Origin of the sequence: Sorangium sp. So ce296, from assembly GCF_051529605.1 — a bacterium.
In the GTDB taxonomy this organism is placed as follows: Bacteria; Myxococcota_A; Polyangia; order Polyangiales; family Polyangiaceae; genus Sorangium; species Sorangium cellulosum_D.
Map to the genome: position 1 here is coordinate 979318 of NZ_CP150325.1, position 56314 is coordinate 1035631.

Sequence of the window (56314 nt, forward strand, 5' to 3'; positions counted from 1 at the left end):
ATGCTCCTCGACGCCGAGGCGGGGCGCGGCGGGCTCTCGATCGAGCGGCTGCGCGAGGCGTCGCTCGGCCCGGGCGGGCTGCTCGCGGCGGTGCGCGCGTACGCGGCCGATCGGCACGACGAGGGCTACGAGCGCGGCGTCCACGACGCGGACGCCGCGCTCATTTTGGAGAAGCTGCTCGCGCTGCGCGCCACGGCGGGGCTGCTCCGCTTCGGCAGCGCGCCGCGGGCCCTCGCCTGCCTCCACTGGGCGGGGCTCGACCCGCGCGCCCGGGATCTCGCGCACCGGCGGGCGCGGAGCCTCGGCCGGCTCGCGGCGCAGCTCGGCGAGGGCGAGGCGCGGGCGGCGCTCGCGGCCGAGCTCGCGGAGGGCGTGGCCGCGACGGCGGCGGCGCACCGGCTCGGCGCGGACGCGAGCGGCGCGGCGGACGTGCGCGTCGCGGCGCGGTACCTCGTGGAGGAGCTCGCCGCGGAGCGCCCCCGGTTCGTGACCAGCGACGCCGCGCTCGCGCTGCGCGACGCGCTGCTCGCGCGCCTCGACCTCGAGGGGAGCCGCGCGGCGTTCGACGACGACCTGCGGCAGCTCGAGAAGCACCCGGCCGAGCGGCTGGAGCTCGCGCTGGCGTGGATGCGGGGGCTCACGGCGCGGGACGCCGCGTGGGCCCGGATGGGGCACCTCGCGCTCGAGGCGGCGGTCGTGCTGGTGACGGAGCGGCACCTCGAGCGGGAGCCGAGCGGGGCCGTGACCGAGGCGCGCGTGGAGGGGCTGCTCGGCCAGCACCCGCGCGTCAAGGAGCGCGCGCTCGCGCTCCGGCTCGACGAGTTCCTGAGCAGGATCGAGGTTTTCTTGCGCGAGCGGGCGCCGCGCTACCGCGCCTACCGCAAGGTGCGGAGCGAGATCGCGGAGCGGGAGCGAAGGCGCCTGCGCCTCGGGGAGTTCGCGCCGCGGGTGCTCACGTCGTTCGTGCGCAACCGGCTCATCGACGAGGTGTATTTGCCGCTCGTCGGCGCGAACCTGGCGAAGCAGCTCGGGGCCGCGGGCGACGTGAAGCGCACCGACCTCATGGGCATGCTGCTGCTCATCTCGCCGCCGGGCTACGGCAAGACGACGTTGATGGAGTACGTCGCGAGCAAGCTCGGCCTCGTGTTCATGAAGGTGAACGGGCCGTCGCTCGGCCACGAGATCACGTCGCTCGACCCGGCCGAGGCCCCGAACGCGACCGCGCGGCAGGAGGTCGAGAAGATCAACCTGGCGTTCGAGATGGGCAACAACGTGATGCTCTACCTCGACGACATCCAGCACACGAACGCGGAGCTCTTGCAGAAGTTCATCTCGCTCTGCGACGGGCAGCGCCGGGTCGAGGGCGTGTGGCGGGGCCGGACGAAGACGTACGACCTGCGCGGCAAGAAGTTCTGCGTGGTGATGGCGGGCAACCCGTACACGGAGTCGGGCGCGCGCTTCCAGATCCCCGACATGCTGTCGAACCGGGCCGACACGTACAACCTCGGCGACATCCTCGACGGCAAGGAGGAGCTCTTCGCGCTGAGCTACCTGGAGAACGCGCTCACCTCGAACCCGACGCTCGCGCCGCTCTCGGGGCGGGCGCCGGGGGACACGCACAAGCTCATCCGGATGGCGCGGGGCGAGGCGATCGCCGCGACGGAGCTCGAGCACGCCTACGCCGCGGCGGAGGTCGCGGAGATCGTCGCCGTGCTCGAGCGGCTCTTCCGGGTGCAGAGGGTGCTCCTGTCCGTGAACCTCGAGTACATCCGGAGCGCGTCGCAGGACGACGCCTTCCGGACCGAGCCGCCGTTCAAGCTGCAGGGCAGCTACCGCAACATGAACAAGCTGGCCGAGAAGGTCGTGTCGGCGCACACGCCCGAGGAGATCGAGCGGCTCATCGACGATCACTACGTGAGCGAGTCGCAGACGCTGACGACGGGCGCCGAGCAGAACCTGCTCAAGCTCGGCGAGCTGCGCGGGCGGCTCTCGCCCGAGCGGCAGGCGCGGTGGGACGAGATCAAGAAGGGGTACCAGCGCATCAAGCGCATGGGCGGCAAGGAGGACGACCCCGTCGTGCGCGTGACCGGGACGCTCTCGATGCTCGGCGAGCAGCTGGAGGGCATCCGTGGGGCGATCGGCAAGGCGGCCGCGGCGGCCCAGGCGGGCGACGGGCGGGCGCGGGAGGTGAAGCAATGGCTCGCGCCGGAGCTCGAGCGGCTCTCCGGGGCGCTCAAGGGGGTCGCGCAGCCGAAGGTCGAGGTGAAGGTCGAGACCGATCGATCGGTGTCGGAGTTCGTGGGCCACCACCTCTCGCTCGTCGAGCGGCTCGTCGCGCCGCTCGCGAAGGCGACCACGCAGAGCGCGTTCGGCATCCGGGCGATCGAGGCGCAGATCGCGGAGCTCGGCCAGGCGCTCCGGTCGCTCGACGAGAAGGTCCGCGGGGCGGCGCGGCCCGAGGCCCAGCCGACGCCGGGCGAGCTGCCTGGTGAAGCAGACCACGCGCGCGGGCGCGGAGGTGCGTGAGCGGATCACAGCGCCCGAGCTCTGCCGCCGCGCGGCCGCGGGCTCCGCGCCAGGCGGGCGGCCGCACGGGGCAGAAGTCTGCAAGAGGAGTAGAGGGGCGTCCCTCGTGCGTGTTATCACCGACCCGCGACGCGTATCGTCAGCGATGGCCTGGACTCGAAGCCCCGCGCTCCGGCGCTGGGCAGGCAGGAGCTTCGGCGCATGAAGATGATGACCCTCGGACCCTTTGATGGGAACGCCTGGCTGCTCGGACGGAAGATCGAGCGAACGGTCGCCGAGTGGAAGGAGCCTGCGCGGCTCGCGATCGTGGCGTTGCCGAGCGGGACGAAGCACGAGGAGTACCTCGCCGCGGTCGAGGACGCGACGGGCGTCCCGGTGATCGGGGCCACCACCGGCGGGGTGTCGTTCACGGAGCGGGGCTTCAGCAGGAGCGGGGTGTCGTGCGCGTTCCTCGGGGGCGCGGGCGTCGAGGTTGCGTGCGCTGCGGCGCGCGAGCTGCGGGCGGATCACGGCAAGAGCGTGCGGGCGGCGCTGAGCGACATGGACGAGGCGGTGTCGAGCAACGGCCCGCGCAGCGGCGCGCCGAGCTCGATCCTGGTGCTGGCGGACGCATTCGCGTGCGACGGGGACGAGCTGGTGGCCGCGCTGCGGCAGGGTGTGCCGCCGCACATGCGGGTGTTCGGCGGGACGGCGGGCGACGGGTGGACGTTCGAGGGGGCGCGGGTGTTCCTGGGCCGGAAGGCGCTGACGGACGCGGCGGTGCTGGTGCGGCTGACGCACCGGCACCGGGTGAACCTCGACGTGGTGCACGGCTTCCGGGCGGCCGAGGGTGGTCGGGATTTCACGATCACGGACATCGAGCGGAACGTGCTGCGGACGCTGGACGGGCAGCCGGCGGCGCGGGTGTACGAGGAGGAGCTGTCGCGGCTCGGGCTGCGGTCGACGGGCGAGGGGCTGCTCCAGACGATGGCGAAGCACGCGCTCGGGGCGAAGACGCCGTTCGGGGAGGCGCTGAAGATCCGGTCGCCGATCGCGATCCGGGGGGACGGGGCGGTGGTGCTGACCGGGGGGCTCTCGCGGGGGCAGGTGGTGCGGGTGGTGAGCGCGACGGCCGACGCGCTGCTGCAGGCGGCGAAGGGGCTGTCGACGAAGGTGCTCGGGCCGCTGCCGGCGGTGTCGGGGGCGCTGGTGTTCGACTGCGCGTCGCGGTTCCGGCTGCTGGGGGAGCGGTACCGCGACGAGGTGCGGGCGTTCCTGTCGCCGAACGCGGCGCCGCATCCGATGTTCGGGGTGGCGTGCTACGGGCAGATCGCGAAGTTCGGGGGGAGCGTCGAGGGGTTCCACAACACGAGCGCGGTCATGGTGGCGTGGGGGGAGTCGGACCAGGGGACGGGGCCGGTCAGCGGGTGACGGCTTTCGCGGGGTGGGGTCTTTCCGCCGTGGGGCGGCGGATGATCGCGTACACCCCTCAGTCGTTGGAAGGAAAGAGGGAGCCCATGACGGTTGATCTGGAGCAAACCATCGAGCAGGTGAAGGCATTCGCCGAGCAGTGGAACAAGCTGTACGCGGAAGAGCGGTTCGAAGAGATGAAGGAGCTCGCGACCGAAGACGTGGGCATCGCCAACGCCCCCGAGTCGAGGTCGGGAACGGGCCTGATTTACGGGCGGCAGGCGTATTACGATGGGATCGTGGGCGCCTACCGCGGCGCGAGCGGCAAAGAGAAGAACCTGCTCGTCATGCAGTACGAGGGCTGGGAGTACGTCTCGCTGGGGGACCCGCTCAGCTTCTACACGATCGGCAAATACACGCTCCAACCGGACACCGTCGGCGTCAATTGCTGGCTGCTGCGCAGGACCTCACCGACAGCGCCCTGGCAAGTCTATCGGGTCATCAACACGTAGCCTCTGGCATCTGGCCAGGGTCCCACCTCTGCGAAGCTCTCTCCGCCGAGCTCGCGCGCACGCTGGGAATCGGGCTCGCACCCCAGCTCGCAGGCACGCCGGTCGTACGGCGCCGCAGAAGTAACCGTCGTTGATCATTCGGCGGATCGCGCCGACAGGTGCTGGGCGGTTCGCCCCTCTCGCCGCCGTGAGGGGCCGGGCGGCCTGCGCCGCCGCCCCGCCGCATCGCGCTCAGGAGATGACCCGGTCCACGTACTCGAAGGTCAGGCCGGTGCTCTTCTTGGGCGGTCGGCTCGTCAGGTCCGGGTCGCTCGGATCCGGCTGGCCCAGGACCTCGTAGGCCAGGATGCGGAGCTGGTACATCAGCCCCAGCACGGCGTTCAGGTTCCTTGGTTGACCATTGAATGTCGTGTCCAGGGCCAGCAGGATCTGCATGTAGGCCTGATTGAACTGGTCCACCAAGAGGCGCGACCGCGAGCCCACGGGATAATCGGCGGCCTTGGGGTTCGGCGGCATGCGAAAGACCTTCGCCTCGTCGAAGGGGATCGCCGGACCGGTGTACGACCAGCTCTGGTCGAGTCTCTTGGCCTCATGGTGGACCATCTTCGCGCCATAATAGATCTCGCCGAATCGGTAGAAATGCGCTGGGTCGCCGTCGCCGTCGACCGGGGAGGTCGTCGCCCCCTCGCCCTCGGTGACGATGACTTGTATCGCCTCCTCGGCGGTCTCCAGCGAGCTGATGGGAAACCAGTCCGAGGTCCGGAACCAGGCTGTTCCAGTCGTCTCCGGCGTCACCTGCGCCTCTCTTTGCCCCCAGGTGACGGTCAGGCTCCGGAGCTTGTCGAGCAGCACATTGTAGAATTCACTGATGGTGGAGTACTTCCCCGGCGCCACGCTGGGGTAGCTGGAGTAGCTGCCGTCCGGGAGCCGCAGCGAGAGCGGATGCTCCGGCTGCTCGATGCGCATGAAGGTGTTGTAGATGAGGTCCTTCGAGCAGGGGGCGAGCCCGACCACGAGCCCGTCGTCCACCTCCATGGGCAGCGTCCCCGGATATCGCGGGATGAATTCCCGCTTCGAGAAGCACGGCTTGCCCCCGAGCGCGATCAGCAGGTTCGAGGCGATCGACATGTGCAGCATCTCCTCGCGCAGGACGGAGGTGAAGATGTCGGCCGCGGCCTGGTTGCTGCCCGGCAGGAGACTGTAGAGCGCCGTGAGATAGGGCGGGATGGTCGAATGCTCGAGCTCGATGGCGCACTGGATGAACGTGAACAGCTCTTCCTGGCTCGTGACCTGTCTCAGCCGCGAGATCAGGGTCGGTTTCACGCGGAGCATGGGGTCCTCCTCCTCGTCTTCGGTTGGGCGATCGCGCCTACTCGGCGCCGTTCTTGATGGCCTGGCTCTTGCTTAGAATGGAGGTGCGGGCGGCGGCGGCATCCCGGTTCACGACCGGGATGGGCGCGCCCACCGGCCTCGGGGCGCTGGTGCTTTGCAGCGACTTCGGCGCGGCCGCCGGCTTACCCTGCACCTTGCGAAGATAGGCGAGCACGGTCTGCTGCTTGGCCGGCGACATGTCGCGCGTGACCGGCATGTAGTTCGGGTCGCTCATGTCGAGGCTGAAAGCGAGCTCGATGGACGCGGCATGGGCAGCGACCGATTGCTCGTCGCTCAGGTCGACGAGCCGCCGGCTCATGACCGGATAGAGGTTGGCATACTGGGAGAAGATCGGGGCGACGTCCTGCCAGGTCGGATCCAGCTTCGCGGCATAGCCGTCGCGCACGTGCAGGTTCACGTAGTCCAGATAATGCTGCTGGGCAGGAGGCTCTTTCGCGCCCGACGGATCGGGCGTGTACTTGTACAGCTCCCAGTCCGACGTCTCCTGGAGCTTGTAGATGAGGCTATAGATCTGGCCGTCCATGTAGGTCCCGACGAGCGGAGTCGGCTGTTTCGCGGGGGTAGGGAGCGGGTCCTCCTCGTTCGGCGGCGGCGTGTAGTAGTAGACGAGGCGCGCTCCCGCGGGGTCGGTCGCCGTGACCGTCACGACCGCCCGCCCCCCGGAGAAGGATGTCTGGGACTGGGTCACCACCTCTGCCGGCAAGCCCGTCCAGGGGACCTCGATCCCCTTGATATCCTGCTGGGCCCCCGTACCGAGGCTCGTCGGCCCCAGTTGTTCCACGTGGAGGCCAGCGCTGTTGAAAGGTTTCCCCCACTGGGCCGCGTAAACCGTCACGTCGGCCGAATCGGTGGGCTGCGGATCGGGGAGCTGGCTCTGCGGGTTGAGGCGCTGGACGAACTCGTCGGCGCGGACATGGTAGCCCATGACGGTCTCGCGAGCCCAGATCGTAAAAGTGGGCGGCAGCAGGTCGCGCCGCGTCGGCGTCACGATCGCCAGCGGATGATCGGCGACGAGCGCGAGCGCCGCGGCGGGCAGGGCCAGCGAGACGATGCCCGCCGTGGTCGCCATCCAGTCCGGATCGGCATAGGGGAGGTCACCGATCTGGGCGAAATCGCCGTCCGACAGGTCACTGCCTTCCGGCAGGAATGTCGGCTGCCCGTTCGCGAACGTGTCGGCCTTGGCCAGCACCACGAGCGACATTCGCCCCAGGTTGGTCTGCACCTGGCCGTTCTCGTCCAGCGGCAAGGCGTTGCCGAGGTCGACGGACACGGTGCCCGACGCCATGTCCACCACGGCATCGAAGTAGGCCGACGCATACGGGTTCTTTGCTCGCTTCGTCGGGGCGAAGCGACGACCGAGGACGAAGCTCTTGGGTTCGCCGGGGAGCGCCACGCCGATCGCCCCCACGACATCGCCGAAGGTGTAGCGCTTGGCGATCTCCGGGTGATCGTAGTTGCGGCAATAATTGTAGAGGTTGAAATGGATCGAGAGCGCCGCCTCGGGGCCGTGCTGCTGGAGCAACCGCCTGATCTGCTCGAGCACCCGAGAAGCGATGGTCGGGGACGGATTCCACATCAGGTTCTGCAGGACCGAGGTATAACTGGCGCCGAGCGGCTGCCCGTATTGCTTGGGCGTCTCCTGCCGCATCGTGAGATCGCGGAAGCAGGCCGGCCAGAAGTCGCCCGCCACATAGCCCGGGCCGGTTCCGTCGGTCAGCCGCACGCCCATTCCCCAGATGCCCGAGGCCATCTGCATCTGCGGATCGAGGTCGACCATCTTGCCCGCCGAGCGGCCCAGCGCGTTGGCGACGAGCAGGCCGACGGCTGGATCCTCGGCCGGGTCGGTCACCCAGGCGCCGTCGTGCCAGGCGCTGGTCACCTTGCAGTCGACCAGGCGGAAGGCGCCGGACCCGGTCGGGTTCCACCAGCCGCCTTCGTCGGGGTTTCCGGTCGGCCGGCGGTCCTGGAAGGCCGGGTCGAACGTCTCGTTGTAGTAGTACCGGACCTCGTTGTTGATGGTGGAGACATCCGCCTGGAACTGGCCGGCGAAGGTGATTCGCGGCCCGATCAGATAGCTCACTGGCACCTCCTCGCAGGGCGAAGCCACGAACGACGTCCGTCGTGCGGTAGGCCTCGCGCATCGATAACCACGCTACCGGCGCCGCGCGCTCCCGGCAACGGTCACGTCGGCCAAACGGCGAGGCCCGCGCATTCACGCGAGCGCACGGCGGGGCGCGGCGCGGGAGCCGAAGTTTGCGTTGACAACCGCAATCGGACCATGGTCCGATTGCCCGATCGAGCACTGGGCTCGATGGTCGAGCGCATGCATCGACGCGGGCGAAGCACCTTCGCGCGTCTGCGGCGCGAGCGCACGCTGGAGCGAGTACATGGCCATGCCCTCTGAAAGAACATTTTCATCCTCGATCGATCGCAGCCTGCGCCTCGGGCCTGCGGCGCTGCTGCTCACCGCCGCGTGCGGCGCGGGTCCCAGCGGGGACGCCGGCGCCGGCCCGGACAACGTTTTCCCGACGAACGGAACGCACAACGAGCCCGATGCCAGCCGCAAGTGCATGGCCTGCAGCGACTCGCCGACGTGCACCTGCACCCGCAAGAGCGGCGAGCCGACGCCGGACCCCCAGTGGCCGGCGGCCTGGGTGAGCGACTGGAACATGTACCGGGCCCACGAAAACTGGCAAGCCAACCCGCCGCCCTACGCGGATCCGCCGAAGACGCTCGCCCCGAGCGATTACGAGCTCTCCCAGGGCACCTCGTACTACGACTCGACCTACAAGCCGGCGGACGGCGACGGCGAGGGCGCGATGATGGAATACTACCGCCGGAGGTGCCTGCCCATCTTCCCCAAGAGCAATCATTATTCCTGCGCGTTCGTGTCGCTGGGGAACAAGGCCTACTTCTTCGGCTTCCCGGAGGAGGCGCCCCAGGCGCCGGATCTGTCGAAGACCGCCTATTTCTGCCTCTTCTCACCGAAGAATCACCCGCCGCGGCCCAATTTCGTCGAGCACCTGCCCTACAACACGGAGGACACCGCGCGCGTCCCGGATATCCAGGCGTACTCGCTCACCGCGCCCGGGCCAGCGGGCCCGCCGATCCTCTTCGGATATGCCTTCGAGAAGAACAGCCGCGCCGACGCGGGGGGCGGCGCGCCGTACCAGCACCCGTTCGCGTTCTACTTCTCCGGTTACATCGAGCTCGACGAGCACGGCCAGCCCACGCACGGCGCGCCCGACGCCCCGTACGTGAGCCAGAATTACGTCGGCTTCCACCAGGAGAAGCCGGGCGCATTCGCCGATCTCTGGGCGAAGGCCGACCAGTACCGGAAAGAAAAGAAGGCTCCGGACTGCACGCTGTTCGAGAACGGTTACCCTCTGCTCGACCCTGGAGCGCAGGCCGTTCAGGGCGCGACCGGCGGCAAGAAGCGCGGGCGCTCCTGGCAGCACCTGAAGCGGTGAAAGGCGCACGCCATGCAACAGAACGAACGCGACGACCCCGCGATCGCGCCGATCCATCCCGCCCTCGCCGGCCCCGAGCGCTGGCCCGGCAGGCCGCCGCTCTCTCTCACCCTCGGCAGGGGCACGGGCCACGAATCGCCAGGCTCCGCCCCCGCGTTGATCCATCATCTATCTTCGTCACTAGCCACGGTGCTGGGGCAGGAGGTCCAAGGAAATGCCGCTGTGTAGCCGTTCTTTCTTCGTGGAACGAGTCCTCGCGCGCGCGCGGCGCTCTGCGCGCCGCGCCGGCGCGGGGCTGCTCATCGCGCTCTCCTCCCTGCCGCTCGCCGCCGGCTGTAGCGCTGACGAGGGAGAGCTCGAGCTCAACGCCGGCGCGAGCGCGCGTGCCTTGCAGGTGCCCAGCGATCCGCTCTTCTCGCTGCAGTGGCACTACCCCGCCATCCGGCTCCCCGAGGCGTGGGAGCTGACGACGGGCACCCCCAACGTTCGCATCGCCATCCTCGATACCGGCCGCGATGTGCATCCCGATCTGAATGGCAAGTGGGTCCCGGGCCTGGAGTACGACGCGGTGGCCCAGGATGCGAACGCCTCGAACACTGGCTGGGCACATGCGAATCACGTGGCCGGCATCGCCGGCGGCAGCACCGACAACGCGGAGGGTGGCGCCGGCGTCTGCTGGGGATGCCAGCTCCTGAACGTCGACGTCGCCCACGGGGATCATCCGGATTTCCTGAACATGCCTCGCGCCATTCGCTGGGCGGTAGACAACGGGGCGCAGGTCATCAACCTGAGCCTTGGGGAAAACCTGAATGTGCCCTGCTCCGACCCCCGCTATTCAGCGCTGCGCGACGCGCTCGCCTTCGCCGCCAGCCGGAACGTGACCGTGGTGGCGGCGGCGGGGAACTTCTCGAGGGACTTCGCCAACACCGTGCCGGCCGCGTGCCCGGGCGTGATCTCGGTGGCCGCCACCGATCACAACAACCAGCTGGCGTCTTACAGCAACCACGGCGCGGTCACCCTGGCGGCTCCCGGCGGTGGCGGGGTGTTCACCACTCCCGACGGCTTTGGCGCACCGATCGGATGCCCGGAGGACTACCTCAGCAAATTCACCTCGGACACCGTCGGCGTTGTCTCCGCCTGGACCACCAGCAACGGGACCCCCTGCTACCGCTACCTCTCGGGGACGTCGATGGCGGCGCCCCATGTCGCCGGCGTCGTCGGCCTGATGCTGTCGCGGAACCCGAACCTGACGCCAGCTCAGATCCGGCAGATCTTGCAGAGCACCGCGCAGCCGATGCCCAGCTGCGGCGGCAATTGCGGCGCCGGCCTGCTCGACGCCGCGGCCGCGGTGGCGCAGGCGGCCGCCCTGCCGATCGACGACGCGGCGCCGGTCGCGCGCTTCACCGCGCAATGCACCGGGCTCGACTGCTGGTTCGACGGCAGCGGCTCCACCGACGACCGCGGCGTCGTGGCCTATCAGTGGATGCTCCCGGGACCCGTCGTCGGCCCGTCGATGACGCCGGTGTCCCATCCCGGCCAGCACCTGCGCACCGGCGCCACGACCTCGTTCCTCTTGCCCGGGTATGGCAGCCACCTGGTGCGGCTACGCGTGACCGACGCCGCCGGGCAGAGCCACGAGCTCACGCAGACGGTGACGCCGCAGCAAGCCCCGCTCGATCCGAGGCCCGGCTCGTACATCAACACGCAGCGCGCGGGGAACACCCTCGATCTCCACCAGACCGCCAACGGCAACTGGGTGCTGGGCTGGTTCACGTTCGACACCAGCGGCGAGCCCGTCTGGTACAACAGCGCCGTCGGGCCGGTCACCGACTCGCGGTTTCAGCAGCCGCTGATGCGCTACACGTGGGCCAATAACGTGGCGACCGGGACGCAGGTGGGCACGATCGCGCTCGACTTCTCCACCTCGCAGGCCGTCTGGGTGTCGTGGGTGCTCCACGGGGTTGCAGGCGGAGAGCGCTACCAGTATCTCCGCGGAGGGGATGGCCGCAGCGGCCTCTGGTATGCGCCCAGCCAGCCGGGGTGGGGCTTCAGCGTCCAGGAGAGCTTCTGGTACTTCCACGCCGCCGTCACGTTCTATCTCCCCAACGGAGAGCCGCGCTGGATGAGCGGCTGGAACTGGGCCGGCAACAACGTGAGCCTGGCCCTGGAGTACCTGCGCGGCCCCGGGCTCTGCCCTTCCTGCGGCGGCAAGGACGCCACGGTGGTGGACCAGGACTGGAGCCGTCCCGAGCGGCCTTCCTCGATGAACCTGCAGATCGTCGACGGCGCCTCCACCGCGGGCTGGGGGAGCACCGACATCAGCCGGTATATCGCTTCGCCCCCCACCAACGGGGTCGTCTCGGTGTGGGCGCGCTCGCTGCTGCCCATCGGGTTGTTGACCAGGCCCTGAGGAGCCGGGGCCGCCGGCTCCGTCAAATGCGGAAGGCGGCGCCGAGCTGGAGGCCGAAGGTCTCGTGTCCTCGCCGAGGAGGCCGAGACGTTCTCCCTCCCCGTCGCCCCCTGCCTCGTGCTGGAACTGGCTGGCTTGCGTAATCGCATCCAGGGGGCCGCGTTCACTCCACAGCCTGCGGCGTGAGCGCCGCGCTGTACTTCGCTTACGCCACCGGTTTGTCACGCGCGCGGCGTCACGCTGCTTCCCAGGAACATGCGGCTCGATCCACCAGCCGCGCTGGGACGACACAGGTAGCCTCTCGGTGCCAGGGTGGGCCGAGCAGCCGACCGATCGCCGCGTGAACGATCCGGGCCCCTTCCTGATCCCCGAGCCCGACGGCACGGCTCGATGTTCCAGCAAGCGAGGCGACCCCACCGGCCCGCGGGGACGGCTTGGTCAGGCCGAGCTCCCCCGACCCCGTTGGCCGTGCCACCGGGCGGCCCCAGCGGTTATGGCGACCGGCCAGACTCTTCGTTGCTAGGGCCCTGGCGCCGGCCACGCGCGGGTCAGCGGCAGCTCTCTGGCCTACGCACGAGGCGCGCGGTACCCTCGCTGCTGAGGGCGCTGGCGCGGCTGGATGACCGACGAACCCAAGGTCAAGGGAGTGGCGTTTCGTTCCGTGTACGTGAGCCTCGGCAAGCTGCGCGGAGAGCCCCTCCAGAAGCTCAGCCTGGACGAGATGTCCGAGCCGCTGCGCGCCGGCATGCGCTACGGCAGCATCGTCTCCACCGGCTGGTACCCGATCGCCTGGTACAAGGATCTCTTCCAGGCCATCCGGCGCGCCAGCGGCGAAGGCAAAGACCTCGTCCACCAGATCGGCCGCCAGTGCACCCGCGACGACATGAGCGGCATCTACAAGGTCATCGCCGCCCTCATCTCGCCCTCCACCCTCTTCTCCCTGGGCCAGCGTGTCTTCGCCAACTACTATTCCGTCGGCCGCGTGCAGGTCGTCGAATCCCGCCGCGGCTTCACCCACGCTCGCTGGAGCGGCTGCTACGGATTCGACGAAAACATGTGGACCGAGGTCATCGGCTCCTGCGAACAGCTCCTCGAGATCGGCGGCGCCAGCCACGTCCGCCAGCGCATCATCGCCGGCGGCGGCGACGACGACGATCATCTCGAGTTGACCGCGCACTGGAGCTGAGGCCCGAGCCGGGTCGCGTGAGCGCTCGCACCTCCCACGCTCCGCGTTCGGCTGGGTCTCGCGCCCGACCTTGCGCGGCGTGACTCCCCTCGCCGCGCTCGCGAGCGCCGGCGGCGCTCAGCGGCGCCGGGGCAGCGCGCGCAGGCACACCTCGATCCCGGCGCGGAGGTTGCCATGGGTGGTGACGCCGGAGAGGTCGACCTCGAGGCCGCACATCGACTGGGCGACGGCCGGTCCGATGCCGGTGAGGACGCCGCTCGCGCCGAGCAGGCGGATCGCGCGGACGATGCGGACGAGGTGGTCGGCCGTCGCGGCGTCGACGCTCTCGATGCCGGTGACGTCGATGATGGCGAACCGAGCGCCCGTGCGCACGACCTCGTCGAGGAGCTTGCTGGTGACGTCGGCCGCGCGCGCGTCGTCGAGCGCGCCGATCAGGGGCACGGCGAGCACGCCCTCGGCGACCTGGAGGACGGGCGTGGACAGGGCCCGGATGAGCGCCTGCTGGCGCTGGATGACCGCGAGCTGATCGGCGAAGGCCTGCCTCTGCCGCTCGAGCTCGGCGATGGTGGCGGCCATGTGCTCCTCGTGCTCCCGCTGCGCCGTGATGTCCATGCCGATGGCGAGGATGTGCGCCGTGCCGTCCTGCTCGACCAGGGGCACCTTGACGATGGACATCCACCGCACCTGGCCGTTCGGGCGCGCGATGGGTTGAACCCTCGAGACCGGCTGCATGCGCGTGAGCACCTCCCGGTCCATCTCGCCGATGGTGGAGAGCTCCGCGTGGGAGGACGGCAGATCGCCGACGGTCTTGCCCACCGCCGCCTCCGGCGTGGTGTCGTAGAGCGCGGCGTAGCTCTTGCTGACGAGCTTCATCTTGCCGTCCCGGTCCTTGACCGTGACGACGATCGGGATGGTGTCGAGCACGAGGCGGATGAACTGCCGTTCGCGCTCGAGGGCGAGCTCTGTCTGCTTGATCTCGGTGGTGTCGATCCGCAGGCCGACGATGCCGCCGTCGGCGAGGCGGGTGCTCTTGAGGGTGAGCCAGCGGTCCCCGAAGCGCCGCATGTAGACGTCCCCGGAGCGGCGATGGTCCGCGAGGCGACCGGCGACCCACTCCTCTTCGCTGAGGCCGCTGTGGAGGTGAATCCCGTTCCGGCAGCCCTCGCGGACGACGTCTTCGAACGTATTGCCTACCTGAATGGCGGCGGCGCACTCGGGGTAGTGCGATTTGTACGCCGTGTTGAAGAAGCAGAGCCGCTCCTCGGCGTCGTAGATGACCAGGCCCACGTCGAGCGCCTCGACGGCCGCGTGCAGGCGCGCTGCTTGATCGCGCGCCGCCTGCTCGGCCCGGCGTCGCTCGGTCACGTCGCGCAGCGCGAGGATCACGCCGGCGCACGCGCCCGCGGGGTCGACGAGCGGGCTGAGGCTCCCCTCGGCGAGGACGGCGCGCTCGCTCGCGAGGTGAAGGGTGAAGTCGGGCGGCAGGGCGCGCGGCGCGCGATCGCGGATGACCTGATCGAGCAGCGCGCCGAGGGGCGGATGGGGCCGCAGGGCCTCATCGACGGGCCCTCCGCGCGCCGTCGCCCCGGGCGTGGAGAAGAGGCGCTCGGCGGCGGGGTTCAGCGCCAGGATCCGGCCGGTTTCGTCGAGCAAGAGCAGCGGGTCGACGCTGCAGGTGAAGGCGAGCGAGTAGAGATCGACAGGAGCGTCGCTAGGCATCGGGAGGAGCTAGCGTAGAGCAAGATCTCCTCAGGGTGTCGGCCTCGGTGACCACACGGCACCTCCACAGGCCGCCAAGCTGCTGGCCGAGCTCTGCTTGGGCTCGAGCCCTTGGATCGACGGACCATGGGGCCGCCGACGCCGCGTCACCTGGACCAGATGCGCTGTGGCACACCTGCAGGCCGTCGTGGCTTTGCCCGCCCATGCACCCACACGCGGTGAGATCGAGCGCTGGGTCCCCCACCCTCGCCCCCACCACGGTCGTAGCCGGGGTCGCCGCGCCGTGCACGCGCCCGCCCCCGGCGCCCACCGACGGCAGCCCGTCACTCCTCGAGGAGCGCGAGCGTCCGCGGATCCAGCTCGCCACCACAGTACTTCTCGAGCGCCGCGCGGAACGTCTCGTTGTCGGGGGCCGCGCGGGCGAACAGGGTCATCGACGAGCAGAACTTCATGTCATCGGGGCTGTCGAAGATATCATATAACGAGCACCCCTCGATTTGGTTGACGAGGCGAGCGCACTCGATCAATCTCGGGCCGAGCGTCGGGTGCTGTAGATAGGCCTCTGCTTCGGCCTTCGAAGCGATGCCATACCTGTGAGCCATGGCGCTGTGGCCCAGGCCCCGCATCTGCGGGAAAATGAACCACATCCAGTGGCCGGTCTTCTGTCCTCGGCGCAGCTCGGCCAGGACGCGGTCATAGACCGGAGCCTGCGCGTCCACGAATCGTTGCAAGTCGTACGGATCCGGCATGGGCGCTCCTCCGCTGCCAGCTTAGCACTTCATCGTCGGATCGCAGCGCACGGTCGTGCTCACCGGATGGCTCCTCATGAGAAAAGAACCCCAGAGGCACAGAGGAGAGAGAAAAAAAAAGATAGGTAGCTTCTTCTCCCTCCTCTGTGCCCTCTGTGCCGCTGTGGTTCAAATGCTTCCCATCACCGCGCCAGCAACGCGCTCAGGCGACGCGGCGCGAGGTCGCGTCAGAAGCCGAGCGACCGGATCGCCTTGCGGATCGTGTCCGCGCTGGCGCGGACGCCGGCCTCCTCCTCGGGGCTCATCGGGATGGGCAGCTGCGACTCGATGCCGGAGCGGTTCACGACGCAGGGCACGCTCAGGCACACATCGTCGATCCCGCGGTAGCCGCTGAGCAGGCTGCTGACGGGCAGCACGCGGTTCTCGTCGCGGAGCAGGGCTTCCAGGATCTTGGCGGTCGCCAGGCCGATCGCGTAGTTGGTCGCGCCCTTGCCGGAGATGACCTGGGCGGCGGCGTTCTTCACGTTCGAGAAGATCTCCGCGCGGTCGCCCGCGGCGAGCTTGCCGTGGCCGGGCACGGACCACGCGTCGAGCGGGATGTTCGCGACGCTCGCGCTGCTCCACAGGGGCACCTCGCTGTCGCCGTGCTCGCCGGCGATGTACGCGTGGACGTTCTGCACGGCCACGTTCAGCCGTCGGGCGATCAGGAAGCGGAAGCGGCTGCTGTCGAGCACCGTGCCGCTGCCGAGGACGCGGGCGGGCGGCAGGCCGGTCAGCTTGAGCGTGACATAGGTGATCACGTCGACCGGGTTGGTGACGAGCAGGTAGAGCGCGTCGGGCGCGACGGCCTGGAGCCGCGGCAGGAGCTCGCGGCAGATAGCGACGTTCGCGGTGGCGAGGTCCATCCGGCTCTGCCCGGGCTTCTGCTTCGCGCCGGCGGTGATGACGACCACGTGCGCCCCGCGGCAGACCTCGACGTCATCGCTGCCCTCGAGCGTCGCCGCCGGGACGAACTGGAGGCCGTGGTTCAGGTCGAGCACCTCGGCGTCGACCTTGGCCCGGTTCACGTCGAACAGGGCGACCTCCTTCGCCACGCCGCGGAGCAAGCACGCGTAAGCGATCGTCGCGCCGACGCTGCCAGCGCCCACGACCGCGATCTTGTTGGGGGAGACGGGCTGGTTGTCAGGCATACCGCTCGGCTACCGCAGCGGCGCGACCGGACCAAGCCAAATTCAGGGTGACGGCGGCCCTCGGACGGCCGCGGCGGGCCGCGGAGCCGGCCGCGGCGGGCCGCAGAGCCGGCCGCGGCGGGCCGCGGAGCCGAAGCGATGCCGGGCGCTGGCTGGCGCCGATCGTGCTCAGCGCTCCGGGAGCGGCTCGGCGGAGCGCCCCTGCTGGCGCGGCGGTCCCGCGTCGGGCTTGCCGCTCGCGACGGCGGGCGCCGGGGCGGCCGGCACCGCGACGATCGCCGGCAAGACCACCGGAGCTGCGGTCGGATCGACGGCGGCGCGCGGATCGACGGGGGAGTGCGGGTCGAAAGCCTGGGGATCGACGGCGAGCCCCGGCTGCGCCGCGGCGGGGCTGAGGGCGACGCCTTCGTCGCGGCAGGCGCGGAAGAACGCCTTCCTCAGCTCGGACTCCAGCAGATCGTGGCGCTCGAAGTCGGCGATCCAGAACTTGATGACATAGCGCTGGAAGAGGGGAGTGACGGCCGCGAGCCAGAGCCTGGGCGGCGGCTCGCGGAGGATGTCCGGCACCTGCGCATAGGCGCGCTGCGCCGCGCGCTCCACGGCCTCGGGGGCGGCGTCGAGGGCGACGAGCATCTCGATGTTGCGCGCGCACGTCCGGTCCGGCGCGCAGAAGTTCTGTACGCGGGCCTTGGCGATGATCGAGTTCGGCAGGATCACGATGTCTCCGGAGAACGTCCGGAGGCGGGTCGAGCGCCATCCCACGTAGACGACCTGCCCCTCGATCCCGTCGACGAGGATCCAGTCGCCGACGCCGAACGAGCGCTCGGAGTGCAGGGCGAGCCCGGCGAAGAGGTTGCCGAGGGTGTCCTGGAGCGCGAGGCCGAGGACGACCGTGATGACGGTCGACGTCGCGAGCAGCGGCACGAGGTCGACGCCGGTGACCGCGCCGACGATCGATAGGCCGGCGACGAGGTAGAGGATCGTGAGCAGGAGGTGCCGTACGAGGGCCGGGAGCTGCACCTTCCGGCGCTCGGCGAGCCAGTAGTCGATGACCATGGTCTCGGCGATCTCGATGGCCAGGTACGACGCGAGCGCGAGCTCCAGGAGGAGCACGCCTTTGTGGAGCGTGGGCAGCTCGGCGCCGCGCAGGGCGATGAACGTGTGCAGCGCGAGCAGCGCGACGAGCAGGCGCGCCGGCAGCCGCATGCGCCGGATGAGGAGGTCGTCGAGCGACGTCCGGGTCGCGCGGGCGGCGCGCGAGAGCAGGGCGAAGAGCAGGCGGTAGGCGAAGAACCCGAGCGCGAGGACGGCGATGGCCGCGCCGAGCGCGACGAGCAGCGAGGTGGGGTGGCGGGAGAGGTCGGCCCAGAGCGCGGGGAGCCGGTCGAGGTTCACGCGGGGGAGTCTGCCACAGGAGGGCCGCCGCCACGCCGGCGACCGCGGCTAGCCGGCGCTGCCCGCGTGGCTCATCCACGAGATCAGCGCGAACAGCGCGAGCGCGACGAGGAAAAAGCCGTAGGTGGCGGCGTTCGCCCTCTGCGCCCAGCGGAGCGCGTCGGCCGCCGGCACGCGGCGCCCGGCGCTCCGCGCCTCGATCCACACCGAGGCGAAGAAGAAGGGCACACAGAGGAAGGCCCCGGCGGCGAGCACGCGCCAGCCCTCCTTCACCGGGCCCAGCCAGGGCGCCGAGATCGGCAGCATCAGCAGGGTGGCGGCCGGTCCGAGATCATCGCGAGCCATCGACAGGATCGGCCCTACGGTCATCTCGAGGACCGTCAGGAGAGCCCACGTGATCGGGATCCCCGCGAGCGTGGACCATGCGTTCGCCACCAGAGAGAGCTTGATCGCCTCTCGCGTCGGCAAGCGCAGGACCCGGCGAGCCACCGCGGCCTCGACGAGCACGACGGGAACGAAGGCTATCCACGATGCGGGCCACGCGAAGACGAGCATCGGGATGCCGGCGTTCGCGAGGGCGGGCTTCGGCCAGAGCAGGATCGCGGCGCCGGACAGGAGCCCGATGGCTAGGGCGAGCCGGCGGCATGCGTTTTGGGGGCTAGGGACAGCGAAAGACATGCCGAGCGCGAGGTCAGCCCGGGGCGCCTGGAGCCGGTCGAGGTTCACGTCGCGGAGTGTGCCACGAGCGGCGGACGGGGAGCTGCGCTGAGCTGGATACCGTCGCGCCGCTGCATCCACGGCGGCGGGGGCGGGTCGATCAGCGCGGGGGTGCAGGGAGCGGCTGGCAGCAGAAGGTCGAGGGATGTGTGGCGGTGGCTTTCCCGAGCAGCTCTCCGCCGCTGGCCTCGCACGTGCCGGGGCGGTGCGTGGTCCATCTCGCGCTCATGCTCTTGAGCGCGACGCCCTCCATGACGTCGGCGCACAGCCCTGCCTCCGTGCCGACCGTGATGGAGGCGAACGCGTCGGTGCACGCGTCATCGGCGTAGGCGGAGACGGAGGCGGAACAGGAGCTCTCCCCCGTCGGGGTGCACGCGCACGGTGTGCATTCGCGGGTGTCTTCGAAGTCCCTGTAGAACACGTGCATGAGCGGGTAATCGTCCGGGCACACCGGCTCACCGCCGCCCAGGTACATGATGCATTGCCGGAAGCCGGGTGGCGGGGGCTCCGGTGCTGGCCAGCACTTCTCTCCGGCAGGGCATACGGGCTCATCGGTGTCCCCGAAGACGTCTTCGTAGTCCAGCGCGATCGGGTCGCCCTTGCATGCGCGCGCGAAGGTCTTCCAGGGGGAGATGAACCCGTCTCTGGCGCTTCGGCGCGGCACCGGCTCGGGCTCGATCGGCTCGCATGCCGTCGCCGTGACCGGCGCGATCACCAGCGAAGCCAGCCGTTCGTCCGGGACCGCGGTCGCCGCGACGCAGGATCCGTCCCAGCCCGCAGGAGCGCCGAAGGCCGTGAACGTCGGGCCCTGGCAGAGAGGAGCGTCGCTCGCCCGCAAGACGGAGGGCAGCCCGCAGGTCGGCTCGCTGCACCGGCACGCGGGACACTCGAAGGGGACGTCCAGATCCGCGTGGCCCTCGTAGACCTTCGCCGGAGCGCTCACAGGCGGACATTCGGGCGCCGACAGCTCGCTGCCGATGTAGAGCAAGACCGGATCCGTGAAGCCCAGCGGCGGAACAGGGGTGCACTCGCAGGGACAAGAGAGGGTTTCCCGGCAGTCGTAGGAGTACGGGGAGCCGCAGCCCTGCCACAGAGCCGCAGCACATGCGGCCGCGACAAGGACTCCTGAGGAACGCCGCGCCATGAGGGCAGCCTATCGCACGTGCCCTCGGGGATCCAGATGGAGCGCTCCAGTGAGACTGCAAGCGCGGCATTGCGTCGAGGGGTGATAATTTTCCATGACGATTCGCAAACGGTGAAGGATTACGCGGGGATGGGACGTCGCTGCGTGCAAGTAAGGGCGGGCTGGGGGTGCTTTGCTGTGCTCGCAGGACCGGGGGCGTCGACGGAGCAAGGGGAGAGGAGGAGCGGGTAGACGTCCTCGCGGCGGGCTCGGCTGCCCCGCGAGCGCGAGGTTCGGCGGCGCCTATCCGCAGGAGACGGATGTGCAAAGCAGGGGGAGCCTCGATGAAGCAGCGGCCGTCGGACGGTCGGCGGCAGCACGCATGAAGAGAGCCGCGGCGCGCGATTGAAGGCGACGCATTAGCAACGACCCGTTTTCATGAACGCAGCGGCGGAGAGCTGATCCCCGGGACGATGATCAGAGCTTCGTACAGGAGGCTTCGGTGGGCCGCCGCTTTTCAGCGGCGGAGAGGCCATGTCGGAGCCGTTGGTCTCGTCGGACCGTCGCTGCTTCAATGGGGCCGCCGCCTTTCAGCGACAAGAGCGCCAGGACGGCCTTTGGGGCACTGGAGAGCCTGTTCCGGCTTCAATGGGGCCGCCGCCTTTCAGCGGCGGAGAGACACCGCTGCCCGAGGGTGTTGTATACTCCACTAACACGCTTCAATGGGGCCGCCGCCTTTCAGCGGCGGAGAGCAGGCCCAATGGCGTAACGGCGGCGTGATCGTGCTCCAGCTTCAATGGGGCCGCCGCCTTTCAGCGGTGGAGAGAAGGTCGACCGGGACGCGGCGGGTCGGTTCCGGATCACGCTTCAATGGGGCCGCCGCCTTTCAGCGGTGGAGAGCTCGTGTCCGCCCTGTTGTTGCCTAGCTGCCTGAGTGGCTTCAATGGGGCCGCCGCCTTTCAGCGGTGGAGAGAGGCCTCCAGGCCTACCTGAAATTTCGCGCACTTGCACCCCGGTTTGCGAGAGGTCCCCGCCGCCCCCCTCGCTCCGGCCGCCGGAGGCCGGCCCGCGCGCCCCCGGCCATCCCCAAATCCATCGTCATTTCAAACACCTGCCGGCCTTGCGAGCGCCCCCCGGCTTTTCCGCACCACTCCACCGCTCGCAACCGGTGCTCCCGCCCTCTTCTACCACGCCCCCTCCTCCCCTCGGCCAGCCCTTCCGTTCTCCTCGGCCGCTTTGCCGCTCCCTCGCGCGGCTCCCCGCTCCTCTCGGTACGGACCGGTGACCTGGGTAACGGTTCAGACCGGGAGCCTGGGTAGCACCCGGACGGACCGGGAGCCTGGGTGACACATGTCGTAGAGGGTCGGCGACGGAGGATCGCTGGTGCCCTGGAAAGAGACATGTTCAGTGGACGAGAGGCTTCAGTTCATCGCGCAGGTCAACGAGTCGGACGAGACGTTCGCGGAGCTGTGCCGACGGTTCGGCATCAGCCGGAAGACGGGGTACAAGTGGGTGGAGCGCTACGAGCAATCCGGACCTCGTGGTCTGGAGGAGCGGCGGCCCGTGGCGCACACGTTCCCGCATGCGACGCCAGCGGCGATCGTCGACGCGCTGGTCGAGCTGCGGAAGGTGCGACCCACCTGGGGTCCGAAGAAGCTGCGCGCCCGGCTGGAGAGCATGGGCCTTGAGGGGCTGCCGGCGACGAGCACCATCGGCGAGCTGCTCAAGAAACACGGGCTGATCCGGCCCCGGCGGCGCCGCGTGGTGATGCCGACGTCAGCGATGCCGTCGACGCTGGCTCCAGCGGAGCAGCCTAATGACACATGGTGCGTCGATTTCAAGGGGCACTTTGCGCTTGGCGACAAGACCCGGTGCCACCCGCTGACGTTGACGGACCAGGCGTCGCGGTACTTGCTCAAGTGCGAGGGCGTAGCGAAGCCGGACGAGGCCTCGGTGCGGCCGCACTTCGAGCGCGCGTTCCGCGAGTTCGGGCTGCCGAACCGTATCCGCTCGGACAACGGCCCGCCGTTCGCCACGCTGGGCATCGGAGGGCTCTCGGCGCTGTCGGTGAGCTGGATCAAGCTCGGCGTGGCTCCCGAGCGCATCGAGCCCGGCAAGCCGCAGCAGAACGGCCGTCACGAGCGCATGCACAAGACGCTGAAGGCGGAGGCGACATCGCCGCCCGGAGCCACGCTCGCGGCGCAGCAGCGCGTCTTCGACCGCTTCCGGCACGAGTACAATGACCAGCGGCCCCACGAGGCGCTCGGCCAGAGGACGCCGGCTTCGCGCTACACGCCGTCGCGGCGGACGATGCCGAGCAAGCCCTCCTCGCCGGAGTATCCGGACACGATGGCCGTGCGACGCGTGGGGGACATGGGACGGCTGCAGTTCGGTGGCGCGAACACCTTCGTCTCCAAGCTGATCGCCAACGAGCCCGTGGGGCTGCTTCCGATCGCCGACGACGTCTGGGAGCTGTACTACGGGCCGGTTCTGCTCGCGCAGGTCACCTTGAAGAACAAGGAGCTGCAGCTCGCCAAGGCACGGTGACCTGCGCGCACTCACGCCGGAACGTGAGGAGAGGCTCGCGTGTACCGAGACCGCGGGAAGCGGTTCGTGTATAGATCCTGGCGGTCCGAGAGAGCGCGGTGAGCGTGTCGCGTCGACGAGGATCCGGCCTCTGTTTCCAGTCCTCCCGGAGCAGCGGCCCGTAGCTCTAAGGAAGTGTCACCGCGGCTCCCGGTCAGAAGTGTTACCAGGGCTCCGCTCGTACACTCCCCCTCCTCCTTTCCCCACATCCCCGCCCCTCTTCTCTCGATCCCCGCTCTCCCGCACTCGATCCCCGTATCCCGCGACCTCCACCCCCACCTCCCGCTCGTCATCCCCCAGCTCCCCTCACTCGATCCGCACCTCGCCCGACTCGATCCCCCGCACCGGCGCCTCCCTCCCCCGGGTACTCCGCCCCGCCGACCGGGGGCGCCCCTCGCCCGCCCTGGGTTTCCCGTTCCCGGCCCCGGCGCTCTCCTGCTCTGCCCTGGTGGACGCGTCCCCCGACCCCGTACAGTCGTCTTCCACGGGAGGTCCTCATTCCTCATGGCCCGGTTGACGCTCCGGCAGAAGGCGGTGCGGGTGCTCCAGCTGCTGATGGGCCTTCGCAGGGACGAGATCGCCGCGGCGCTCGTCGCGCACGGCTTCACCGACGCCGACCTCGCGGAGGGGTGGCGCCTCCTCCAGGGCCTCACGCGCCCCCGGCTCGGCATCGACGTGCGCCCCAGCGCTCCCGAACCCGACCTCATCGCCGCGCTCGACGGCTGGGAGAACCGGTGGTTTCCCATTGCCGCGGCGACCCTCAAGCGCCGTCGCCCCGAGGTCCATGCCTGGATGTTCAGGAACCTCGGCCAGACCGAGGGCGCGGCCGTCGTCGTGTCCGTCGGCACCTTCGTCGAGCGCTGGGACCAGCTCGCCAGGCGCAAGGACAAGGGCGGACTCGAAGGAGACGGCCGCGACGCCAGGACGCTCCTCGCCAGGCGCGGGATCACCAGAGAGGTCGTCGACGAGGCCAGGGAGCTCCTCGCCCGCGCCGCGAAGGTCGAGCCCGCCGCGGATCGGTCGCCAGCAGACCCCGACAACGACGGCGAGCAGGCCGAAGCCGACCTCTGGGGCTGGTACCTGGAATGGAGCGCCGTCGTCCGGTCGGCCATCCAGGATCGCAAGCTCCTCCGCGAGCTCGGCTACCGCCGTCCGAGCGGCCGCCCCGGCGGCGGCACGACGCCCGCCGCGCAGCCCACGAGAGGCTCGACCCGACAACCAGAAGACGAAAGCGACTCGCCCCCACGCCCCAGGCCGAGACGCGCTCGAGCCTCCGCCGGCCGACGCCCCCGCTGAACGCAGCGATCCCGGCGCCAAGCGCCGCCCAGGCCCCACGCCTCCGGCTCTGCATCGCGCCGTCCCGGGTGCCGCGCCGGCTCGGCGGACGTACACTCCCCGCATGAACGACATTCGCGACATCAGCGATGACGATGCCCGGGTGGCCGAGCTGGTCCGCGGGGCGCGGCGCGTCGCCGTGCTCGGCATCAAGACCGAGGCGCAGGCGGATCAGCCCGCCTTCTACGTCCCGAGCTACCTGCACGGCGCGGGCGTGGAGGTGATCCCGGTCCCCGTCTACTACCCCGACGTGAAGACCATCCTCGGCCAGCAGGTTTACCGCCGCGTGGCGGACGTCCCGGGCCCGATCGACATCGTCGACGTCTTCCGGCGCGGCCAGGACGTCGCCGCGCACCTCGACGACCTCCTCGCCGCCCGGCCGCGCGCCGTCTGGCTGCAGAGCGGCATCCGGAACGACCAGGTGGCCGAGCGGCTCGTCGAGGCCGGGATCCTCGTCGTGCAGGACCGCTGCCTCATGGTCGACCACCGCCGCTTCGCCGGGCGAGGCTGAGGTCAGCTCCCCCGGTGGCGTCGATGAGCGCGATCCGGGTAGAGTTCCGCGCATGCTCCTCAAGAGTCTGCGGCTAGATCGGTTCCTGTCCTTCGGTCCGGGCTCCGATCCGATCGAGCTCAGCAAGCTCAACGTCCTCATCGGACCCAACGGGTCAGGCAAGTCGAACTTCATCGAGGCCATCGGCTTCCTTCGCGCCGCACCCACGGATCTGCTCGCCCCGGTACGACAAGGCGGGGGGGTGAGCGCATGGATCTGGCGAGGCGAGCCGGGCGCGAAGGCCGAGGTGGAGGCCGTCCTCGCGTACCGGCCGGAATCGAGCTGGAACCTGCGCCACCGGGTCTCCTTCACCGAGCTCGGAGCGCGCCTGGAGATCGTCGACGAGCGCATCGAGGACGAGGAGCCGCCGGCCGAGCCGACCGGCCAGCACGTCTACTTCGGCTACGAGCACGGACGGCCGATGCTCAACGTGAGAAACGGCAAGCGCGAGCTCCGCCGCGAGGACATCGACCCCCAGCAGTCCATCCTCTCCCAGCGCAAGGATCCCGATCATTATCCGGAGCTCTCGTTCGTCGGGGATCACTACAGCAAAATCCGGCTTTACCGTGACTGGGGCCTCGGGCGCGCCTCGTCCCCACGATACCCGCAGCCGTCCGATCTGCCGACCGACCACTTGCGAGAAGACGCACAGAACCTCGGGCTGATCCTGAACCGGTTCCGCCGGGATATCCCGACGAAGCGGGTGCTGATCGACGCCTTGCAGCAGGTTTTCGATGGGGTCGTGGACTTCTCCGTGCAGATCGAGGGAGGAACGGTCCAGATATTCCTTGAGGAAGAGCGCTGGACGCTCCCCGCGACGCGCCTCTCCGACGGCACGATCCGATGGCTTGCGCTGCTCGCCATCCTGCTCGATCCAGCGCCGCCGCCGCTCGTCTGCATCGAAGAGCCGGAGCTCGGCCTCCATCCGGATCTGATGCCCACGCTCGCGCGCCTCCTGCTCGGCGCATCGGAGCGCACACAGATCATCGTGACGACGCACTCGGATGTCCTCGTCGATGCACTCTCCGACACCCCGGAAACGGTGCTCGTCTGCGAGCGCCACGAAGGACGGACGACCCTGCGACGCCTCACGCGGGAGGCCCTCGCGACGTGGCTTGAGACGTACACGCTCGGTGAGCTCTGGCGCAAGGGCGAGCTCGGGGGCACACGATGGTAGCCGTGCGCGTCTACGTGGAGGGGGGCGGAGCCTCGCGGCGGGCTCAGGAGCCGCTCCGCGAAGGCTTCAGCAAGCTGTTCGAGAGAGTCCTCGGCGGGCGCGCCAGACCGAAGGTCATCGCATGCGGCAGCCGCAAGGAGGCGTTCGACGATTTTAGGCGTGCGGTGAAGAGCCATCCGGATGCGCTGTGCATCCTGCTGGTCGACAGCGAGGAGCCCGTGAAGCCCGGTACGTCAGCGTGGGACCACGTCCTCAAGCGCGAGGGAGATCAGTGGCCCAGACCGGACGGCGTGAGCGATGAGCAGCTCCACTTGATGGTGCAGGCCATGGAGGCCTGGCTGGTCGCGGACCCGGAAGCGCTCGCGGCATACTATAAGCAGGGATTCCGGAGGGACGCGCTACCCCGTCAGCCGAACGTCGAGCAGGTCGCCAAGAGAGACCTCTACGACGCGCTCGATCGTGCGACCAGGGATTCGAAGACCAAGGGGAAGTACGCGAAGTCTCATGGGTTCGAGCTGATCGGGCTGGTCGATCCCAGCAAGGTGCGCGCCGCTTCCGGGCATGCCGCTCGGTTCTTCGATACGCTCGTCGACCATGCTGCGGCCGGCCCGCCGTGAGCAGGATCCGGCCGACATCACCCGCCTCATTTCGCGTCAGCCGGCGCCCGGCCCCGGAATGTCGGGTGGCAGGCTCGCCCCCACGCAGCTACAGCGGCCGGTGCTGCGTCCCCTTGCCGTATGTGATCGACAGGAGGTCCCCCGGCTCGCGGACGAGGATCCGGTGCCACGCGCCTTGCGGGACCTTGCACGCCGCGCCCGCGAGCAGGGCGACGACCCGCTCGCCGCCCTGCTCCTCCAGCACGACGTCGCTCGCGCCGGACAGGAGGACCAGGATCTCGTCACCCGCCGGGTGCATCTCCCACTGCGGCGTGTCCTCGGTCAGCGGATACCGTATCACCAGCCAGCCTCCCTCGTCCGTGATCCGCCGGATGTCCGCGGCCTCCGAGTCGCCGGACATCAGCTCTTGCCAGAACGTCGGCCTCACCTCGATCTGCAGCGCGTCGCCCCCGTCCGCGAGGTGCAGGTACGTGCTGCGGAGATCGAACCCGGGCTGTTTCGGAGTGGCCATCTTGTCCCTCACCTCGCTCCTGAGCGCCCGCATGCCAGCAGGCGTTCCCTCGGCTGTCAATCCGCTCTCCCCGCCCCTTCCCCCCGCTGCGGCCCCCAGGCCGCGCCCGCCGCCCGCAGCGCCTCCCAGGCCGCGCCCGCCGCCCAGCCCGCCACGCCGCGTGCCAGCGCCCACCGGGCTCTACTGAACAAACGCTCCCACCCGGACGAGGACGCGCTACACTGCGCGCGCAGCGCCCGCCCCCTCGCCCGGCGCGCCCCGCACCATGCCGCGCCCCGTGAACAACCCTCCGAACCCGTGGTCGTCGACGCAGGTCGAGTACCTCGAAGAGGCGCCCCCGGCGACGCTGCAGGTCTTCGAGGAGCAGGCCCGCTCCATCATCACCGCCAACGACAGCCCCGATCTGCCGTTCCAGTACAGCGTCAACCCGTACCGGGGCTGCATCCACGCCTGCGCCTACTGCTACGCCCGGCCCTCGCACCAGTACCTCGGGTGGGGCGCCGGCACCGACTTCGACCGCAAGATCGTGGTCAAGGCGAACGCGCCCGAGCTGCTCGAGAAGGAGCTCAACAAGCCGGGCTGGCAGGGCGACACGATCGTGTTCTCCGGCAACGTCGATTGCTACCAGCCGCTCGAGGCGAGCTACGAGCTCACCCGCCGCTGCCTCGAGATCTGCCTCGCGTTCCGGAACCCCGTCGGGCTCATCACCAAGGGCGCGCTCGTGCGGCGCGACGCCGCCCTGCTCGGCGAGCTCGCGCGGCACGCCCGCGCCCGCGTCCACCTCAGCATCCCCTTCGCCGACGACGCCGTGGCCCGCAAGATGGAGCCGTACGCGAGCCGCTCGTCGCTGCGCTTCGAGGCCATGCGCGCGCTCTCGGACGCGGGCGTGCCGACCGGGATCTCCCTGTCGCCCCTGATCCCCGGGCTGAACGACAGCGACGTCCCCGAGCTCCTCGAGCGCGCCCGCGACGCCGGGGCGCAGAGCGCCTTCATGATGCCGCTGCGCCTGCCGCGCGAGGTGCTGCCGGTCTTCGACGAGCGCCTGGAGGAGGCCTTCCCGGACCGCGCCAGCAAGGTGCGCCGCGGCATCCAGGAGATGCGCGGCGGCAAGATGAACGAGGCCGCCTTCGGGGCGCGCTTCCAGGGCGCAGGCGCGCGCTGGGCGGCGATCCAGCGGCTGTTCGAGGTGCACTGCCAGCGCCTCGGGCTGAACGCCGCGCGCGAGCGCGAAGCGGCAGACGAGCGCTCGACCTTCCGGCGGCCGAGCCGGCAGGGGACGCTGTTCGACCTCTGAATGACCCTTGCGACCGGCGCCGGGAATGGGGTACCAGTGAAACCGCAGTGCGTTTTCCGGGGGGGTCGCACCGCGGCGGCCCCGCTCATGCCATGTCCTGTGCTGGCGGTCATGCCGTCCGCCCGCTGACGAGACCTCATGACCTCTCCCGCCCAGGATCGCGCCACAGCCCGCCCGGCCCCCCGCCGCAAGCTGCTCCTCAACCCGCGATTCCAGCTCAAGTACACGGGGCTCCTGGTGTCGGTGGTGCTCGCCGTCATGGCGGTGCTCGGACTCGTCATCTGGCAGACCGCGAGCGTCGCCAACGAGCAGGCGCAGTACGCGGCGTCCCAGGCCGAGCTCGCGCTCAAAGAGGCGGCCAACAGCGCCAAGATCCTGAGGATGAGCACCGCCGCCCTGGGCGGCGACGGCGCCGAGCTCGGCAATACCCTCGACGAGGAGCTCGAGAAGACGAACCGCGAGTACGAGCGCAACCTGGCGGAGGTCGGCAGGCGGCGCTCCGAGGTCGAGGCGCTGCGCCAGCGCCTCCTCAACATCCTCGTCGGCGGGGGCGCGTTCCTCCTCGTCGTCCTCGGGGTGCTCGGGATCTTCATCACCCAGCGCATCGTGGGGCCGGTCCACCAGATGAAGCGCCTGTGCCGCCAGGTCGGCACGACGCGGCTCACCATCGGAGAGGGGCTGCGCAAGGGCGATGAGCTCGGAGACCTCTTCGACACGTTCGTGCAGATGACCTACTCGCTCAAGGCGCTCCAAACAGGGCGGCTCGCGACGCTCGACGCGGCCATCGAGCGGGCCGAGGCCGAGAAGGCGTCGGCCGAGGTGCTCGCGGGGCTGCGCGCGCTCCGGGCGCAGCTCTGCCTCGGGCTCAGCGAGTCCGAGACCGTGCGGCGCCGCGCGCCGAAAGGTGGTGAGTCATGAGGCGAATCGCCGGAGCGGAGGCGACATGAAGCCTCCCGCGTTGGTCCACCAGGCGGCCGGCTTGCTCCGCGCCCGCTTCGACCTGAACGAGTACAACCCGACCCCGATCGTCGACCTCGGCGCGCTCGTGGCGAACGCCGACGGCAACGTGGACGCCGAGGAGATCGACGCCCTCCGGCAGCTGATCGAGCCGATGCTCGGCGCCGAGCTGAACGCGGAGCTCGTCCGCTACCTGATCGAGGCGAGCCTGAAGGTGATCGCGGCGGCGGGCGTCGAGCCGCGGGTGCGGCTGCTCGCGGAGATCCTCATGGACTGCGACGCGGTGGAGGAGGGCGTCATCGTCGCGCTGGCGGTGGCCCACGCGAGCGAGGGGATCTCGGACGCGGAGCGCGCGGTCATCGCGTCGCTCGCCCGCGCGGCGGAGCTGCCGGCGCGCCGGCTGGATCAGCTGAACGAGCAGGTCCGGGCGGCGTTCACGGCCTGAGGGCGGGCCGCCCTCAGGCGGAGCGACGGCGTCGCAGCCTGGGCCCGGGGGCGCCGCAGCCCGGCCGCGGGGCGCTTCGCGGCCTGCGCGCGAGGCGCGTCGCCACCGGCGCGAGCGCCCTTCGTCAGCCCTCTTCCTTGGTCGCGAGCAGCCGCGACAGGCGCGCCCCCTCGATGCGCACGGCGATGACCTTCTCCCGATCGAAGACCACCGCGCCCGGGGCCGCGCCGCGCGGCTTGCGCACGTAGCGGCGCGGGACGTAGCTCACCTCGCAGACCGCCTCGCCGCGCGCGTCGCTGAAGTGCGCCGCCAGGGTCGCGGCGTCCACGAGCACGTCGGCGGGGCAGCTCGCCCCCTTCGGGAGCGGCACGACGACGTGCGAACCCGCGACGCCCTTCGCGTGGAGCCAGAGGTCGTGCGGCCGCGCATGCTTCGTCGTCAGGGCGTCGTTGTCCTCGGCGCCCCGGCCGACGAGGATCGCCGCGCCGGACGCGCTCCGGTAGGCATGGAACGGCCGACGCGGGGCGGTCCGTCCGGCCCGCGGGGCGCGCGCTCCTCCGGCCGCCCCCGGCCCGCCGGCGACGGCGGCGCCCGCCCCGGCGATCTCGGCGCGCGCCACACCGAGGGAGCGCGCGCGCTGCGCGAGCGGCTCGAGCGCCTCCGGCCGCGCCTCCGCCGCCGCGACGTCGGCCTCGAGGGCGGCGATCGCCTCGAGGGCGCGCTCGGTCTCGGCGAGGCGCGCGCGCATCACCGCCTCGCCGCGCTGGTAGCGCCGCGCCTTGGCGAAGAACGCCTCGGCCTGCGCCTTGGCGGGGCGCGCCGGGTCGAGCGCGACCTCGATCTTGCCGCCCGTCTCCCAGTCGTCGAGGAGCGCCTTCGCGGCCCCGCGCGGCACCCGCGCGCCCTGCGCGAGCAGGAGCTGCCCCGTCTTCTGGAGGCGCGCGACGCTCCCCAGCCGCCCGAGATCGCCGCGCACCGCCTCGGCCCTGCGCTCGAGCGCGGCGCGCCGCGCCTTGACGGCGCGCGCGAGGGCCGCCTTCTCCTGGCCGGCGGCGGCGTCGTCGCTCGCCTCGACCAGCGCCGCGCCGGCGGCCAGCGGATCCTCCGGGTAGGCGATCTCGGCCGGCGGGGCGCTCCCCTGAGGCGGCCAGCGGAGGATCAGGTTGCCGGCGCCGTCGAGCAGCCGCACCTCGCCGCGGCGCCCCGGGGCGAGCTCCAGCCGCGCCGCCGCGGCGGGCGCCGGGTCCAACCCGGGTGCGGTCGACCCCGGGCCCAACCCGGGTGCGGGCGACCCCGGGCCCAACCCGGGTGCGGGCGACCCCGGGCTCAACCCGGGTGCGGGCGCCGTCGGGCTCAACCCGGGTGCGGGCGCCGCCGCCACCGACGGCCCCGCCTCACCAGGCAGTTCATCGTCTTGGTCTTCTTCCACCGTAGACAGATCGCCGACGATCACGGCGATGCCGTCCCCCCGCACCTCGATCGCCAGCACGCGGCGGCCGACCAGGTGGGCCCGCATGGCGGCCAGGAGCGGATGCGCCCCGCCGGCGCGGAGCCGCGGCAGCCGCGGCAAGACCCCCACCCCCGCGACGCGCGGCCCGATGCCGGCGCCGAGCACGCGCCGCGCTCCGGCGTACACGGCCAGCGCGACGAGCCCCGTCGCCGGGTTCGCGTGTGCGGCGTCGATCCGCGCCCCCACCCAGCTCGCCATCTCCTCGGCGAGCGCCCCGCCTCGCGCTGCGCTCCGTCGATCCTCCTCCATGGCGAACGCCGCTCGCTCGTGCCTCTCAGCGGAACTGCTCGAAGCTCGGCTCGCAACAGTCGACGGCGAGCGCGCACCCCGAGCCGGCCTGCGTGCAGGTGGCCACCTCCGAGCCGTTGACGAGGCAGGAGCAGGAGATGTCGGAGCGCCCGCTCGGCCTGCACTCGACGGCGAAATCCCAGCCCGGGCACGAGCCCTTGCAGCTGCACGCCCTGTCCCCGCCGCCGAAGCACTCCAGCCCTCCACAGCCGGAGTCGGCGTCGAACGCGCACGTCTCGTACTGAGTCAGCAAAGGCTGGCACCTGGACGGGGCGACGGAGCAATCGAACGCCTCGATCGCGCAATCGAAGAACGGCGCGAGCCGATCGTTGCACGGGGGCGCGGCGGACAGCCGCTCGTCACAGACGTCGCCGCAGCTCCCCGGCGCCGCGCCGCACACCGGCAGGAACATCTCGCAGTACGCGAGACACTTCGACCGCACGTCGCCGCCGCCCCCCCCGGTGGAGGTCACCCCCACGTTGCTCGTCCCGCTCGCGCTGCTGCTGGTCACGCCGGCGCCTCCCGACCCTTCGCCGGGCATCCCGTCGACCACGACGTTGCCACCGCAGGCGCTCCCCCAGGCCAGGAGCGCGAGCGCGGCGAACCGCATCCTAAGCAGCGTCATTCCCATGGCGCGAGACTAGCCCGGCGCGGGCGCGGGCGCGAGCGCCGCGCGAGGTCCGGTGAGGCGAGCCGCCGCGCGGCCTCTCGTGCGTCGCGCGCGGCTTTGCGATAGAGAGCCGCCGCGTGCTCCTCGACCTCCTGCTCGCCCCGCTGCTCGTCCAGGCCGACGCGCTGCCCCGGCCCGGGGCTCCGGCGTCCTGCCCGCCCGACATGGTGCTCGTGGAGGGCACGCACCACGAGGACGTGCAGCGGATCTGCACGAGCTACCGCGGCGGCCACTGCTTCAGCTTCTTCCCCGGGCTGTTCGCCGCCGAGCCGCGCTTCACGCCGGTGCGCACGTGCATGGATCGCCACGAGTGGCCGAACCGGGCGGGCGCGCTGCCGGTCGTGATGCTCCGCTTCGTCGAGGCCGAGCGGGAGTGCGCCGCCGTCGGCAAGCGCCTCTGCACCGAGTTCGAGTGGGAGCTCGCGTGCGAGGGGCCGTCGGCGCTCCCCTTCCCTTACGGTTACGCGCAGGACCCGGCCGCCTGCAACGTGAGCAAGCCATACCGGGGCATCAGCGAGCGGCGGCTCGCGTCGGACGACCCGGCGGTGCGGGCCGCCGAGACGCAGCGGCTCTGGCAGGGCGAGCCGTCGGGCTCGTATCCGGCGTGCGTGAGCCCGTACGGCGTCGTCGATCTGGTCGGCAACGTGGAAGAGTGGGTATCGACGTCGCGTCCCGAGTGGCCGCACCGCTCGTCGCTGAAGGGCGGCTACTGGTCCAAGCCGTGGGCGGGGTGCCGCGGGACCAACGACTCGCATGGACCGATGTTCCGGTTTTACGAGATCGGGTTTCGTTGCTGCAAGGATCCGGGGGCGGGGACGTAGCGCCGGGGGCGAAAGGGATTCCCCGAGCGGGGGGCAAGCGCGAAGCTGCTGGAAGGACACGCCATGGTGCTCGATCGGTTCGAGGGGTGCCTCTGCCTCAACCCCGGTCGGGTCCCTCAACCCCGGTCGGGTCCCTCAACCCCGGTCGGGTCCCTCCATCGTCGGTGCTCCGGCGCGGGTCGCTCCGCCATGGCGCCGCCACCCGCCCGATGCGCACGCCAGGCCCCGGAACCCCTTGATTTCGGCATCTCGAACGCCCGGCACGCGATCTGCCATGGGCGCCACGCCATGGGAGACGCCGACATCACCTTGCGCCACCTCGCCCGAAGGCGCCCCGAGGACCTGGTGCGCGCCCTCGTCCCTGAGAGCCGCCCCATCGAGGTCCTCGGCTGGGTCGACAGCCAGGTCACGAACATCGAGCGCCGCCTCGACAAGGCGCTGCGTCTACGGGTCGGCGGCGAGCCGCGGGTGCTCCACGTCGAGTTCTGCTTCTCGCTCCGCGAGGACGTGCCGGATCGCATCTTCGAATACCTCGGCTTCCTCTTCGCCGCGCTCCGCCTCGAATCCTCTGGCGCGCCGGTGCCGCCCATCGAGAGCGTCGCCGTGGTCCTCTCGGGACGCAGGCGGCGCTTGCCGAAAGCCGGGAAGCGCCGCATCGCCTGGCCCGGGCGGCCGTTCAGCGGCGCGCGCTTCCGTATCGACGCCGTCTACCAGCGCACGGTCTCCGAGCTGCGAGCGCGCGGCAGCGTGCTCTGGCTGGTATTTGCGCCGCTTGCACGTAATGCGACCGCGGCGGCGCTGCGGGAGGTGGTCGCGGAGATCCACACGGGGGCGAAGGCCGCGGAGGAGCGGGCTGAGCTGTACACGGCGCTCCTGGTGATGGCGACCATCGATCCCTGGGGGCATAATCTGCTGAAGGAGCTCATCATCATGGTAGAGGACAAGGAAGAGGGGCTGCTCCGGCGCACGCCGATCATCGGCGAGATGATCATCGAGGCCGAGCAGCGGGGAGAGCAACGGGGAGAGCAACGGGGAGAGCAACGAGGAGAGGAGCGCGGGCAGAAGGCGATCGCAGAGCTCCTCGGCCGCCTCTTCGCGCGGCGCATCGGGCGACGTCTGACGGCCGAAGAAGAGCGATCGATCGTCGAGCGCGCTCGCGTGAACGGTCCAGACGAGGTCGAAGCCGCCTTGATCGAGCTCGAGGGCGAGGCGCTGGTTCGATGGCTCGCGGAGCCGATGCGCAACGCCTGAGCTCCCGGCGGAGGAGGGAGCGCCCAGCGCGCGACCGCCGCTGTTCGGCAGCGACGCGCGGCCCCCACATCCGGCGCGTCCCGGCCGCCGCGGGACGCCGTACGGCGCCTTCGTGCCCACCGCCTGCGGCGCGATGGCGCGCCCTCCGGTTCGTGGACATGCTGCCGCGATGGAGCCGCCGTCCGATCCCGTGGCCCCGTTTCTCCCCACGGTCGCGCGCGCCCGCACCGAAGGCCTGGCGCTTCCGCCCGGCGCGCCCGCCGAGGAGCGCCGCGTGGCCGCGCTGGTCGTCCTCGCATCGATCGTGCGCCGCGAGGGCTGGACGGAGGTCGTCGACCTCAGCCCGGCGGCCGCGGCGCAGCTCGAGCCGGGCGACCCGCCCCGTCCGCTGTGCTTCGAGCCGCGCGCCTACCGGCGCCTGGTCGAGGATCTCGGCCTCGCGCCCTGCACCGGGTGCGCGAGCGCCTCGGGGCGCGCGCGCTGCCCCCGCTGCAGCGGCCGGGCCCGGCCGTACGCCTGCTCGTGCCGCGCGGGATACGTCCGCTGCCCGTCCTGCATGGGCGCCGGCCGCGTCCGGCGGGTGCGCATCCGCCATCTGCAGGACCGCCCGCTCGAGATGCGCGAGCTCTACGCGCCGCCCGAGATGACCTTCGTGCCGTCGCTGTTCTCGTTCGAGGGCGCCCTGGAGCGCCGTCTGGGCGCCGACACCCCTCCCGAGCCCCTGCGCTGCCACGACCTCCGCCCCCGCGCGAGGAGCAGCGCTTACCGCGGCGGCAGCGATCGGACGGTCGAGCCGGATTTCCACGGCCACCGCTTCGCCGGCACGATCGAGCGCGCCGTGTCCGGCCTCACCGCGCTCGCCGCCGGGGGCCGCCTCGTGGCCCAGGCGGTGCGCGCTTATGCATGGCCGCTGCTGTGGTTGCGTTATGGTCCGGACGAGCCCGCGCGCGACGTGGTCGTCTATCCCGATCTCACCGGCGCGCTCCGGATCTTCGCCGGCGTCGCGGGCGCGGCGACCGCAACCCACGTGCAGGAGAGGACACGAGGCGCTCGCGTCCCGGGGGTGGCGCGATAGCTCGCTCGTGCATCGATCGAGCGCCCCGCCCGCGCCGCGCGCCGCCGGCTTCTCTGCGGGAGGCGCGCGGCGGTAGAGTACCGCGATGCGACAGAGCGAGTGCACCTGCCTCGCGGTGTGCGCCGCCTTGAGCACGGCGCTGAGCTGCAATGCGATCTGGGGGATCTTTGAGGGTGAAATCCGCGATGATCCCGCGACGGCGGACGGCTCCGGCGCCGGGACGCTCGCGGCGGCGAACTACCCCACCCGGATCCTGGCGGACGCCACCTTCGTCTACTGGTACAGCGATGGCGCGAAGCAGCTCCAGCGGGTGCGCACCTCGGGCGGCGCCCCCGAGACGCTCGCCGACAGCACGTACATCAACGGCCTCGCGCGGGACCGCCGCGCCATCTACTGGACGACATGGCATACCGAGGAATTGCCGGCCTCGGTGTTCAAGCTGGCCAAGTGACCCGCCGGGGGCCGGCGCACCGAGCCGGCCCTCGCGGGGCGCGCGGTCGTCAACGCGGCGTCTGCTTGCCCGTGGCCTGCGCGAGCTCGGCCCGCAGCGCGTCCAGCTCGGCCTGGAGCTTCCTGTTCGCCTCCCGCGCCTCGGCTTCGGCCTCCCTCGCCTTGGCCGCGGCCTCACGCTCCTTCGCCGCGACCTCACGATCCTTCGCCGCGACCTCGTCCGGCGTCGGCAGCAGCTCACGGCCCTCCCTGTCGCGCGCCAGCCGGAGCATCGGGCCGACCGACGGGTCCTCCACCACGGTCCACCAGAGGCCCAGCGTCTCGCACGCGCAGAGATCCGGGTCGTCCGGCGACCGCTCCACGAGATCGCCGTCGAGCGCATCCCAGACGCGGATCGGCCGCGCGCCGTCGTCGGGATCGAAGCGCACGACCTCGCGGATGCCCGCGGCGCGGTAGCGCTCGAGCTTCTCCTCCCACGCGGGCTCGCCCTCGTCCGAATCGCTCACGATCTCGACGCCGAGGTCGGGGGCCCCGTGCAGCCACGTCTTCCAGGTGCGGAAGGTCCGATGAGGCGCGCCCAGACGCACGAAGGCGTCGGGGGCGAGGCGCTTCCTCGGCGTCGTCGGGTCCCAGTAAACGAACTGGTCGGAGCCGAGCGTCGCTGCGTGCGCGAGCTCGCGCTTGAGGATCAGGTACAGCGCGGTGCGGAGCTCCAGGTGGCGGTTCGTTTCGGGCACCTCTTCGGCCTCCGGGAAGACCACCGGCTCGGGCGGGCGGCGATAGACGTGGGCTCCCAGCCGCCGGTGAGGCGCAGCGGGCGGACGGGCGGTCATCTCGGGCTCGACAGCGGACATGGCCTTTCGCCGAGCGTAGCACGACCGCCGCCGTGCGGAGGCGGTCGCCCCCTCTCCCAGCCCGGCCCAGCCCACCCGCCGCGCCGAAACCAGAGCCGCTTACGTCTCGCGCAGGCGCCTCATTTCGCGCAGTCGCCTGAGCCGCACGCCGAGCAGCGTCGTCCATCGCGCCCGCCGGGACGCTGGGCTCGCCACGGCCGGCGAGGGCGCGGGAGGACCCACGAGGCAGCGAGCAACACCTGGTCAGCTCCGATCGAGCTCAGCTATGTTGGAGACGGATCGCTCGCCGGCCGCGCCGGCATCCCCCCTTCTTGAGCAGAGCGGAGGAATGCATTGACGTCCATGAATCTCGAAAAACCTACCTGTGACGACTCCTTGATGCGGCAGCTCGGGTATTCGGTCTACCAGCTGCCCATCATCAGCGTCGCCGACGAGCTCGGGGTGTTCTCGCTCCTCGAGCGGGAGCCCGCGGGCATCGCGGAGATGGCCGGGAAGCTTCACCTCAGCGTCCGCGCGACCGAGGCCCTCCTGGCCTCCCTGGCAGGCATGGGGCTCCTGGTGCGGTCTCATGGCAAGTTCCATCTCACCGAGACGTCTCGCAACTTCTTGATCCCGACCAGGCCGTTCTACTGGGGCCACTATGTGCGGCTCATCTGCCAGGTTCCCATCACGCACGGCACCTTGCTGGAGACGCTGCGGCGGGACGGGGCCGTCGCGTGGGGCGAGGGCCAGGGCAAGGTCATCTCGGAGGAGTGGGCAGAGGCGGACCTGTCGGACGAGCGGGCATTCGTCTTCACCCAGGCGATGCACAGCCACTCGTTCGCGACCGCGGTCGGGCTCGCGCAGCGGGCCGAGCTCTCGGGCGTGGGGCGCCTCCTCGACGTCGCCGGCGGCTCCGGCTGCTTCAGCATCGCCCTGGCGCAGCAGAACCCCGGGGTGCGTTTCACCGTCGCCGAGCTGCCGCCCGTGTGCAAGGCGACGCGGAGGTACGTCGCGGAGCACGGCCTCGAGCATCGCATCGACGTGCTGGAGCTCGACATGTTCCGCGACGCGTGGCCTTCGGGTCACGACGCGATCTTCTTCGCCAACATCCTCCATGACTGGGACAGCGCGCGCCAGCGGCGCCTGGTCCAGCGCAGCTTCGATGCATTGCCGCCGGGCGGCCGCGTCCTCATCTACGAGCTCCTGCTCTCGGACGGGCAGGACGGCCCGCTCACGGCGGCGCTGTTCTCCATGAACATGGTGTACATGACCCCCGGCAAGCAGCTCACGGCCGGCGAGCTCGACGAGCTCGTCCGCGGGTGCGGGTTCACCGACGTGTCCGTCATCCCGGTCTACGCGGGATACTCGCTCATCAGCGCCAGGAAGCCGCTCGCTCGGTGACCTCCTCCACCGCGGGCGCCCAGCGCCGCGGCGCCCCGAGCGAGCGGCACGGCCGGCGCGCCCGCGCCCTCTTCACGGCGCGCAGCGCGTGATCGTCACCTCGCGCAGGCGCAGCTCCACGAGCGGTTTGTCGTCCTCGTCGGTCTCCACGTGCGTCATCGCGGTGACCACCTCGACCGGCGCGCACTGGCCGAAGATCGTGTAGTCGCCGTCGAGCCAGTCCGTCGCCACCTCCGTGATGTAGAACTGGCTTCCATTGGTGTCGGCCCCGGCGTTGGCGTAAGCGAGCGTCCCCGCTCGATGCTTCAGCGCGGAGATCTCGTCGTCGAACTCGTACCCTGGCCAGCCCTCGCCGGTGCCGAGCGGGTCGCCGCCTTGCGCCATGAACTCCGGAATCACCCGGTGGAAGGTCAGCCCATCGTAGAACCGCCGCTTCACCCAGCTGCCGGTCGCCGAGTCCCGAAAGGGCCGGCGCCCGCGGGCGAGGCCGACGAAATTGGCGACCGCGTTCGGGGCCTGCTCCGGGAAGAGCTCGCACGTGATCTCGCCCTTGTCGGTGTCGAGGATCGCGCGCAGCGGCCCAGGCCCCTCCGGGAGATCGGCGAGCGCCTCGGCCAGGGTGAACACCCCCGCCTCGGGATCGGCGGCGCCGGGGAGCACCTCCTCGGGCGCGTCGACGTCGGGGCCGCACGCGGCGGCTCCACCGCCCCCGGCGCTCGCGCTGCTGGTCGAGGCGGTCGAGCCCGCGGCGCCTCCCCCGTCGCCCGCGCTCGCGCTGCTGGTCGAGGCGCTCGAGCCCCCGTCGCCGCCGCCATCGCCATCGTCACAGCCGGCGGCGAACGGGAAGGCCAGGAGCATCGCGGCGCAAAGGACGCTCGCATACCCACGAGGAGAAGAAGCGGTTCGGATCTGCATCCGATCGACGCTCGCACGAGCCGCGCGAAAAAGCACGCCCGACTCGCCCGGGGATCTCGCGCGCCGCGAGGCGAGACAACGCACCTCGCCGGCGGGCCCGGGGCGCGGAGGCTCCACCGGGCCCGCCCCGTCGTCACAGCGCCACCACGCCGAGCTGCTGAAACAGCGTCAGGTTGTCCTCGATATGCCAGTTGTCGGTGATACGTCCGTTCTGCACGCGCAGGATGTCGGTGGCGATGAAGTCCACGGCCTGCCCGGCGCCCTTCGTGTCGCCGAACGTGCCGGTGAAGTGGCCTCGGAAACGCAGGTGCGCCACCACGTGATCGCTGACGACGATCAGCTGCTCCACCTCGCAGCTCAGGTCCGGCACGGCGGCGCGGAAGCTCTTCGACGCGAACGCCGGGCCCGCCGGGCCCTGCGGGCGCCCCTTGGGCAAGGTGCGGTCCGTGAAGGTCGGCGCGATCGCCTCGTCGAGGTAGCCCTCATCGCCGGTGTTCCAGAACGCGTAGAACCGGCGTGCCGCGAGCATCTCCGCGTCGGCCTGCTCCCTCGGCAGGCTCCCGTCGACGACGGTCGACCGCGGCGATGGCAGGTCCTCCGCGCCGGCGCCCTGCACGTAGCAGGCGCTCGCGGCGGCGAAGAGCGAGAGGGAGAGGGCGCTGATCAACAGGGTCTTTTTCATGGGACGTGTCTCCTCGGAACAAGCGATCTCGGACAGCCGATCGGGTCGACCGGCGACAGGAGCCACCTTGATCCTTTCCGGCGCGTAGGAGAACGGCGGCGATCGCCGAACCATCTTTTCGGAAATGTTGAAGATCGCCCCCGGAGCGGCTACCCTGCCCCCGCTTCGCTGCCCGTGACTCGCCGGGGGTGCGCATGGTCGAGCTGGAGGACATGCAGCTGTTCGTGTGCGCCGTCGCGCGGGGCAGCCTCTCGGCGGCGGGGCGCGAGCTCGGGTTCTCGCCGGCGGTGGCCAGCAAGCGCATGACGCGGCTGGAGGCGGCGCTCGGCGTGCGCCTCCTCCAGCGCAGCTCGCGGCGCCTCACGCTCACCGCCGAGGGCGCGACCTACCACGAGCGCTGCGTCGCCATCCTCGCCGACGTGCGCGAGGCCGAGCTCGCGGTGACCGCAGGCCAGGCCGAGGCGCGCGGCCTCCTGCACGTGTCGGCGCCGGTGGATCTCGGCCGCCAGTGGGTCGGGCCCGCCGCGGCCGACTTCGCGGCGGCGCACCCGGGGCTCCGCGTGCGCGTCAGCCTGTCGGACCGCGTGGTGGACCTGCTCGACGCCGGCGTGGACGTGGCCGTGCGCCTCGGCGCGCTCGGCGACTCGCGCCTCGTCTCGCGCCGGCTGGCCCGGAGCCGCCGCGTGGTCTGCGGCGCGCCGGCCTACCTCGCGCGACGCGGGTGGCCACGCACGCTCGCGGACCTCGACGCCCACGCGTGCATCGTGCTGCAGCGCCCCGGCATGCGCGCGCTCTCGTGGACCTTCCGCACCGGAGAGGGGCTCCACACCGTCCGCCCCGCCGGCCGCCTCGTGGCCGACAGCGGCGATCTGGTGCGCGACTGGGCCGTCGCCGGCCACGGCCTCGCCTTCAAGTCGATCTGGGACGTCGCCGCCGACATCGACGCCGGGCGCCTCGTCCCGCTGCTCACCGACCTGCCCTCGCCGGGCTCCGCCGTGCACGTGCTCTATCCGAGCCGCCGCTTCCAGCCCGCCAGGGCGCGGCTGTTCGTCGACTTCCTGGCGGAGCGCTTCGCCGCCCACGAGGCCGCGGTGCTGGCCGCGGCGACGCCGCGCGCCGCGCCGCCGGCCGCCCCTCGCCGCGCGCGCCCGCGCTCCGCCTGAGGAGCGCCGCCGCGAAGGCGGCGAGAGGACACGCGCGCCTCAGGCGCCGCCCTGCCCGCCCGCGCCGAGCGCCGCCAGGAAATGCTCCCGCTCCGCGGCCGTCGGGCGCCGGCCCGAGAGATAGCGCCGCTGGTGCGCGCGGGCCGCGCCGATCGCCGCCTGATTCAGGATCTTGATCGGCACCCTGGGCGCGTACAGGCTCGTCACCTCGAGCAGCGTCGTCGCGCCGGAGCCCGGCGAGAAGCGGTGAATCGCGAGCCCCCGTTTCCACAGCATGTTCTCCTCGATCGTATCGACGCGGATGGCGAACGACTCCGGCGCGACGCGCTGGGCCGAATACCGCGACGTCTGCGTGAACGGCCCGATCCCCGCGAGGCTCAGGCTCGTCCGGAGCACGAAGGTCGGCTCGCGGTACGATCCCGACTGCATCGCGCACTCCGTACCAGGGAAGAGCTCCCGCGCCTGGCCGTGCTGATCCCAGAAGACGGCGGCGGCGTCGAACGGGTCGATGTGCCCGAGCTCGATGGTGAACCGGACGCCGGAGAGCCCCTGCGCCTCGTCGCGGACGTCCTCTGCGTGCTCGAGCTCCGTGTCCTCCTGCTGCCACATGATCGTCTCCTCGCCCGACGAAACGAGCCTATGGGAAGCACGGCAGCGCATCAAGGAAGCGGCGGGCCAGCTCACGGACGCGCGACTCCGGCGAAACCCTACGGCGCGTCCAGCGCGCCGGCATGGACCGCGCGCGGGGCGCGTTGCTACCCTCCCGGCACCATGAACCACCGCAATCTCGGACGCACCGGCCTGAAGGTCAGCCCTCTCTGCCTCGGCACGATGAACTTCGGCCCGGAGACCAGCGAGCCCGACAGCTTCGCCATCATGGACCGGGCCCTTCAGCACGGGATCAACTTCTTCGACACGGCCAACGTGTACGGCCGGAAGCGCGGAGAGGGGATCACCGAGCAGATCGTCGGGCGCTGGCTCGCGCAGGGCGGCGGGCGGCGGGACCGCATCGTCCTCGCCACGAAGGTCTACGGCCCCATGGGCGAAGGGCCGAACGACAGGAGGCTCTCGGCCTATCACATCCGCCGCGCCTGCGAGGAGAGCCTGCGCCGCCTGCAGACGGACCATATCGACCTCTACCAGATGCACCACATCGACCGCGAGACGCCCTGGGACGAGATCTGGCAGGCGATGGAGCAGCTCGTCCGCGAGGGCAAGGTCCTCTACGTCGGCAGCAGCAACTTCGCCGGCTGGCACATCGCGCAGGCCAACGGGCTCGCCGCGCAGCGGCACTTCCTCGGCCTCGTCTCGGAGCAATGCGTGTACAACCTGAACGCGCGCACGGTCGAGCTGGAGGTCCTGCCCGCGTGCCGCGCGTTCGGCCTCGGCGTCCTGCCCTGGAGCCCGCTCGCCGGCGGGCTGCTCGGCGGCGCCCTCCAGAAGGCGCGCGAGGGCCGGCGCGCGTCGGCCGACGCGCAGGCGCGCATCGAGAAGAACCGCGCCAAGCTGGAGGCCTACGAGGCGCTCTGCGCGGAGCTCGGCGAGAAGCCCGCCGACGTGGCCCTGGCCTGGCTGCTCGAGAACCCGGTCGTGACCTCGCCCATCATCGGCCCGCGGACCGCCGAGCAGCTCGACGGCAGCCTGCGCGCCCTCGAGCTCCAGCTGTCCCCGGAGCACCTGAAGCGCCTCGACGAGGTGTTCCCCGGCCCCGGCGGCGAGGCGCCCGAGGCCTTCGCCTGGTAGCGCGGCGCCGGGCGGCGCTCGCCGGCGCCGCCCGGCCCACTCGGCTCCACCTTCGCCGGCGCCGTGCGCAGGAGTCGCGCCGCGGGCCGGGTCGATTTCGATTCCCTGGCGTGGAGCGGGTGGCCTACGCTCCTGAGCCCGGAGGCGCGTCCAGCGGCGCGCGCGGCAGGGGGTGGACATGGGCCGATCGCGGTATGAGCAAGGGTTGCAGGAGGTCGGCGATGGCTGCTTTGCGTATCTCCAGCCGGCCGGCACCTGGGGGCTCAGCAACGCGGGGCTCGTCACCTCGGACGGCGAGGCGCTGCTCGTCGACACGCTCTTCGACCTGAAGCGCACGCGCGCGATGCTCGACGCCATGCGCGCGGCCACCCCGGCGGCGGCGCGGATCGGCACGGTCGTGAACACCCACGCGAACGGCGACCATTGCTACGGCAACGCGCTCGTCGAGGGCGCGACGATCATCGCCACGCGCGCCAGCGCCGCCGAAATGGATGAGGTCCCCGCGCCGATGCTGGCCATGCTGATGCGACAGGCGCGCAGCGGCGCCGCCGGCGCGCTGGGCGATTACCTCGTCCATTGCTTCGGCGCCTTCGATTTCGACGGGATCGCGCCCACGGCGCCGACCCGGGTCTTCGAGGGGGAGCTGACCGTCGCGGTCGGGGCGAAGGAGGTCCGCCTCCTCGAGGTGGGCCCCTCGCACACGAAGGGCGATCTGCTCGTGCACGTGCCCGCGGACCGCGCGATCTACACGGGAGATATCCTCTTCATCGACGTGACGCCGATCATGTGGGCGGGGCCCGTCGGCAACTGGATCAAGGCGTGCGACACCATCCTCGCGCTGGACGCCGACGTCATCGTGCCGGGGCACGGCCCGATCACGGATCGCGCCGGCGTGCGCGCGGTGCGCGATTACCTCGTGTACATCCGCGACGAGGCGCGGCGCCGCTACGACGCCGGCATGCCGCCGGCCGACGCCGCCCGCGACATCGCGCTCGCCGATTACGCGAGCTGGAGCGACGCGGAGCGCATCGCGGTGAACGTGCACACGCTGTACCGGGAGTTCAGCGGAGGGAAGCTCAATCCGCCAGGCGTGGTCGAGCTCTTCGGGCTCATGGCCGAGCTGGCGCGGAGGGCGCGCTGAGGTCTGCACACCACGACGGGCTCCGCCGACAAGACAGGACGCCGGATCCCGCTCATGAGATCCAAGCAAAGATAAGCCAAGCGCACACCAGCCGTCATCCGTGGCAGCAGGCACATCTCGGCGCCTCGGCCGCGCGCGAGAGGGGCACCGCAGCCGCCGTGGACAGAGAGCTTCCCCCGAAAGCGACTAAGGATCAAGCGGCGGCGAGGCGCGCACGGACAGCCAATGTCCTTGCCGTCGCGCCGCCGTGACGCCGCGCGTCGGGCCGCCCATCACCCCTTCAAGCCGGTGCGGGCGACCCCCTCGATCACGTATCGCTGCGCGGCGATGAACACCGCGAGGATCGGGACGCTCGCCACCACCGCGCCCGCCGTGACCAGCGCGTAATCGGTGGTGTGCGCCCCCTGCAGCAGCGCGAGGCCGGGCGACAGCGTGAGCTTCTCGGGGTTGAACAGCACGTAGATCGGCCAGAGGAAATCGTTCCAGTTGCTCAGCAGGCTGAGCACGGCCAGCGTGGCCAGGGCCGGCTTGGACAGCGGCAGCACGATCTTCCAGAAGACCTGGAGCCGGGTGGCGCCGTCGAGCGCCGCCGCCTCCTCGAGCTCCCGCGGGAGGCCGAGGAAGAATTGGCGCAGGAAGAAGACGCCGAACGCCGAGGCGGCCGGCGGCACGACCAGCGCCGTGAGGCTGTCGAGCCAGCCGAGGGCCCGGACGATCAGGTAGTTCGCGGGCAAGAACATGATCGGCGGGATGAACAGCGTGGAGAGGACCGCGGCGAGCACGAGCCGCTTGCCGCGGAACTCCATGCGCGCGAGCGCGTACGCCGCAGGGGCCGCCGTGGCCAGCACGAGCAGCGCGTGCGCCGCGGCGGCGAGGAGGCTGTTCAGGAGCCAGCGGAACACCGGCGCCCCGGCGCTCGAGCCCGCGAGCGCCTCGTAGCTCTCGAGCGTCGCCCGCGCGGGCACGAGCGTGGGCGGCACCGCCGTCGCCTCGGACGGCGATTTGAGCGACGTGAGCGCCATCCAGATCAACGGGGCGAGGTACGCCACGGCGAGCAGGAGCAGCGCCGCATACGACAAGGACCTCCCGATCTGCCGGCGGCGGACAGGGCAGCCGTCCTCGAGCAGCCGGAGCTTCATTGAGCGTCCTCGTCGCTGCCCCGGCCGAAGAACAGGAGGAACATGACGAGGTTCACGACCGCGAGGAAGAACGCCTGGACGTAGCTCATGGCCGCCGCGGCGCCGAGGCGGAAGCTCCGGAAACCCTCATCGGCGATGTACATGATGGTGGTGCGCGTCTCGCTGCCCGGCCCGCCCCCGGTGACCAGATAGGCCTGTCCGAACATGTTGGCCGACGCGAGGACGGTCATCGTCACGACGAACACGAACACCGGCCTGAGCCCAGGTATCGTGACGTGCCAGAACTGCTGCCATCGGGTCGCGCCGTCGATGCGGGCGGCGTCGTAGAGCTCCCGGTGGATGTTCTGCAGCCCCGCCAGGTAAATCACGGCGTTATAGCCGAGGGTCCACCACACCGTCATCCCGACCAGCGAGACCCACACCCACGGCACCGCCGTGGTCCAGCCGGTGTCCGAAGGCAAACCCACCTTCCCCAGAAGGTGGTTGATCGCGCCGACCTGGGGATCGAGGAGCAGCCGCCAGATCATCGCCACGACCGCCACGCCGAGCACATATGGCGCGAAGAACATGGCCCGGAAGAACGATCGGCCGGGAAAGCGCTGGTTGAGCGCGAGGGCGAGCAGCAGCGGGAGCGTCACCAGGACAGGCACGCTCAGCGCTGTGAACAGCGCGGTCGCCCGCAGCGCGCGCCAGAAATTGCCGCGGGTGGGCGAGCCGGACCGGAACAGATCCGCGTAGTTGTCGAGGCCGACCCACGGCCGCGACGGCAGGAACGGGTCCCAGTCGTGGAGGCTGAGCCACACGCCGAGGGCGATCGGCGTCGCGACGAAGAGGCCGAACAGCGCGAGGTACGGCGCGAGGAACAGGTAGGGCGCCCACCGCCGCGGCCGCGCGAGGCCGCGCTTCCGGAGCCGGCCGACGCCGGGGGCGCTCTGCGCGCCGCCGTCCGCCTCGGCCTGGCCGGGCTCCACGAGGGGTACGTCGACCGCCGTCACAGAACCCTCCCGAACTTCTTGAGGTTGCCCGCGAGCAGCGCGTCGGCCTCGCGGGCGGCGCGGCTCAGGGCTTCGCGCGGCGTTGCCCTCAGCAGCACGGCATCGTTGACGGCGAGATCGAGGGTGGACGCGCGCACCGCGTCGGCCCCGGCGATGGCCGGCGGGAAGCGGACCGCCGGGAGCTGCTCGGCGACGATCGCCTGCTCCGTCATCCGCCGGAACGCGGCGCTCTCCCGGGCCTCCCGCCGGGCCGGCACCATGCCGGCCGCGGCCCAGTCGAGGGAGTGCTCGCTCAGCCAGGCGAGGAACACCACCGCCGCCTGCAGGCGGCGATGGCCAGCGCCGGCCCCGGGCTGGCGAGGGAGCACGAGGTGGTGCGCGTTGCCCCAGACCGCCCGCTGCGCGCCGATCACGGGCACCGGGAGCACACCCCAGCGGAGCCCGGGGACCGCCTTGAAGGTGTTGATCATCCAGACGCCGTTCCAGAGGAAGGCGTTCCGGTCGTTCATGAAGGCGATGCTGTCGGCGTCCTGGCCGACGTCGCGCGGGCTGTAGCCGCGCCGGATCAGCTCGACCATGAAGCTCAGCGCCTCGACGCCGGCCTCGGCGTGGAACATCGCCCGGGCCCCGTCCTCCGAGAACAGCTGGCCGCCCGCCTGCCACAGGAGCGACTGGAACATCAGCCCGCCGGTGAACAGGACCGGCGACACCCACGATCCCTGGATCCCCCGCCGCTTGAGGTGCTCGAGCGCGGCCAGGTAATCGCGCCGCGAGCGAGGCGGCGCGGCGTCGTCGAGGCCGGCGCCGGCCAGCACGGCGCGGTTGACGTAGAGGCCGAGCGGGTGGACGTCGAGGGGGACGCCATAACGGCGCCCCCGGAAGACGCCCGCGCTCCAGAGCGTCTCGGAGAAATCGCCGGCGCCGAGGCCGAGCGCCTCGGTCACCTCGTCGAGCGGAAGGATGGTGCGGTGGACCGCCGCCGTGGCCAGCTGATCGGCGTGCATGACGGCCACGTCGGGGCCATGGCCGCTGTCGACCGCCGCCGGGATCTTCTGATAAAAATCGCCCCACCGGGTCACGCTCATCCGCACCGTGATGTTGGCGTGCTCGCGGTTGAACCGCGCGATGAGCCGCTCCATCGGCGGCCGGTCGCCCCCGGTGAAGCCCGTCCAGAACGCGAGATCGACGGCCGGGCCCGCGTAACCCCGGCTGCCGCCGGCGGCGATGGCGGCCTGGGCGCGCAGGTCGACCGGCTCGCCGCGACAGCCGAGCAGCAAGAGGCCTGCAGTCGCCCCCATGCCGGCGAGGAGCTCGCGGCGGCGCGGCGGCCGACCGGCATCTCCCCGCTCCGTCGGTGCTCGCCCCCTCTGCATCTGCCCTCCGCGCACGATCGCACCGCGGAGGGCTCGCTTTCGGCTTGTTGCCCGCGACCGAGCTGAGCCACGGCTCACCTCCGGTCCCCCGGCTGCAACGGCGATCTACACCGGTGTCATGCACCGTCCAGCAGATTATTCCCGGAGAGCAGCGGCGCTCACCCGTCGATCCCGGATTGCGTGGATCTCCCCTTTTCGATGGGAGGTTTCATCCAGGCTCGTCGCCGATGACATGAATGTCGTCTGACGGCGCGCCGGGGGCGCGGCGGAGCGCGCCCCCGGCCTTCGCGCCGAGCACCACGACGTCGATGATCGACGCCAGGACGCCGTCGTCGACCGGCGCGCGCAGGCGGAAGAGGCGGTTCGTCACGGTGCCGCGGATCATCTCCACCATCAGGTCGAGATCGGTGCCCGGCGGCAGCTCGCCGCGCGCGACGCCGCGCTCGAGCACGTCCCGCCACGGGGCGAGGCGCTCCTCGCGGAGCGCGCGGACGAGCGCCTCGACCTCCGGCACGTGCATCTCGGCCATGAGCATGCGGGAGATGCCCTGCCCCTCGGGCGTCGACGCGGCGGCGACGACGCGCCGCACGAGCTCGAGCAGGTCCAGCCGCAGCGCGCCGGTGTCCGGCGGCGCCTCGCGGTCGTCGGAGAACGAGCGCAGCGTCGCCTTCACGAGCTCGGCCTTCGTCGGCCAGCGGCGGTAGACCGTCGTCTTGTTCACGCCCGCCCGCGCCGCCACGTCCTCCACCCGCAGCGCCGCGTAGCCCGCGCGCGCGATCTCCGCCGCGGCCGCCTGCATCACCGCCCGCACCACGCGCTCGCTGCGGCCCCCGTGCCGCGCGCCGCGCGTGCCGGTCCGGCGGCGCCCCCCCGCGGCGCCGGGCTCAGCCGGAGAAGGCTCTTTCAGAGGGGACGACGTGACGCTCCGCATCCCGAGGGGGCTCCATTCAACCACGACGGCGCGACCCGTGGAGCATGGCTCGTCCGGGCTATGGCAACAAGTCGTTGTCTTTGTCAGTCCCCGTGGTATCTCTATCGCAACCATAGGTTGCCTTAGGTACGCGGCGCCGGTTGCGCCCGCCGTCGAGGCGACGAGGAGCAGGCGGCGACATGTCCACGACGACGAGCGCTCTCCCTGGAGAGGCGGCGGCTCCCCCCGACGCGGTCTCCGGGGCGGTCAAGACGGGCAAGCCGAGCAGGGCGGTCGGCATCACGGCGGCGGCGATCGCGCTCGCCGTCGCGGCGGGCGCGGGCTGGTACGTCGCGCACCGCGGGCTCGAGACCACGGACGACGCGCAGATCGACGCCGAGGTGGTGTCCGTCCCGGCGCGCGCGTCGGGCGTGGTGGTGAAGGTCCTGTTCGCGGAGAACCAGGCGGTGAAGGCGGGCGACGTGCTCGCCGAGCTCGACGCCGAGCCCGCGCGCGCGCGGCTCGCGCAGGCCGAGGCGAGCCTGTCGGCGGCCAGGGCGAGCGCCGACGCGGCCGACGCCGACGAGCGCATCGCCGAGACCAACGCGCGCAGCAACAAGTCGGTGGCCGAGGCGTCGCTGCACGGCGCGGCCAGCAGCGCGAGCGCGTCGAAGCAGCAGATCGCCGAGGGCGAGGCGCACGTCGCCTCGGCGACGGCGACCCTGGAGCAGGCGACGCTCGAGCGGGACCGCGCGAAGCGGCTCGTGGAGACCGGGGCGCTCGCCCAGGCGCAGTTCGACCAGCTGGAGGCGGCCGTCGACGTCGCCGGCGCGTCGCTGGAGCAGGCGAAGGCGCACCTCGCGGCGCTCAAGGCCACGACCACGCAGGCGTTCAGCCGGGTCGAGGAGGCGAGCGCGAGGGTCCAGCAGGCGAGCAACGTCGACGCCCTCATCGCGCTGGCGCGCGCCCGCGCCCGCGTAGCGCACGCGCAGGTCGAGACCGCCCAGGCCGCGCGGGACCTGGCCGCCCTCGAGCTGTCGTACACGCGCATCGTCGCGCCGCAGGACGGGGTCGTGTCGAAGAAGACCCTCTCCGTCGGGCAGCTGGTCTCCCCCGGCCAGCCCGTGGGGATGCTCGTCCCCGCGCGGCAGGTCTGGGTGACCGGCAACTTCAAGGAGACGCAGCTCGCGCACATGCGCGTCGGGCAGCCCGCGCGCGTGTCCGTCGACGCCTACCCCGGCGTGACCGTGCACGGCGAGGTCGAGAGCTTCTCCGCGGCCACCGGCGCCCGCTTCAGCCTGCTGCCGCCGGACAACGCGACCGGCAACTTCACCAAGGTCGTCCAGCGCGTGCCGGTGCGGATCCGCCTCCACGACGCGCCGTCCGACCTCGCGCTGCGCCCCGGGATGAGCGTCGAGCTGACGGTCGACGCGAGCAAGTAAGCATCGCGCACCTCGCGCGGGAGAGGAGGAACCATGGCAGAGGCGGCAATCGCGGCCGCGCCGGCGCACGCCGTCGCGCCCGTCAACGCGAACCGGTGGCTCGTGGCCGCGGCCGTGGCCCTCGGCGCGCTGCTCGAGATCGTCGACACGAGCATCGTCAACGTGGCGCTCACCGAGATGCAGAGCTCGCTCGGCGCTACGCTCACGCAGGTGAGCTGGGTCGTCTCGAGCTACGCCATCGCGAACGTCATCATCCTGCCGCTCACCGCGTGGCTCGGGCACCGCTTCGGAAAGAAGCGTTACTTTGTCTTCTCGCTCGTCGCCTTCACCGCGGCGTCGGTGCTCTGCGGGGTCGCGAACAGCCTGCCGATGCTCATCGTCGCCCGCGTGCTCCAGGGGCTCGGCGGCGGCGGCCTGCTCGCGAAGGCGCAGTCGATCCTGTTCGAGACGTTCCCGAAGGAAGAGCAGGCGATGGCGCAGGGCTTCTTCTCGTCCATCGTCATCGCCGGCCCGACGATCGGGCCGACGCTCGGCGGCTACATCGTCACGAACATCAACTGGCGGTGGATCTTCTTCATCAACGTCCCGCTCGGCATCGCGGCCGTGCTGATGTGCCTCGCCTTCCTGCCGCCGGACGCCGCGGGCGAGCGCGAGCGCGGCGGCGTCGACTGGATCGCGATCGCCCTGCTCGCGGCCGGCGTCGGCTCGCTGCAGACCGCGCTCGAGGAGGGCCACGCCGAGGAATGGTTCGACTCGCCGTTCATCGTCGCGTGCTCCGCGATCGCGGCCGTGAGCCTCGCCCTGTTCGTCCACCGCGAGCTCTCGTCGGAGCGCCCGATCGTGGACCTGCGCGTGCTCCGGCACCGCTCGCTCTGGGCGGGGAGCCTCCTCTCCGCCGTCATCGGCATGGGCCTCTACGGCGCGCTCTTCGCCGTGCCCATCTTCGCCCAGTCGATCCTCGGCTACACGTCGCAGCAGACGGGCATGCTCCTCTTGCCGGGCGCGCTGGCCTCCGCCCTCTCGATGCCGCTCGTCGCGCGGCTCGTGAACCGGTTCGACCCGCGCGCGCTCCTCGTGGCGGGGGGGCTCATCCTGCTCGTCGCGCTCTTCCAGCTCCACCAGCTGACGCCCGCGACGGGCGCCGGCGACCTGTTCTGGCCGCTGATCATCCGGTCGTTCGGCACGACGCTGATGTTCCTGCCGCTCAGCATGGCCACCCTCGGGCCGCTCCCCAAGCGCGACATCGCCGCCGCGACCGGCATCTACAGCCTGACGCGGCAGCTCGGGGGCAGCGTCGGGGTCGCGGTGCTCACCACCGTGCTCGCCGACCGGCAGGCGTTCCACCGCGCGGTCCTGGTGAGCCACATGGGGGCGAGCGACCCGACGACCCTGGAGCGCGTCGCCGCGTACACGTCGGCGTTCGCCGCGAAGGGGTTCGATCTGGCCGACGCGCGCGACAAGGCGCTCCACGTGCTCGACGGAATCGTGAACCTGCAGGCCGCCGTGATGTCGTTCAACGACACGTTCTGGGTGACAGCGGTGCTCGTCATCGCCACGCTCCCGCTCGTGTTCCTGCTCGGGAAGGGCAGGGGCGGCCCCGTGTCCGCGGGGCACTGAGCCGAGCGCGCGGGAAGCTCACCGCCCGTCGCCCGCCGTACCGCGGATTCATCAGGAGGCGCGCCGCGCCCAACCATCAAGCAACGGAGGGAACCATGCGTCACACGTTGAATCTCCTCGCGCCCGAGGTCATCGAGAACCCGCACCCCCACTACGCCGAGCTGCGCGAGGGGGCGCCCGTCTGCCAGGTCGAGCCGAACGGCTTCTGGGCCGTGAGCCGCTACGACGATGTGGTCTACGTCCTGAAGCACCCCGAGCTCTTCTCGTCCCGCACCTCCGAGGTGAGGCGGAGCCTCCTCGACGAGCGGCTCCTGCGCGAGCCCCTGCTCATCGGCGATACGAGCCTCCTCAGGAGCGATCCGCCGGACCACACCCAGATGCGCAAGCTCATCAGCGGCGCGTTCACGCCGCGGGCGATCGCGCGGATCGAGGCGCGGGTCCGCGACATCGCGACCGAGCACATCGATCGGATCCTCGCGCAGGACACCTTCGACATGATGGAGGACCTGGCCGTTCCGCTCCCGGTCACGGTCATCGCCGAGATGCTCGGGGTCGACCCGTCGCTCCGCGCCGATTTCAAGCGCTGGTCCGACGACACCATCAACGTGCCCGCGGGCTCCCAGCCGCTCAGCGACGAGGAGGTCGAGCGCATCCTCCGGAGCCGCCGCGAGATGCGCGCCTACTTCCACGAGATGATCGCGGACCGGAAGCGGCGGCCGCGCGAGGACCTCATCAGCGACATCGTCCGGGGCGAGGTGGAGCACGGCGTGCTGACGGAGGACGATGTGCTCGACATGGTGGTCCTCCTGCTCGTCGCGGGCAACGAGACCACGACCAACCTCATCGGCAACGGCACCCTCACGCTCCTCGAGCACCCGGACGCGCTGCGCCGCCTCCGCGAGGAGCCGGCGCTGATCCCGGGCTTCATCGAGGAGGTCCTCCGCTACGAGGGGCCGGTCCGGCTGCTCACCCGGCGGGCGACGCAGGACGTGACCCTCTCCGGGGTCACGATCCCCGAGGGCGCGACCGTCCTGCCGCTCGTCGCCGCCGCGAACCGGGATCCGGCGCAGTTCCCCGACCCCGACCGGTTCGACATCACCCGGGAGCAGCGCGGCCACGTGGCCTTCGGCTTCGGCATCCATTTCTGCGTCGGCGCGCCGCTCTCCCGCGTCGAGGGCAGGATCGCCTTCGAGGAGATCCTCCGGCGGCTGCCCCCCTTCTCGCGCGAGCCGGGGCCGCCCTCGTGGAACCGATCGTTCGGCCTGCGCGGGCTGCGGCGCTTGCCCCTGCGCTTCGACCGCGCCATCACGGAGAAGACATCATGAGTTACGCGTTCAGTCTCATCGGGCCCGAGGTCACGCAGAACCCCTATCCGGTGTACGCCGAGCTCCGCGAGAAGGCGCCGGTGTGTCAGGTCGAGCCGGGGGGCTTCTGGGCGGTGAGCCGCTACGACGATGTGGTCTATGTCATGAAGCACCCCGAGCTCTTCTCGTCCGACACCTTCGCGGCGAGGCAGAGCACGCAGGACGAGCGGCTCCAGCGCGAGCCGCTCGTCGTCAGCGACGTGAACATCCTCATGAGCGATCCGCCGGTCCACACCCGGATACGCCAGCTCGTCAGCGGCGCGTTCACGCCGCGGGCCATCGCGCGGCTCGAGCAGCGGGTGCGCGCGATCACGACCGAGTACATCGATCGGATCCTCGCGAAGGACACGTTCGACATGATGGACGATCTGGCCGTGCCGCTGCCGGTCACGGTCATCTCCGAGATGCTCGGCGTCGATCCGTCGCTCCGCGCGGACTTCAAGCGCTGGTCGGACGACTCGGTGAGCACCGGAATGGGGCGGCTCCCCGACGAGGACGTCGAGCGCATCCTCCGGAGCCGCCGCGAGATGCGCGCCTACTTCCACGAGATGATCGCGGAGCGGAAGCGGCAGCCGCGCGAGGACCTGATCAGCGACCTCATCCGCGGCGAGGTGGAGTACGGCCAGCTCTCGCCGGACGACGTGCTCGGCATGGTGGTCCTCCTGCTCGTCGCGGGCAACGAGACCACGACCAACCTCATCGGCAACGGCACGCTGGCGCTCCTCGAGCACCCGGACGCGCTGCGCCGCCTCCGCGAGGAGCCGGCGCTGATCCCGGGCTTCATCGAGGAGGTCCTCCGCTACGAGGGGCCGGCGCAGATCCTGATGCGGCGGGCGACCCAGGACGTGACCCTCTCCGGCGTCCCCCTCCCGAAGGGCGCGATCGTCATGCCGATCATCGCCTCCGCGAACCGGGATCCGGCGCAGTTCAGCGATCCGGACCGGTTCGACATCACCCGGGAGCAGCGCGGCAACGTGGGCTTCGGCTTCGGCATCCACTTCTGCGTCGGGGCGCCGCTCTCGCGGCTCGAGGGCAAGATCGCGTTCGAGGAGATCTTCCGGCGACTGCCGCCCTTCTCGCGCGAGCCGGGGCCCGTCGTGTGGCGCACGATGTTCAGCCTGCGGGGGTTGCAGAGCCTGCCGCTGCGCTTCGACCGGAGCGCCCGGGCCGCGTGAGGCGGCGCCCGCCGCGCAGGGCGCCGGGCGCCCCCGCTCACATCGAGAAGCCGTCGCCCTGCGCCTCCGCAGGCGGGGTCTCGCCCGCGGGGGTCTCCCCCTCCTGGAGCTCCTCGACCGCCTTCGCGTGCTCGGGGACCTCCGGCAGCGCGGAGGGGTCGTATCCGGGCGCGACCCAGAACACCTCGGGCGCAGGCTTGTACTCGCTCGTATAGCTGCGCTCGGAGGCCCGGCCGTCCTTGTAACGGACGGTGACATACGATCTCACGTCGTACCCGCACGAGCCCTTCTGGTGGCGCTTCACCTCGCCCTCGGAGAGCTCGGACTTCACGTAGATGCGGCGGATGAAGTCGTCGGTGTGCTCGGCCGAGATGCGGTGATCGACCTCCGCCACCGGGTCGCCGCCGAGGAGCTCGACGCGGAGCACCGTGGGCGTCGGCAGGTAGGCGTGGATCATGATCGGGAACGGGAGCGTGTTCTTGATCTTCAGATCCGACTCCGGGTACGTCACCATGGCGTCGAGCCCCATCGGGATGTAGGCGCTCGGGCGGGAGTGGCTCTGGCGGTCGGGCGTGTCGAGCGCGCCGAAGAGCGACGCGGCGAAGAGCGTGCTGGAGACCTGGCACGTCCCCCCGCCGTAGCCGGGGACGGTCTCGTCGCCGAGGATCTCCGGGGCGATGGTGAACCCGTTCTTGCGGGTCCGCGGGCCGACGTGGGCGTTGAACGAGAAGGTCTCGCCGGGCGCCAGGATGGTGCCGTCGATCTTGGACGCCGCGGTCCTGATGTTGACGGCGCGCCCGGCCTCCTTCCCGTGCCGCTTGAACTTCGTCTCGTACGCCGCGACGACCCGGCTGACGTCGACGCTCACCAGGTCATCGACGGTGATCTTGGGGGCGGTGTACCGGACGGCGAGCTCGATGAGCTCCTCGTCCTCGTGGTCCCCGGCGCGCAGCGCGGCGAGGGAGGCGTCGACGTCGAGCTCCCGGCCGGCCTGCTCCGGGATCTTGCGCCGGTTGGCGAGATCCAGCCGCGCGTCCACCGGGATCCGGAAGACCTGCGGGGCGAGCCGCTCGAGGAAGGCGCGCGCCCGCGCCTCGTCGACGGCCCAGACGAGCGGCACGTCGATCTCGCCGTGCCGCGCCCGCCGCGCCTCCCGGAGCCGCCGCGCCCACGGCCCCTCGTGGCCGACGCGCCGCGCCCCCGCGAGCGTCTCGCCGACGTCGACCTCGACGCCCGCCTCGCCGAGCGTCGCCGTCAGGTCGACGTCGTCGTGGCGGAGCCGGACGAGGCGGCCGCGGAGCGCGTCGCGCCTCGCCTCGAGCCACGCCTCCGGCGCGGCGCCGTCCGGCACGAAGCGCTCGCCGATCGAGAGGCCGCGGACCACCGGGGACGCCGGCAGCGCGTCGCGCACCGCCAGGGCGGCGCCCACGCCCGCCGAACTGCCGAGCGCCAAGACCAGAGCGAGGGCCCTCGTATCCACGGCAGCTGGCGATGCTACCCGGATCGCGGACGAACTGGAAGAACGCTAGATCACGAGGCGGGCTCAGCCGCCGCCGACGAAGTGCACGATCTCGATCACGTCGCCCTCGGCGAGCTCGGCGGCCGTGTGCTCGGCCCGCGGCACCACCTCGCCGTTGCGCTCCACCGCCACGGGCCCCTCGGTCAGCCCGAGCAGCTCGACGAGCCTCCGCACCGTGACCGCCGACGGCACCTCGCGCGCTTCCCCGTTCACCGTGATGTTCATGGCCTCTTCACCTCGTGCATCGCGCCACCATCGCACCCCGCCGCGGCGGCCCCCGGCTCGCCGGCCGCGGACGACGCCGCGGCGAGCGCCTCCCGGAAGCGCCGCGCGTTCTCCACATAGCTCGCGGCCCCCAGCCTGCCGAGCTCGGCCTGGTCCGGCCGCACCTCCCCCATCACCTGCGCCGGGTTGCCGCGCACCAGCGACCGCGGCGGGATCACCTTCCCGGGCGGCACCACCGCGCCCGCGGCGATCACCGACCCCTCGCCGACCACCACGTTGTCGAGCAGGATGCTCCCCATCCCGATCAGGCACCCGTCCCCGACGCGGCAGCCGTGCAGGATCGCGCCGTGGCCGATGGTCACGTCGGCGCCGACGATCGTCTCCGAGACGCCGCTCGTCAGGTGCAGGCACGCGAGGTCCTGCACGTTGGTCCGCGGGCCGACGCGGATCGCGCCGATGTCCCCGCGCAGCACCGCGCCGAACCACACGCTCGCCTCGTCGCCGAGCTCCACGTCGCCGATCACCGTCGCGTTCGGCGCGAGGAACACGCCGCGCCCGAGCCGCGGCGACGCCCCGCCGAAGTCGAGGACGAGCGCCACGTCAGCCCCCCTCGGCGGCGACCACCGGCAGCGAGCGCCGGGCCGGCCGCGGCTCCGCCGCGCCCCGCTGCCGCGGCCGGGCCGCGGCGCGCGCCGCCTCCGTGAGCTCGGCCTGCAGCGAGTGCTTGTTCGCCCGCGCGATCGAGACCTCGACGACCTCGCCGAGCAGGTCGAGCTCCGCCGCGCCCTCGATGTGCGCGATCTCGTGGCGCCCCGTCCGGCCCGACCAGAGCGCGCCGCCCTGGCCGCCGTGCCCGCGCTCCTTGTCGCGCCCCTCGACGAGCACCTCCTGCGTCGTCCCCACGAGGCCCGACAGGTGGGCGGCGAGCAGCGCCTCGCTCTCCTCGAACAGGCGCGCGAGCCGCTCGCCCTTCACGCCCTCGGGCACGTCGTCCGGCAGCTTCAGCGCCGGCGTGTGCGGGCGGCGCGAGTACTTGAACCCGAACAGCCCCTTGAACCCCACCTCGCGCACGAGCGACAGCGTCGCCGCGAAGTCGTCCTCGGTCTCGCCCGGGAAGCCGACGATGATGTCGGTCGAGAGCGTCAGCCCCGGGACCGCCTCCACGAGCGCGCGCGTCCTCGCGACGTACTCGGCGCGCGTGTAACGGCGGATCATCCGCCGGAGGACCCGGTCGCTGCCCGACTGCACCGGCAGGTGCACGTGGCGCGGCAGCACGGCGAGCTCGGCGTGGGCGAGGAGGAGCGAGGGCGTGAGGTGCCGCGGGTGCGGGCTCGTGTAGCGCAGCCGCGCGAGGCCCGG

General features: G+C 71.4%; 50 protein-coding genes (2 of these 50 running past the window's edge). 26 read left to right on the forward strand and 24 right to left on the reverse strand.

What is annotated here, in order from left to right:
* The 3 genes from WME98_RS03695 to WME98_RS03705 all read left to right on the forward strand — a co-directional run.
* Positions 1 to 2526 carry the end of a DNA repair ATPase gene (locus WME98_RS03695; protein ID WP_437949990.1) on the forward strand. Its footprint begins 2826 nt before the window's first position, so the window shows 2526 of its 5352 coding nt (coding positions 2827-5352); its start codon lies beyond the left edge, outside the window; the stop codon is at positions 2524 to 2526.
* Between the two features lie 201 nt (positions 2527 to 2727).
* Entirely contained in the window at positions 2728 to 3936 is a 1209-nt protein-coding gene (locus tag WME98_RS03700) for an FIST signal transduction protein (protein WP_437332182.1), read from the forward strand.
* An 86-nt stretch (positions 3937 to 4022) separates the two neighbouring features.
* Positions 4023 to 4427, forward strand: coding sequence for a hypothetical protein (locus WME98_RS03705; RefSeq protein WP_437949991.1), 405 nt, complete (start codon positions 4023 to 4025; stop codon positions 4425 to 4427).
* A gap of 231 nt (positions 4428 to 4658) precedes the next feature.
* Here WME98_RS03705 and WME98_RS03710 read toward each other — a convergent pair whose 3' ends face one another.
* Positions 4659 to 5759, reverse strand: a complete 1101-nt coding sequence (locus tag WME98_RS03710; protein ID WP_437949992.1) for a ferritin-like domain-containing protein — start codon at positions 5757 to 5759, stop codon at positions 4659 to 4661.
* A 37-nt stretch (positions 5760 to 5796) separates the two neighbouring features.
* Positions 5797 to 7899 carry a hypothetical protein gene (locus WME98_RS03715; protein WP_437949993.1) on the reverse strand — a complete coding sequence of 701 codons (2103 nt, stop codon included), beginning with the start codon at positions 7897 to 7899 and terminating at the stop codon, positions 5797 to 5799.
* A 307-nt stretch (positions 7900 to 8206) separates the two neighbouring features.
* Here WME98_RS03715 and WME98_RS03720 point away from each other — a divergent pair, with 307 nt between their 5' ends.
* The 3 genes from WME98_RS03720 (at position 8207) to WME98_RS03730 (ending at position 12885) form a co-directional block, all read left to right on the forward strand.
* The gene (locus WME98_RS03720) at positions 8207 to 9289 is read left to right on the forward strand and encodes a hypothetical protein (protein WP_437949994.1); all 1083 of its coding nucleotides are present in this window, start codon (positions 8207 to 8209) and stop codon (positions 9287 to 9289) included.
* A 241-nt stretch (positions 9290 to 9530) separates the two neighbouring features.
* Positions 9531 to 11699 (forward strand): S8 family serine peptidase, encoded by a 2169-nt coding sequence (locus WME98_RS03725; protein ID WP_437949995.1) that lies wholly within the window; start codon positions 9531 to 9533, stop codon positions 11697 to 11699.
* 667 nt (positions 11700 to 12366) lie between these two features.
* A complete protein-coding gene (locus WME98_RS03730) occupies positions 12367 to 12885 on the forward strand; it encodes a hypothetical protein (RefSeq protein WP_437949996.1) in 519 nt (172 codons plus the stop codon).
* Positions 12886 to 13002: 117 nt separating this feature from the next.
* Here the strand turns inward: WME98_RS03730 and WME98_RS03735 are convergent, their stop codons facing one another.
* From WME98_RS03735 to WME98_RS03760, 6 genes are all read right to left on the reverse strand, one after another.
* A complete protein-coding gene (locus tag WME98_RS03735) occupies positions 13003 to 14604 on the reverse strand; it encodes a PAS domain-containing protein (protein ID WP_437949997.1) in 1602 nt (533 codons plus the stop codon).
* A gap of 323 nt (positions 14605 to 14927) precedes the next feature.
* Positions 14928 to 15353, reverse strand: a complete 426-nt coding sequence (locus WME98_RS03740; protein ID WP_437949998.1) for a DUF1810 domain-containing protein — start codon at positions 15351 to 15353, stop codon at positions 14928 to 14930.
* A gap of 227 nt (positions 15354 to 15580) precedes the next feature.
* The gene (locus WME98_RS03745; protein ID WP_437949999.1) at positions 15581 to 16543 is read right to left on the reverse strand and encodes an L-lactate dehydrogenase; all 963 of its coding nucleotides are present in this window, start codon (positions 16541 to 16543) and stop codon (positions 15581 to 15583) included.
* A gap of 168 nt (positions 16544 to 16711) precedes the next feature.
* Positions 16712 to 17938: a mechanosensitive ion channel family protein gene (locus tag WME98_RS03750; RefSeq protein WP_437950000.1), complete on the reverse strand. Its 1227-nt coding sequence runs from the start codon at positions 17936 to 17938 to the stop codon at positions 16712 to 16714.
* A 48-nt stretch (positions 17939 to 17986) separates the two neighbouring features.
* Complete coding sequence (locus tag WME98_RS03755) at positions 17987 to 18616, reverse strand: hypothetical protein (protein WP_437950001.1); 630 nt, start codon at positions 18614 to 18616, stop codon at positions 17987 to 17989.
* Between the two features lie 139 nt (positions 18617 to 18755).
* The gene (locus tag WME98_RS03760) at positions 18756 to 19643 is read right to left on the reverse strand and encodes a hypothetical protein (RefSeq protein ID WP_437950002.1); all 888 of its coding nucleotides are present in this window, start codon (positions 19641 to 19643) and stop codon (positions 18756 to 18758) included.
* Between the two features lie 1518 nt (positions 19644 to 21161).
* Between WME98_RS03760 and WME98_RS03765 the strand changes: the two genes are divergently transcribed.
* A complete protein-coding gene (locus tag WME98_RS03765) occupies positions 21162 to 22325 on the forward strand; it encodes an integrase core domain-containing protein (protein WP_437946437.1) in 1164 nt (387 codons plus the stop codon).
* Positions 22326 to 22670: 345 nt separating this feature from the next.
* Here the strand turns inward: WME98_RS03765 and WME98_RS03770 are convergent, their stop codons facing one another.
* Positions 22671 to 22850 carry a hypothetical protein gene (locus tag WME98_RS03770; protein WP_437950003.1) on the reverse strand — a complete coding sequence of 60 codons (180 nt, stop codon included), beginning with the start codon at positions 22848 to 22850 and terminating at the stop codon, positions 22671 to 22673.
* 18 nt (positions 22851 to 22868) lie between these two features.
* Here WME98_RS03770 and WME98_RS03775 point away from each other — a divergent pair, with 18 nt between their 5' ends.
* The 4 genes from WME98_RS03775 to WME98_RS03790 all read left to right on the forward strand — a co-directional run bounded on the left by WME98_RS03775 (position 22869) and on the right by WME98_RS03790 (position 26043).
* A complete protein-coding gene (locus WME98_RS03775; protein ID WP_437950004.1) occupies positions 22869 to 23660 on the forward strand; it encodes a hypothetical protein in 792 nt (263 codons plus the stop codon).
* Positions 23661 to 23763: 103 nt separating this feature from the next.
* Positions 23764 to 24210, forward strand: coding sequence for a CoA-binding protein (locus WME98_RS03780; RefSeq protein ID WP_437950005.1), 447 nt, complete (start codon positions 23764 to 23766; stop codon positions 24208 to 24210).
* A 52-nt stretch (positions 24211 to 24262) separates the two neighbouring features.
* A complete protein-coding gene (locus tag WME98_RS03785) occupies positions 24263 to 25426 on the forward strand; it encodes an AAA family ATPase (RefSeq protein WP_437950006.1) in 1164 nt (387 codons plus the stop codon).
* 2 nt (positions 25427 to 25428) lie between these two features.
* Positions 25429 to 26043 (forward strand): DUF4276 family protein, encoded by a 615-nt coding sequence (locus WME98_RS03790; RefSeq protein WP_437950007.1) that lies wholly within the window; start codon positions 25429 to 25431, stop codon positions 26041 to 26043.
* 88 nt (positions 26044 to 26131) lie between these two features.
* Here WME98_RS03790 and WME98_RS03795 read toward each other — a convergent pair whose 3' ends face one another.
* Positions 26132 to 26554 carry a cupin domain-containing protein gene (locus tag WME98_RS03795; protein WP_437950008.1) on the reverse strand — a complete coding sequence of 141 codons (423 nt, stop codon included), beginning with the start codon at positions 26552 to 26554 and terminating at the stop codon, positions 26132 to 26134.
* A gap of 265 nt (positions 26555 to 26819) precedes the next feature.
* Between WME98_RS03795 and WME98_RS03800 the strand changes: the two genes are divergently transcribed.
* The 3 genes from WME98_RS03800 to WME98_RS03810 all read left to right on the forward strand — a co-directional run bounded on the left by WME98_RS03800 (position 26820) and on the right by WME98_RS03810 (position 29250).
* Positions 26820 to 27848: a PA0069 family radical SAM protein gene (locus WME98_RS03800; RefSeq protein ID WP_437950009.1), complete on the forward strand. Its 1029-nt coding sequence runs from the start codon at positions 26820 to 26822 to the stop codon at positions 27846 to 27848.
* A 138-nt stretch (positions 27849 to 27986) separates the two neighbouring features.
* Entirely contained in the window at positions 27987 to 28766 is a 780-nt protein-coding gene (locus tag WME98_RS03805) for a HAMP domain-containing protein (protein ID WP_437950010.1), read from the forward strand.
* A gap of 25 nt (positions 28767 to 28791) precedes the next feature.
* Entirely contained in the window at positions 28792 to 29250 is a 459-nt protein-coding gene (locus WME98_RS03810) for a tellurite resistance TerB family protein (RefSeq protein WP_061628323.1), read from the forward strand.
* Positions 29251 to 29374: 124 nt separating this feature from the next.
* Here WME98_RS03810 and WME98_RS03815 read toward each other — a convergent pair whose 3' ends face one another.
* Complete coding sequence (locus WME98_RS03815; protein ID WP_437950011.1) at positions 29375 to 31009, reverse strand: NFACT RNA binding domain-containing protein; 1635 nt, start codon at positions 31007 to 31009, stop codon at positions 29375 to 29377.
* Positions 31010 to 31034: 25 nt separating this feature from the next.
* Positions 31035 to 31679 (reverse strand): hypothetical protein, encoded by a 645-nt coding sequence (locus tag WME98_RS03820; protein ID WP_437950012.1) that lies wholly within the window; start codon positions 31677 to 31679, stop codon positions 31035 to 31037.
* Positions 31680 to 31795: 116 nt separating this feature from the next.
* Between WME98_RS03820 and WME98_RS03825 the strand changes: the two genes are divergently transcribed.
* The 4 genes from WME98_RS03825 (at position 31796) to WME98_RS03840 (ending at position 35316) form a co-directional block, all read left to right on the forward strand.
* On the forward strand, positions 31796 to 32539 hold the full coding sequence (locus WME98_RS03825; RefSeq protein ID WP_437950013.1) for a formylglycine-generating enzyme family protein: 744 nt from the start codon (positions 31796 to 31798) through the stop codon (positions 32537 to 32539).
* A gap of 288 nt (positions 32540 to 32827) precedes the next feature.
* The gene (locus tag WME98_RS03830) at positions 32828 to 33790 is read left to right on the forward strand and encodes a hypothetical protein (protein WP_437950014.1); all 963 of its coding nucleotides are present in this window, start codon (positions 32828 to 32830) and stop codon (positions 33788 to 33790) included.
* Positions 33791 to 33959: 169 nt separating this feature from the next.
* Positions 33960 to 34865, forward strand: a complete 906-nt coding sequence (locus tag WME98_RS03835; RefSeq protein ID WP_437950015.1) for a hypothetical protein — start codon at positions 33960 to 33962, stop codon at positions 34863 to 34865.
* 85 nt (positions 34866 to 34950) lie between these two features.
* Positions 34951 to 35316, forward strand: coding sequence for a hypothetical protein (locus WME98_RS03840; RefSeq protein WP_437950016.1), 366 nt, complete (start codon positions 34951 to 34953; stop codon positions 35314 to 35316).
* A 49-nt stretch (positions 35317 to 35365) separates the two neighbouring features.
* On the opposite strand, the gene WME98_RS03845 is transcribed toward WME98_RS03840, so the two are convergent.
* Positions 35366 to 36148 carry a Uma2 family endonuclease gene (locus WME98_RS03845; RefSeq protein ID WP_437950017.1) on the reverse strand — a complete coding sequence of 261 codons (783 nt, stop codon included), beginning with the start codon at positions 36146 to 36148 and terminating at the stop codon, positions 35366 to 35368.
* A gap of 363 nt (positions 36149 to 36511) precedes the next feature.
* Between WME98_RS03845 and WME98_RS03850 the strand changes: the two genes are divergently transcribed.
* Positions 36512 to 37552: a methyltransferase gene (locus WME98_RS03850; RefSeq protein WP_437950018.1), complete on the forward strand. Its 1041-nt coding sequence runs from the start codon at positions 36512 to 36514 to the stop codon at positions 37550 to 37552.
* A gap of 72 nt (positions 37553 to 37624) precedes the next feature.
* On the opposite strand, the gene WME98_RS03855 is transcribed toward WME98_RS03850, so the two are convergent.
* Together WME98_RS03855 and WME98_RS03860 are read right to left on the reverse strand one after the other, a co-directional pair.
* Positions 37625 to 38410, reverse strand: a complete 786-nt coding sequence (locus WME98_RS03855) for a peptidylprolyl isomerase (protein WP_437950019.1) — start codon at positions 38408 to 38410, stop codon at positions 37625 to 37627.
* A gap of 190 nt (positions 38411 to 38600) precedes the next feature.
* A complete protein-coding gene (locus tag WME98_RS03860) occupies positions 38601 to 39149 on the reverse strand; it encodes an ester cyclase (protein WP_437950020.1) in 549 nt (182 codons plus the stop codon).
* Positions 39150 to 39343: 194 nt separating this feature from the next.
* Between WME98_RS03860 and WME98_RS03865 the strand changes: the two genes are divergently transcribed.
* Positions 39344 to 40312: a LysR family transcriptional regulator gene (locus tag WME98_RS03865; protein WP_437953955.1), complete on the forward strand. Its 969-nt coding sequence runs from the start codon at positions 39344 to 39346 to the stop codon at positions 40310 to 40312.
* Positions 40313 to 40351: 39 nt separating this feature from the next.
* Here the strand turns inward: WME98_RS03865 and WME98_RS03870 are convergent, their stop codons facing one another.
* Positions 40352 to 40921, reverse strand: a complete 570-nt coding sequence (locus tag WME98_RS03870; protein WP_437950021.1) for a hypothetical protein — start codon at positions 40919 to 40921, stop codon at positions 40352 to 40354.
* A gap of 162 nt (positions 40922 to 41083) precedes the next feature.
* Between WME98_RS03870 and WME98_RS03875 the strand changes: the two genes are divergently transcribed.
* Positions 41084 to 42055 carry an aldo/keto reductase gene (locus tag WME98_RS03875; RefSeq protein WP_437950022.1) on the forward strand — a complete coding sequence of 324 codons (972 nt, stop codon included), beginning with the start codon at positions 41084 to 41086 and terminating at the stop codon, positions 42053 to 42055.
* Between the two features lie 178 nt (positions 42056 to 42233).
* Positions 42234 to 43196 carry an MBL fold metallo-hydrolase gene (locus WME98_RS03880; RefSeq protein ID WP_437950023.1) on the forward strand — a complete coding sequence of 321 codons (963 nt, stop codon included), beginning with the start codon at positions 42234 to 42236 and terminating at the stop codon, positions 43194 to 43196.
* Between the two features lie 272 nt (positions 43197 to 43468).
* Here the strand turns inward: WME98_RS03880 and WME98_RS03885 are convergent, their stop codons facing one another.
* From WME98_RS03885 to WME98_RS03900, 4 genes are all read right to left on the reverse strand, one after another.
* Positions 43469 to 44335 carry a carbohydrate ABC transporter permease gene (locus WME98_RS03885; RefSeq protein ID WP_437950024.1) on the reverse strand — a complete coding sequence of 289 codons (867 nt, stop codon included), beginning with the start codon at positions 44333 to 44335 and terminating at the stop codon, positions 43469 to 43471.
* Positions 44332 to 45330 carry a carbohydrate ABC transporter permease gene (locus tag WME98_RS03890; RefSeq protein WP_437950025.1) on the reverse strand — a complete coding sequence of 333 codons (999 nt, stop codon included), beginning with the start codon at positions 45328 to 45330 and terminating at the stop codon, positions 44332 to 44334. The genes WME98_RS03885 and WME98_RS03890 overlap by 4 nt, the downstream gene beginning before the upstream one ends.
* Positions 45327 to 46628 carry an ABC transporter substrate-binding protein gene (locus WME98_RS03895; RefSeq protein ID WP_437950026.1) on the reverse strand — a complete coding sequence of 434 codons (1302 nt, stop codon included), beginning with the start codon at positions 46626 to 46628 and terminating at the stop codon, positions 45327 to 45329. The genes WME98_RS03890 and WME98_RS03895 overlap by 4 nt, the downstream gene beginning before the upstream one ends.
* A 283-nt stretch (positions 46629 to 46911) precedes the next feature.
* Positions 46912 to 47634 (reverse strand): TetR/AcrR family transcriptional regulator, encoded by a 723-nt coding sequence (locus tag WME98_RS03900; RefSeq protein WP_437950027.1) that lies wholly within the window; start codon positions 47632 to 47634, stop codon positions 46912 to 46914.
* Between the two features lie 179 nt (positions 47635 to 47813).
* Here WME98_RS03900 and WME98_RS03905 point away from each other — a divergent pair, with 179 nt between their 5' ends.
* The 4 genes from WME98_RS03905 to WME98_RS03920 all read left to right on the forward strand — a co-directional run bounded on the left by WME98_RS03905 (position 47814) and on the right by WME98_RS03920 (position 53211).
* Positions 47814 to 49055 carry an HlyD family secretion protein gene (locus WME98_RS03905; protein WP_437950028.1) on the forward strand — a complete coding sequence of 414 codons (1242 nt, stop codon included), beginning with the start codon at positions 47814 to 47816 and terminating at the stop codon, positions 49053 to 49055.
* Between the two features lie 33 nt (positions 49056 to 49088).
* Complete coding sequence (locus WME98_RS03910) at positions 49089 to 50672, forward strand: DHA2 family efflux MFS transporter permease subunit (protein WP_437950029.1); 1584 nt, start codon at positions 49089 to 49091, stop codon at positions 50670 to 50672.
* A 95-nt stretch (positions 50673 to 50767) separates the two neighbouring features.
* Positions 50768 to 51997 carry a cytochrome P450 gene (locus tag WME98_RS03915; protein WP_437950030.1) on the forward strand — a complete coding sequence of 410 codons (1230 nt, stop codon included), beginning with the start codon at positions 50768 to 50770 and terminating at the stop codon, positions 51995 to 51997.
* Entirely contained in the window at positions 51994 to 53211 is a 1218-nt protein-coding gene (locus WME98_RS03920; RefSeq protein ID WP_437950031.1) for a cytochrome P450, read from the forward strand. The genes WME98_RS03915 and WME98_RS03920 overlap by 4 nt, the downstream gene beginning before the upstream one ends.
* A 37-nt stretch (positions 53212 to 53248) precedes the next feature.
* On the opposite strand, the gene WME98_RS03925 is transcribed toward WME98_RS03920, so the two are convergent.
* The 4 genes from WME98_RS03925 to miaB form a co-directional block, all read right to left on the reverse strand.
* Positions 53249 to 54691, reverse strand: a complete 1443-nt coding sequence (locus WME98_RS03925; protein ID WP_437950032.1) for a VanW family protein — start codon at positions 54689 to 54691, stop codon at positions 53249 to 53251.
* Positions 54692 to 54754: 63 nt separating this feature from the next.
* On the reverse strand, positions 54755 to 54955 hold the full coding sequence (thiS, locus tag WME98_RS03930; RefSeq protein WP_061627456.1) for a sulfur carrier protein ThiS: 201 nt from the start codon (positions 54953 to 54955) through the stop codon (positions 54755 to 54757).
* A complete protein-coding gene (locus WME98_RS03935) occupies positions 54952 to 55554 on the reverse strand; it encodes a gamma carbonic anhydrase family protein (protein ID WP_437950033.1) in 603 nt (200 codons plus the stop codon). Before WME98_RS03935 ends, thiS begins: the two co-directional genes overlap by 4 nt.
* A 1-nt stretch (position 55555) precedes the next feature.
* Positions 55556 to 56314 carry the 3' portion of a tRNA (N6-isopentenyl adenosine(37)-C2)-methylthiotransferase MiaB gene (gene miaB, locus WME98_RS03940; protein ID WP_437950034.1) on the reverse strand. It continues 723 nt past the right edge of the window, so the window shows 759 of its 1482 coding nt (coding positions 724-1482); its start codon lies beyond the right edge, outside the window — the gene reads right to left on this strand; it ends in the stop codon at positions 55556 to 55558.

What these genes read in the sequence shown, in the direction of transcription:
- WME98_RS03865 (WP_437953955.1), top strand. Translation starts at nt 39,344, where the DNA reads ATGGTCGAGCTGGAGGACATGCAGCTGTTCGTGTGCGCCGTCGCGCGG.
- WME98_RS03705 (WP_437949991.1), top strand. Translation starts at nt 4,023, where the DNA reads ATGACGGTTGATCTGGAGCAAACCATCGAGCAGGTGAAGGCATTCGCC.
- WME98_RS03745 (WP_437949999.1), bottom strand. Translation starts at nt 16,543, where the DNA reads ATGCCTGACAACCAGCCCGTCTCCCCCAACAAGATCGCGGTCGTGGGC.
- thiS (WP_061627456.1), bottom strand. Translation starts at nt 54,955, where the DNA reads ATGAACATCACGGTGAACGGGGAAGCGCGCGAGGTGCCGTCGGCGGTC.
- WME98_RS03740 (WP_437949998.1), bottom strand. Translation starts at nt 15,353, where the DNA reads ATGCCGGATCCGTACGACTTGCAACGATTCGTGGACGCGCAGGCTCCG.
- WME98_RS03835 (WP_437950015.1), top strand. Translation starts at nt 33,960, where the DNA reads ATGGAGCCGCCGTCCGATCCCGTGGCCCCGTTTCTCCCCACGGTCGCG.
- WME98_RS03805 (WP_437950010.1), top strand. Translation starts at nt 27,987, where the DNA reads ATGACCTCTCCCGCCCAGGATCGCGCCACAGCCCGCCCGGCCCCCCGC.
- WME98_RS03815 (WP_437950011.1), bottom strand. Translation starts at nt 31,009, where the DNA reads ATGGAGGAGGATCGACGGAGCGCAGCGCGAGGCGGGGCGCTCGCCGAG.
- WME98_RS03800 (WP_437950009.1), top strand. Translation starts at nt 26,820, where the DNA reads ATGCCGCGCCCCGTGAACAACCCTCCGAACCCGTGGTCGTCGACGCAG.
- WME98_RS03880 (WP_437950023.1), top strand. Translation starts at nt 42,234, where the DNA reads ATGGGCCGATCGCGGTATGAGCAAGGGTTGCAGGAGGTCGGCGATGGC.
- WME98_RS03845 (WP_437950017.1), bottom strand. Translation starts at nt 36,148, where the DNA reads ATGACCGCCCGTCCGCCCGCTGCGCCTCACCGGCGGCTGGGAGCCCAC.
- WME98_RS03855 (WP_437950019.1), bottom strand. Translation starts at nt 38,410, where the DNA reads ATGCTCCTGGCCTTCCCGTTCGCCGCCGGCTGTGACGATGGCGATGGC.
- WME98_RS03735 (WP_437949997.1), bottom strand. Translation starts at nt 14,604, where the DNA reads ATGCCTAGCGACGCTCCTGTCGATCTCTACTCGCTCGCCTTCACCTGC.
- WME98_RS03860 (WP_437950020.1), bottom strand. Translation starts at nt 39,149, where the DNA reads ATGAAAAAGACCCTGTTGATCAGCGCCCTCTCCCTCTCGCTCTTCGCC.
- WME98_RS03830 (WP_437950014.1), top strand. Translation starts at nt 32,828, where the DNA reads ATGGGAGACGCCGACATCACCTTGCGCCACCTCGCCCGAAGGCGCCCC.
- WME98_RS03755 (WP_437950001.1), bottom strand. Translation starts at nt 18,616, where the DNA reads ATGTCTTTCGCTGTCCCTAGCCCCCAAAACGCATGCCGCCGGCTCGCC.
- WME98_RS03905 (WP_437950028.1), top strand. Translation starts at nt 47,814, where the DNA reads ATGTCCACGACGACGAGCGCTCTCCCTGGAGAGGCGGCGGCTCCCCCC.
- WME98_RS03820 (WP_437950012.1), bottom strand. Translation starts at nt 31,679, where the DNA reads ATGGGAATGACGCTGCTTAGGATGCGGTTCGCCGCGCTCGCGCTCCTG.
- WME98_RS03810 (WP_061628323.1), top strand. Translation starts at nt 28,792, where the DNA reads ATGAAGCCTCCCGCGTTGGTCCACCAGGCGGCCGGCTTGCTCCGCGCC.
- WME98_RS03720 (WP_437949994.1), top strand. Translation starts at nt 8,207, where the DNA reads ATGGCCATGCCCTCTGAAAGAACATTTTCATCCTCGATCGATCGCAGC.
- WME98_RS03775 (WP_437950004.1), top strand. Translation starts at nt 22,869, where the DNA reads ATGGCCCGGTTGACGCTCCGGCAGAAGGCGGTGCGGGTGCTCCAGCTG.
- WME98_RS03900 (WP_437950027.1), bottom strand. Translation starts at nt 47,634, where the DNA reads ATGCGGAGCGTCACGTCGTCCCCTCTGAAAGAGCCTTCTCCGGCTGAG.
- WME98_RS03885 (WP_437950024.1), bottom strand. Translation starts at nt 44,335, where the DNA reads ATGAAGCTCCGGCTGCTCGAGGACGGCTGCCCTGTCCGCCGCCGGCAG.
- WME98_RS03710 (WP_437949992.1), bottom strand. Translation starts at nt 5,759, where the DNA reads ATGCTCCGCGTGAAACCGACCCTGATCTCGCGGCTGAGACAGGTCACG.
- WME98_RS03700 (WP_437332182.1), top strand. Translation starts at nt 2,728, where the DNA reads ATGAAGATGATGACCCTCGGACCCTTTGATGGGAACGCCTGGCTGCTC.
- WME98_RS03920 (WP_437950031.1), top strand. Translation starts at nt 51,994, where the DNA reads ATGAGTTACGCGTTCAGTCTCATCGGGCCCGAGGTCACGCAGAACCCC.
- WME98_RS03870 (WP_437950021.1), bottom strand. Translation starts at nt 40,921, where the DNA reads ATGTGGCAGCAGGAGGACACGGAGCTCGAGCACGCAGAGGACGTCCGC.
- WME98_RS03850 (WP_437950018.1), top strand. Translation starts at nt 36,512, where the DNA reads ATGAATCTCGAAAAACCTACCTGTGACGACTCCTTGATGCGGCAGCTC.
- WME98_RS03840 (WP_437950016.1), top strand. Translation starts at nt 34,951, where the DNA reads ATGCGACAGAGCGAGTGCACCTGCCTCGCGGTGTGCGCCGCCTTGAGC.
- WME98_RS03910 (WP_437950029.1), top strand. Translation starts at nt 49,089, where the DNA reads ATGGCAGAGGCGGCAATCGCGGCCGCGCCGGCGCACGCCGTCGCGCCC.
- WME98_RS03780 (WP_437950005.1), top strand. Translation starts at nt 23,764, where the DNA reads ATGAACGACATTCGCGACATCAGCGATGACGATGCCCGGGTGGCCGAG.
- WME98_RS03915 (WP_437950030.1), top strand. Translation starts at nt 50,768, where the DNA reads ATGCGTCACACGTTGAATCTCCTCGCGCCCGAGGTCATCGAGAACCCG.
- WME98_RS03895 (WP_437950026.1), bottom strand. Translation starts at nt 46,628, where the DNA reads ATGGGGGCGACTGCAGGCCTCTTGCTGCTCGGCTGTCGCGGCGAGCCG.
- WME98_RS03875 (WP_437950022.1), top strand. Translation starts at nt 41,084, where the DNA reads ATGAACCACCGCAATCTCGGACGCACCGGCCTGAAGGTCAGCCCTCTC.
- WME98_RS03795 (WP_437950008.1), bottom strand. Translation starts at nt 26,554, where the DNA reads ATGGCCACTCCGAAACAGCCCGGGTTCGATCTCCGCAGCACGTACCTG.
- WME98_RS03785 (WP_437950006.1), top strand. Translation starts at nt 24,263, where the DNA reads ATGCTCCTCAAGAGTCTGCGGCTAGATCGGTTCCTGTCCTTCGGTCCG.